Origin of the sequence: Massilia sp. Root133 (assembly GCF_001426525.1) — a bacterium.
In the GTDB taxonomy this organism is placed as follows: domain Bacteria; phylum Pseudomonadota; class Gammaproteobacteria; order Burkholderiales; family Burkholderiaceae_D; genus Telluria; species Telluria orientalis.
In genome coordinates this window covers 1-57,671 of the sequence record NZ_LMEW01000017.1, presented here as the reverse complement: position 1 = coordinate 57,671, position 57,671 = coordinate 1, and the positions used below count along the sequence as shown (strand labels likewise).

Here is a 57,671-nt window from a genome sequence, read left to right as displayed (position 1 = left end):
CAGCCGCGACAGCCGCTGGCGTTCGGAGAAATGCTGGTCGATGACGACCTTGTGCAGGAAGCCGAGGCCCGCACCGAGGCTCACGGAACCCTTTTCGGCATGCAGTTCCGCGCGGCCCTGCGCGAGCATGTGGCCGGACATGGCGGATGCGCCGGCGCTCGTGCCGCCGATGCAGGCGCCGCGCAGCTTGAGCGCGGCGTGCATCGCGGTGTCCAGCGCCGTGCCGCCGATGATCGCGAGCAGGCGTTTCTGGTCGCCGCCCGTCATGAAGATGCCGTCGGCGTCGGCGACGTCGTGGATATGCCTGTCGTCGTTCGCGTCATGGCGGCTCTGCAGGTGCAGGTGCGAGTGGCGGGTGACGCCCAGGTCCGCGAACGCGCGGTCATACGTGTCCCACATGTTCACCGCGACGCTGCTCGCCGCCGTGATGACGACGATCTTCGCGCCCGGCCCGCCGGACAGCTCGACGAAGCGTTTCAGGATCGCCATGTCGTTCTGCTTGTCTTCGCCCCCGCCGATGATGACGAGGTGGCCATGGCTCTTGGCGACCTGATCCGCCTGTTCCGCCAGGGCGATGGCGTTCTTGTCCTGTGCGGTCATGGTTGGACGATCCTTGCGTGGGGCATGTCCTGGTTGCTGTGCGCAGCGGCTTCGGTGCGCGTCACGGCAATCAGGCCGACGGGCACCTTCGGATCGAACAGGTCGACGCCGCGCTGGAGGGCTTTTTCGAGCGGCATGCCGTCCTCGATCCAGCCGTACACCGTGCGCGCCAGCAGGTGGCGCACGATCTGTTCGCCGATGCCGGTGGCCGCGACGGCGCCCTCCGGGCCGGCGTAGAAGCCGCTGCCGATGATCGGCGTGTCGCCCACGCGGCCCAGCAGCGACGGCGCCGAGCCGCCCGTGGACAGCGCGACGGCGAAGTGGCCGTCCGGTCCGCGCACGACGGCGCCGACGGTGTCGCATGCGGCGTGTGCGGGCAGGTCGAGCGGTGTCTGGTAATTCCAGAAGCGCAGGAAGGCTTTCGCTTCTTCCGAGATCCCGGGCATCGCGGGCACGCTGCCCGCCAGTTCGCGCACGACTTTCTCGTGCGCTTGGCGCTGGTGGTCGGAGATGGTGGTGTGGGTCGGGTGGCCGATGGCGGCGGCGAAGCGGGCGGCGCCGTCGCCGGCCAGCAGCCAGTGCGGTGTCTCGGCGACGGCCCGCGCCAGCAGCACGGGGTTCCTGACGCCCTGCACGCAGGCGACGGCGCCGAGGCGGCCGCGCGTGTCCATGATGGAGGCGTCCATCTCGACGGTCGCGCCGTCCAGGCACAGGACCGATCCGCTGCCGGCATTGAAGCGGCCGTCGTCTTCCATCGATACGACCGCCGCGATGGCGGCCTCGAGCGCGTCGGCGCTGATGGCCAGTTCCTCGACGGCCCGCTGCGCCGCGCGCTCGCAGCCGTCGTCGTACGCGCGCGGGCTGCCGGCGCCGCCGTGCACGACGATTGCATATCCTTGCGTAACGCTCATGTTGTTCTTCTCTCCTGGGAAACTTGCGCAATGGGCGCACCAACGCGGTGCGGCAAAGCAGATACCGCATTATGCAAAACATAAAAAAATAGAAACATCGGTCGCGTTGCCGTGTGGTTGTCGGACGCGGCTTACACGGATCAGCTCGACGAGAAAGCCGTCCGAAGGAGTGGGAATGCGGATATCCCAGCTTGCTTCGTTTCAGCCAGGAACGTATTGACAACGTTGCGCTACCGCATCGCGGACACGCTGCGCAGCGCCTGGCGCAGTTCGCGCGCCACCTGGCGGCGCCGGGAATCGTCCACGAAGCGTCCAATCTCCACCTTGACGCCGCGCGATTCCAGCTGGATCAGCGTGCGGCGGCGTTCGTCCGGCACGACGACGCGGGTCCACAGGGGATCGAGCCGCACGAGTTCCCGGTGGTCGGCCTGGACGCAGGTGACGAGCAGGCCGGACTCGGACAGGGCGATGCGCTCGTGGTCCGTCGCGTGGCGCGCATAGACGAGGAGGGCGAGCCCCACGAGTGCCAGCTCGATCAGGGAAAACGCGAGGACGAACCAGATGCCGTGGAGGAGAAAGCCGAGCGCGACGGCGAGCGAGCCGAGACACAGGACGGCATACGCGCGCGCGACCTGGCGCGGGGACAGGGAGCAATTGCGCCGCAATGTCCATTCGCGCGTCATGGAGGCACTCCCGGGTTCACTTGACGAGCGGCGGCGTCTCGAACGTGTGGAAGGGCGCCGGGCTGGGGACGGTCCATTCGAGGCCTTCCGCGCCTTCCCACGGCTTCGGCGGTGCAGGCGCGCCGCCGCGGATGTTCGGAATCACGACCCGGAACAGCCAGTACACCTGCGACAGGCCGAACAGCAGGGCGCCGACGGACGTGATGGCATGGAAGTCCGTGAACTGGACGGGATAGTCGGCGTAGCGGCGCGGCATGCCCGCCAGCCCGAGGAAGTGCATCGGGAAAAAGGTCACGTTGACCCAGACGAGCGAATTCCAGAAGTGAAAACGCCCCCGTCGTTCGTCGATCATGTGTCCGGTCCATTTCGGCGCCCAGTCGTAATAACCGGCGTCCAGGACGATAGCTACCCCGCCGCCAGCACGGAAAGAAAATGAGGAAAGTGCGCGACCACGTAGTAAGTATCCTGCACCTGGACGTCGATCGGCGCCACGGAGAGGATGAGGCCCGTGAAGCCGCCGATCGTGAACACCCAGATGAAGCCGACGGCGAACAGCATCGGACTTTCGAAACTGAGCGACCCCTTCCACATCGTGGCGACCCAGTTGAACACCTTCACGCCCGTGGGGACGGCGACCAGCATCGTCGCATACATGAAGAACAGCTGGCCCGTGACGGGCATGCCGGTCGTGAACATGTGGTGCGCCCACACGATGAACGAGATGATGGCGATGGCGGCCGTCGCATAGACCATCGACGCATAGCCGAACAGGGCCTTGCGCGAAAATGCGGGAATGACCTGCGAGATGATGCCGAAGCCGGGCAGGATCATGATGTAGACCTCGGGGTGGCCGAAGAACCAGAAGATGTGCTGGTACATGACGGGGTCCCCGGCACCGGCCGCGTTGAAGAACGTGGTGCCGAAATGGCGGTCGGTGAGGATCATCGTGACGGCCGTCGCCAGCACCGGCATCACGGCGATCAGCAGGTAGGCGGTGATCAGCCACGTCCAGCAGAACATCGGCATCTTCATCAGCGACATGCCGGGCGCTCGCAGGTTCAGGATCGTCGTGATGATGTTGATGGCGCCCATGATGGACGACACGCCCATCATGTGCACGGCGAAGATCGTCATGTCCATCCCCGGGCCCATCTGGACCGACAGGGGCGGGTACATGGTCCACCCGGCCGCGTTGGCGCCGCCGGCGACGAAGAACGAGCCCACGAGCAGGCTCGCGGCGGGCGGCAGCAGCCAGAACGAGAAATTGTTCATGCGGGCGAACGCCATGTCGGCCGCGCCCACCTGCAGCGGCACCATCCAGTTCGCGAAGCCGACGAAGGCGGGCATGATGGCGCCGAAGATCATCACGAGGCCGTGCATGGTGACGAACTGGTTGTACAGCTCCGGCTGGAAGAATTGCAGGCCGGGCTGGAACAGTTCCAGCCGGATCAGCAGGGCCAGCACGCCGCCGACCATGAACATGGTGACGGAGAACCACAGGTACAGCGTGCCGATGTCCTTGTGGTTCGTCGCGAACAGCCAGCGCCGCCACCCGTGCGGGTGCGCGTGCGCGCCGGAATGGCCGCCGGGGGCGTAATCGGAACTGCCTGCCGTCGTCGTCATGTCTGCTCCGTTGGCGTCGTGTGCATGAGACAAGCCGGGCCGGCGTTGGTTCCGCGGCCGGAATCTGGTAACATCTCGCCCCTTTCATCGAGAGACTTCCATGGCCAACGCTTGCGGCGTCGATTTCGGCACGTCCAATTCCACCGTCGGCTGGGTGCGGCCCGGCCAACCCACGCTGCTGCCCCTCGAGGACGGCAAGCCGACCCTGCCGTCCGTCGTGTTCTTCAACGCGGACGACGAGCAGGTGCGCTATGGCCGCGCCGCCCTGGCCGACTACCTGGAGGGCTATGACGGGCGCCTGATGCGGTCGCTGAAGAGCCTGCTGGGCACCAGCCTGATGGATGGCCAGACGGAAGTCGCGGGGCGCGCGTTGCCGTTCCGTCAACTGCTGGGGCATTTCATCGGCGAGGTCAAGCGCCGCGCCGAGCGCGAGGCGGGCCGCGGTTTCGACCGCGCCGTGTTCGGCCGTCCCGTGTACTTCGTCGACGACGATCCGGAGGCGGACCGCCTCGCCGAGGACACGCTCGCCGACATCGCCCGTTCCGTGGGCTTTGCCGAGATCGGCTTCCAGTACGAACCGATCGCGGCCGCGTTCGACTACGAATCCCGCATCGAACGCGAGGAGCTGGTGCTGATCGCCGACATCGGCGGCGGCACGTCCGACTTCTCGCTCGTGCGCCTGGGGCCGGCGCGCGCGAACCGCCTGGACCGCCGCGACGACATCCTCGCCACCGGCGGCGTGCACATCGGCGGCACGGACTTCGACAAATACCTGAGCCTCGCGTCCGTCATGCCGCTGCTGGGTCATGGCAGCACGCTGCTGTCGGGCGCCTCGGTGCCGTCGAGCTATTATTTCAACCTGGCGACGTGGCACACGATCAACCAGGCCTATACGCGCAAGAGCGTCGCGCAGCTCGCGGACCTCGTGCGCGATGCGGCCGAGCCGGACAAGCTCAAGCGCCTGCAGCGCCTCATCGACGACCGCGCCGGCCACTGGCTCGCGATGCGCGTGGAAGAAGCGAAGATCGGCCTGTCGGACACGCCGGAAGTGGCGCTCGACCTCGACCGCCTCGAACCGCCCGAACTGCTGCGCATCCACCGCGACCTGTTCACGGGCGCGATCGCCGGCATGATCGACAGCGTCGGCGCGACCGTGCAGCGGCTGCTGGACGAAGCGGGCATCGGCCCCGAGCGCGTCGATACCGTGTTCTTCACGGGCGGCTCCAGCGGCGTGGCGAGCCTGCGCGAGCGGATCGCCGCCATCGTCCCGGACGCGCGCCGCGTCGAGGGCGACCTGTTCGGCAGCATCGGCGCCGGGCTGGCGATCGACGCCGCCCGCAAGTTTGGTTAACGCGATCTGGTTGAAGAAAGGAAGTACCGTGTTCGAACGTTCCATCGTCATGCTCGACTTCGAGACCACCGGCCTGTCGCCCGGCGCCGGCGACCGCATCACCGAGGTCGCGGCCCTGCGCATCGCGGACGGCCGGATCGTCGAGCGCTACGTCTCGCTGGTGAACTGCGGCGTGCGCGTGCCGTCGTTCATCACCCAGCTGACGGGCATCACGCAGGCGATGGTCGACGGCGCGCCGCCGGCCACCGAGGTCGTGCCCGCGCTCATCGACTTCATCGGCGACGACGTGCTGGCCGCGCACAATGCCAGCTTCGACGAGAAATTCCTCAAGGCCGAGGGCGCGCTGCTCGGACACGGTTGCCGGCATGCCGGGCTCGTGTGCTCGCTGAAGCTGTCGCGCCGCGTGTTCCCCGGCATGGCGAGCTACAAGCTGGGCCAGTTGTCGCGCGCGCTCGGCATCGTCTTCAAAGGCAACGCCCACCGGGCCGAGGCCGACGCCGAAGCGGCCGCCCAGCTGCTGCTGCATATCGGCCGCCATCTCGGCGACGCCTACGGGCTGGCGGGCGTCGATCCGGACCTGCTCGTCGCGCTGAACCGCGTGGCGGCGGCGAAGGTCGACGCGTTCATGGGTGTGTACGCGTCCGGGCGGCGCGCAACGGCCTGATCCGGCCTCTTATTTCCTGCACGCAGTAGGGCTTCGTCGCGTGGCACTGTCCCCGCCGGCCGAGCCGTCGCGCCGGCGTCGTTTTTGCCGTCGTCCATCCCCTCCACGTTGGCGCAAGTCAAATCCGTAATGCATCTCGTCATTACACTTTTGGCAATTCTTTGACCTCAACGCGAGTCCGTCAGGAGCTACCGCATGCACAGTCACGAGTCCCTCCCGCGCGCCGGCGCGCTCGCCTGGTTCGCCCGCGCCGCCGCGTGTGGCGATGCCTATGCGCAGTTCAACCTGGGCATGATGTACAAGGAAGGCGACGGTGCCCCGCAGGACGACGTCGCCGCCTGCCGGTGGCTGGAGCGGGCCGCGCGCCAGCGCCTCGCGTTCGCCCAGAACCACCTGGGCAGCATGTATTTCCTGGGGCGGGGCGTGGCGCAGTCCGACGACGAGGCGGCGTACTGGTTCGGCCTCGCCGCCGCCCAGGGCGACGCGTCGGCGCAGCAGAACCTGGGCGACCTGTACCGGGCCGGGCGGGGCGTCGTGCGCGATGCCGCCGAGGCGGTCGCCTGGTACTACAAGGCCGCCGAGCAGGACCTGCCCAGCGCCCAGCGGCTGCTCGGCACGTGCTACCGGGACGGCGAGGGCGTGGCGCGCAGCCTGCCGCTCGCGATGGCGTGGTTCCGCAAGGCCGCGCTGCTGGACGATGCCGAGGCCGCCGTCTGCCTCGGCCTGATGTACCGCGGCGGCGAGGGCGTGGCGCGCAGCGAGGCCGAGGCGCTGTACTGGTTCCGGCGCGCGGCCGCGCGCGGCCATGCGCCGGCGCAGCGCCTGCTGGGGCTCGCGTACCTGGTGGGGCATGGGTTGCCGTCCGACGCGCAGGGCGCGCGCGCCTGGCTCGAATGCGCCGCCGAGCAGGGCGACGCGGAAGCGCAGTTCAGCCTCGCCCAACTGCTGGGCGCGGCCGACGCGGAGGCGCTCGCGGGCGCGGGCGATGGGGCGCGCTGGAGCGGCCCCGCGCTGGCGTGGACGCTGGCCGCGGCCGAGCAGGGCCACGTGCTGGCCCAGGTGAACCTGGGCAACCGCTACGCGTTCGGGCGCGGCGTCGCGCGCGATCCGGAGCAGGCGCTGTACTGGTACCGGCGCGCGGCCGAGCAGGGCGCCGCGAAGGCCCAGTTCACGCTCGGCGTGATGTACGCGAACGGCCAGGGCGTGCGCCGTGACGAGGCGCTGGCGGCGGCGTGGTACCGGCGCGCCGCCGAGCAGGGCGATGCGAGCGCCCAGAACAATCTCGGCGTCATGTATGCGAACGGCCAGGGCGTGGCGCAGGACGACGCGCAGGCCGTGCACTGGTACCGGCTGGCCGCCGAACAGGGCCACGCACTGGCCCAGTACAACCTGGGCGGCATGTACAACAGCGGCCGCGGCGTCGCGCGCGATACCGTGCGCTCGTACATGTGGATGCTGCTGGCGGCCGACGCCGGCGACCCGGCCGCCGGCGCGAACAAGGCGATCGTCGCGCGCCGCCTGTCGGAGGAACAGATCGCGAGCGCGGACGACATGCGGCGCCAGTGGCAGAGTGCCCGGTCGTACGCGGGACCGGAGCGGCGTGCCGCGTGAGTCTCGTGGTGTTGTCGTCCTGACAGCTGAGTCGGGTTCTCGTGCTCAGCGGCATCCGCCGACAACCCATCGTCGCGCGGGCAAGCCGACGAGCAAGCAGATCGAGGAAGTGGCCGACCGTTGGTGCTTCCTGACGAAGGCGCTCGACGTGGAGGTGTCGCCCACCGCCGCGGGCGGCGCGGAGATATAAGCTTGCGTGATCCCCGCTGTCATCGCACGCAATATGACAGCGGGGGAGACATCACAAAAACATATCGCGGTGATCGGAAAACGAAATTGGATTGATATCTGCCGGCGGCGTACACTGGATACATCACTGAACGAAATGATGAATGGAGTTGCCATGAACGCCACGACCACGATCCCGACCTCGACCCGCCTGACCGCTGAGAGCAAGCTCGGCCGTCTGTTCCGCGCGTTCTGCCAGGAAGCCCGCCGCGCCATCGAAACCGTCGGCGCGTCGTATCGCCATACGCCGCCGCTGTAAGCGCGAGCCGCAGGTATTACGGGCGCCCAGGCGCCAGGAATGAACCCCGCCGTGTGCGGGGTTTTTTCATTTACCGGTGCACAACCACCAGCAAGGCCTTCGCCTCCGTCTTGCCGGCATTCCGGATGGCATGATTCTGGTCGGCCGGATAGCGCGCCGTCGCACCGTGCTTGATTTTTCGCTTCTCGGCCCCGACCTCCAATTCCACCGTCCCAGTTACCACGGTCAAATGCTCATTGGTACCAGGATCATGGGCCTGCGACGCCAGTTCGCCGCCCGGCTGCAACGTCAGTTCATACCATTCATACTTGCCGGCAAGGTCCATCGGTCCCAGGATGCGCAGCGAGTAGCCCGCGTGGCTGCCGGGCAAGGTGGGGATTTCGTGGGCGTCGACGACACGGATCAGGTCGACGGCGCGCACTTCGGACGACAGTAATTCGCCGATCTGCACGCCGAGCGCATTGGCCAGGCGCCACGTGATGGCGATGGTGGGGTTGGCCTTTTCGCGTTCGATCTGCGACAGCATCGATTTGGAGACGCCGGCGATGCGCGACAGGTCTTCCAGGGTCAGGCCGCGCGCGAGTCGCAGCCGTTGCAGGGTGGCGCCGACTTCCGGCGGAGCGCTGGTATTGTTGTTCATGGAGCTTGCTTGCCAAGTTCAATGGCTGGGAGTAATATTCAATATATTGAATTTCTGTTCGAAATATAGAACAAGTTCCATACATCGAACGAATCCACACTATACCATTCGCCAACCGACAAGGACGAGGAAACATGAGCGATCAAGCATTCTATAGCGGCCTCCAGCAGAAACTCGACACGCTCAAGACCGAAGGCCTGTTCAAGCCCGAACGCGTGCTCGCCTCGCGCCAGGGCGCCGAAGTGGTCGCCGACGATGGCCGCACGCTGATCAATATGTGCGCCAACAACTACCTCGGCCTGTCGGGCGACCCGGAGACGCAGAAGGCGGCCGAAGCGGCGCTGCAGCGATACGGCTACGGCCTGTCGTCCGTGCGTTTCATCTGCGGCACGCAGACGGTGCACAAGGAGCTCGAGAAGAAGCTGTCGGACTTCCTCGGCACGGAAGACACGATCCTGTACGCGGCCGCCTTCGACGCCAACGGCGGCGTGTTCGAGCCGCTGTTCGACGAGAACGACGCGATCATCTCGGATGCGCTGAACCACGCGTCGATCATCGACGGCGTCCGGCTGTGCAAGGCCGCGCGCTACCGCTATGCCAACAATGACATGGCCGACCTGGAACAGCAGCTGCAGGCCGCGACGGACGCGGGCAAGCGCCACAAGATCATCGTCACGGACGGCGTGTTCTCGATGGACGGCACGATTGCGCAACTCGACAGGATCGTGGCGCTGGCCGAACGATATGGCGCGCTGACGATGATCGACGAGTCGCACGCGTCCGGCTTCATGGGCAAGACGGGCCGCGGCACGCACGAGCACTGCGGCGTGATCGGCAAGATCGACATCATCACGGGCACCCTGGGCAAGGCGCTGGGCGGCGCGATGGGCGGTTTTACGTCCGGCCGCAAGGAAGTCATCGAGACCTTGCGCCAGAAATCGCGTCCGTACCTGTTCTCGAACACGCTGGCGCCGATGATCGCCGGCGCGTCGCTCGCGGTGCTGGACCGCATCGGCAAGTCGACCGAGCTGCGCGACCGCCTGCACGAGAACACCGCCTATTTCCGCCGCGAGATCGAACGAATCGGCTTCACCATCAAGCCGGGCACGCACCCGGTGGTGCCGGTGATGCTGTTCGACGCACCCGTCGCGCAGAAATTCGCCGCCCGCATGTTCGAACTGGGCGTGCTGCTGTCGGGCTTCTTCTACCCGGTGGTGCCGATGGGGCAGGCGCGCGTGCGCGTGCAGCTGTCGGCCGCGCATACCCGCGAACAGCTGGACAAGGTGCTGGGCGCCTTCGAGCAGGCCGGCCGCGAACTGGGCATCCTCAATGCCGCCTGACCGCGGCCGCTGGACCATCGATCGACCGGATGCGCCGCCCACGAAGCGAAGCGCCGGGAACCGGCTCACGAAGCCGCACAAAGAGCAAGGGAAACAAGCATGGAACGCATCCTCATCATCGGCGCCAACGGCCAGATCGGCAGTGAACTGGTGACCGCCCTCGCGCAGCAGCACGGCGCGGCCAACGTGATCGCGGCGGACATCGGCACGGACAATATCTACGGCGCCGCGCGCTACGTCCGCGTCGACGTGCTCGACCAGGACGCGGTGGCCCGCCTCATCGCCGACGACGACATCACCCAGGTGTACCAGCTGGCGGCGCTGCTGTCGGCCACGGGCGAAAAGGCGCCGTTGAAGGCGTGGACGCTGAACATGGACGGCCTGCTGAACATCCTCGAGATCGCGCGCGAACGCGGCGAAGCCGGCAAGCCGCTGAAGGTCTTCTGGCCGTCGTCGATCGCCGCGTTCGGCCCGAACACGCCGAGTGTATCCACGCCGCAGTACACGATCATGGACCCGACGTCGATCTACGGCATCAGCAAGCTGGCCGGCGAGCGCCTGTGCGAGTACTACCATGCGAAATATGGCGTGGACGTGCGCAGCATCCGCTACCCCGGCATCATCAGCTACAAGTCGCCCCCGGGCGGCGGCACGACGGACTACGCGATCGCGATCTTCCACGCGGCGCTGCGCGGCGAGACGTATGAATGCTTCCTCGGCCCGGAAACGACGCTGCCGATGATCTACATGCCGGACGCGATCCGCGCCACCATCGAGCTGATGGACGCGCCGGCGGAGCAGGTCGTCATCCGTTCCTCGTACAACGTGGCCGGCGTGTCGTTCAACCCGCGCGAACTGGCCGCCGCGATCCAGAAAAAACTGCCGGCGTTCCGTATCGCATACCAGCCGGACAGCCGCCAGCAGATCGCCGATTCCTGGCCGAAGAGCCTCGACGACAGCCGCGCGGCCGCGGACTGGGGCTGGAAGGCGCGCGTCAAGGTCGACGAGATGGTCGAGGACATGCTGGCCAATGTCGATGTCGGGATGAGCAAGGCGGCTTGAGTACACTATGCGCATGTGTGGATTCACCATAAGTGGACAACATATGCACCGTCATTCCCGCGAAGGCGGGAATCCGAGCTGAGCTGGCATTGCCGATTCAGCATGGATTCCCGCTTCCGCGGGAATGACGCTTTTTGAGGGCGGCGTCCACGAGACGTTTCAACAGCCCGCTACACAACAAGGAGACAGCTCATGGACATGAGCGTATTTGACCTGTTCAAGGTCGGCATCGGCCCTTCCAGCTCGCACACCGTCGGCCCGATGGTGGCCGCACGCCGCTTCCTCACCGAATGCGGGCCGCTGGATGACGCGGTCGGCGTCGAAGCCCATTTATACGGTTCGCTGGCGCTGACGGGCATTGGCCACGCCACCGACAAGGCCGTGATCCTCGGCCTGATGGGCGAGACGCCGCAGGACGTCGACCCGGACACCGTCGAGGACAAGCTCGCGGAAGCGGAACTGGACGGCGTGCTGAACCTGCTCGGCACCAAGACTGTGCCGTTCACCCGCGGCACGGGGCTCGTGTGGCACAAGCAATCCACGCTGCCGGATCATCCGAACGGCATGCGCTTCGTGCTGAAGCTGGCCGACGGCAGCGTCATCGAGCGCATTTATTACTCGGTCGGTGGCGGCTTCGTCACGGCCCCGGGCGAAACGCAGGCGGCGCGCGAGACGGTCGCGGTGCCGTTCCCGTTCTCGACGATGCGCGAGCTGCTGGCGCAGGGCGAGCGCGACGGCCTGACGATCCCGGCCATGCTGCGCGCGAACGAGTGCGCGCGCATGACGAACGACGCGCTGGATGCCGGCCTGGACCGCATCTGGGCAGTGATGCGCAGCTGCATCGAGCACGGCCTCGTCACGGAAGGGGAACTGCCGGGCGGGCTGAACGTCAAGCGCCGCGCGGCGAAGCTGTGGCGCCAGGAGCAGGCGGCGCACAACGCGACGAACCACCTGCCGCACGACGCCGTCAACCAGGTCAGCCTGTACGCGATGGCCGTCAACGAAGAGAACGCGGCTGGCGGCCGCGTGGTGACGGCGCCGACGAACGGCGCGGCCGGCATCGTCCCGGCCGTGTTGCGCTACTACGCCGAGGATTGCCGTCCGACCGATGCGCGCCGCGGCATCCACGACTTCCTGCTGACGGCGGCCGCGATCGGCATGCTGTGCAAGAAGAACGCGTCCATCTCCGGTGCGGAGATCGGTTGCCAGGGCGAGGTCGGCGTCGCGTGCGCGATGGCGGCGGCGGGGCTCGTCGCCGCGCTGGGCGGCACCAACGGCCAGATCGAAAACGCGGCCGAGATCGGCATCGAACACCATCTGGGCATGACCTGCGACCCGATCGGTGGCCTCGTCCAGATCCCGTGCATCGAACGCAACGGCATGGGCGCGATCAAGGCGATCACGGCGGCGTCGCTGGCGATGAAGGGCGACGGCACGCACTTCGTCACCCTGGACGAGGTCATCGAGACGATGCGCCAGACCGGATTCGACATGCAGGCGAAGTACAAGGAAACGTCGCTGGGCGGCCTGGCGATCCACGTGGTGACGGTGAATCACGCCGCGTGCTGATGCAAACGGTGGGCTTTCGCGCCGGCCGCATTGCAGTGCATCATTTTCCAACGAAATAACAAAACAATATTCGGTAAAAAGACAATATTGCTCGTCCGGACTATAATAAATATCCAACGCCAGCCAACCCCGATCTTTTCTATCGTATGCAATATGTGTCCACCCGCGCAACGAGCGCGTCCGCAGCACGTAATCCCCAACAATTTTCCGACATCCTGCTGGGCGGCCTGGCGCCGGACGGCGGGCTGTATCTGCCCGAACAGTATCCGCAGGTGACCGGCGCCGAGCTCGACGCCTGGCGCAAGCTGTCCTACGCGGAACTCGCGTACGAGATCCTGCGCAAGTTCGCGACCGATATTCCGGAGGCCGACCTGAAGGCCCTCACGGCGAAGACGTACACCCCCGAGGTCTACAGGAACGCCCGCGCCGACGAGTCCGCAAGCCAGATCACGCCGCTGCGCGTGCTGGAACAGTCGCCGGAACGCACCTTGATCCTGCAAGGCCTGTCGAACGGCCCGACCCTGGCCTTCAAGGACATGGCGATGCAGCTGCTGGGCAATCTGTTCGAATATGCGCTGGCGAAGAACGGCGACGAGCTGAACATCTTCGGCGCCACGTCCGGCGACACGGGCAGCGCGGCCGAATACGCGATGCGCGGCAAGCGCGGCATCCGCGTGTTCATGCTGTCGCCGCACAAGAAGATGAGCGCGTTCCAGACCGCGCAGATGTTCAGCCTGCAGGACCCGAACATCCACAATATCGCCGTCGAAGGCGTGTTCGACGATTGCCAGGACATGGTCAAGGCCGTGTCGAACGACCTCGAATTCAAGGTCCGCCAGAAGATCGGCACGGTGAATTCGATCAACTGGGCGCGCGTCGTGGCGCAGGTCGTGTACTACTTCCGCGGTTACCTGAGCGCGACGACGTCGAACGACCAGAAAGTGTCGTTCACCGTCCCGTCGGGTAACTTCGGCAATATCTGCGCCGGCCACATCGCGCGCATGATGGGCCTGCCGATCGCGAAGCTGGTCGTCGCGACGAACGAGAACAACGTGCTGGACGAATTCTTCCGCACGGGCGTGTACCGCGTGCGTAAATCGTCCGAAACGTACCACACGTCGAGCCCCTCGATGGACATCTCGAAGGCATCGAACTTCGAGCGCTTCGTGTACGACCTCGTCGGCCGCGACGCCGACCGCACGCACGCGCTGTTCCGCAAGGTCGACACGCACGGCGGCTTCGACCTGTCCGGCGCGCCGGGCAGCGACGGCGACGAATTCAAGCTGGTCGCGAACTATGGCTTCCAGTCGGGCTGCTCGACGCACGAAGACCGCCTCGCGACGATCCGCGACGTGTTCGACGACTACGGCATCACCATCGACACGCACACGGCCGACGGCATCAAGGTCGCGCGCGAACACGTCGAACCGGGCGTGCCGATGATCGTGCTGGAGACGGCGCTCGCCGCCAAGTTCAACGAGACGATCCTGGAAGCGCTGGGCACCGATGCCGCCCGTCCGGCCGGCTTCGAGGACATCGAAACGCTGCCGCAGCGCTTCGTCGTCATGCAGCCGAACGTCGCCGAGATGAAGCAATTCATCGCGGCGCATACGGGGCTCGCCAAGTGAACCAGCCTGCGCGCAAGCCCCTGATGCCGGTGCGCGAGGCGCTGGACTTCCTGCTGGCGGCGGCGCGTGCCGTCGACGGCGTCGAGGACGTCGACACGCTTGCCGCCAACGGCCGCGTGCTCGCCTGCGACCAGGTGTCGGGCTTGAACGTGCCGTCCGCGGACAACACGCAGATGGATGGCTATGCCGTGCGCGCGGCCGATTGCGCAAGCGGATCGGCCACGTTGCGCATCGCCCAGCGCATCCCGGCCGGCACCGTCGGCCAGCCGCTGGAACCGGGCACCGCCGCGCGCATCTTCACGGGCGCGCTGATTCCGGAGGGCGCGGATGCCGTCGTGATGCAGGAACAGTGCGAAGCGAACGGCGACCAGGTCACCATCAAGCACGTGCCGCAATCGGGCGAGTGGATCCGCCGCGCCGGCGAGGACATCGTCGCCGGTGCCGTGATCCTGCCGGCCGGTACGCGGCTGCGCAGCCAGGAGCTGGGACTGGCTGCCTCCGTCGGCCTCGCGCGCCTGCCCGTGCGCCGGCGCGTGCGCGTGGCCGTGTTCTTCACGGGCGACGAGCTGGCGATGCCGGGCGAGCCGCTGGCGCCGGGCGCCATCTACAACTCGAACCGTTTTACCTTGCGCGGCCTCCTCGAAAACCTCGGTTGCGAGATCAGCGACTACGGCATCGTGCCCGATTCGCTGCAGGCCACGCGCGACACCTTGCGTGCCGCGGCCGCAGAGCACGACCTGATCATCACGTCGGGCGGCGTCTCCGTCGGCGAGGAAGATCACATCAAGCCGGCCGTGGAAGCGGAAGGGCGCCTGAACATGTGGCAAATCGCCGTCAAGCCGGGCAAGCCGCTGGCGTTCGGCGAAGTGCATCGTGAAGGGGCGGGCTCCGCGTTCTTCCTGGGCCTCCCGGGCAATCCGGTGTCGAGCTTCATCACGTTCCTGCTGTTCGTGCGGCCGTTCCTGCTGCGCCTGCAGGGCGTCACGGGCGCCATGGCACCGAAGGCGATTCCGCTGCGCGCGGATTTCGACTGGACGAAGCCGGACCGCCGCAACGAATTCCTGCGTGCCCGCGTCAACGACGCCGGCGGGCTGGATCTGTTCCCGAACCAGGGCTCCGGCGTGCTGACGTCGACGGTATGGGCCGACGGCCTGATCGACAATCCGCCGGGCCAGGCGATCGCGAAGGGCGACATCGTGCGCTTCATTCCGTTCGCGTCGCTGCAGTACTGAGAGATGTCATGAAAATCAATCTGCGATTCTTTGCCAGCGTGCGTGAAGCGCTGGGCACGTCGGGCGAGTCGGTGGACCTGCCTGCGGACGTGGCGACCGTGGGCGCCGTGCGTGATTTCCTGATTGCGCGCGGCGGCGCGTGGGCCGACGCCCTCGCGCACGAGCGCGCGCTGCGCATGGCGTTCAACCATGTGATGTGCGAAGCGGGGACGCCGGTGCAGGAGGGCGGGGAAGTGGCGTTCTTCCCGCCAGTCACCGGTGGATAATGCACGTCGTTCCCGCGAAGGCGGGAATCCATTCACAGCTTCCGAAGCCGCAAACACGTATCACTGATACGGCTGTCGGGGGCTCAGTATGGGTCCCCGCGTTCGCGGGGACGACGGTGGATTAGACGATCGTCTTCTCCGCCAGCGCCAGCAGCTTCGCGCAATTCGCATTGCGCTCCCCATAGTCGCGCCACGCCGTCGCGCGTGCGAGCTCCTGCCATTTGCGCAGCGAGTCCTGGTTCAGGTCGACCGTGCGCCCGCCGGCACCCTGGAACAGCGCGGCCACGGCCGCATCGTCCTGCTGGGCCGATTTGCGCGCGAACGCTTCCAGGTCGGCACCTACCGCCAGCAGCACGGCCTGCTGGTCCTTCGGCAGGCGCTCGAAGGCGGCGCGCGACATCAGCAGCGGTTCCAGCATGAACCAGTAAGTGCCGCCGCGCGCGGTCGTCACGGATTTGCTCACTTCGTCGAGGCGGAATGAGATCAGCGACGACGACGACGTCATGGCCGCGTCGAGCTGGCCCTTTTCCATCGCGCCCTTGATGTCGTTCGACGGCAGCGTGACGACCGTGGCGCCGGCTTCCTTCAGGATCATGTCCATTTCCGGCGAGCCGCCGCGCACCTTCAGGCCGGCCGCGTCTTCCGGATCGACGATCGGCTTGCCGCGCGACGCCATGCCGCCGGCCTGCCAGATCCAGCTCAGCATGATCAGGCCCTTGTCGGCCAGCACGCGATTGAATTCCTTGCCGATCTCTTCGTTCTTCCACGCATAGCCCTGTTCGTACGAGGTGACGAGGCCGGGCATCAGGCCGATGTTCACTTCGGGCAGGTCGGCGCCGGCGTACGACAGCGGCACCAGCGAGATGTCCAGCGCGCCCTTGGCCAGGGCGGGGATCTGCGCATCGCTCTTCATCAGGGTGGAGCGGGGGTAGATCGAGAATTTGACTTTGCCTTTGGTCCGCCGCTCCGTCTCGGCCGCGAACATGCGGCACAGGCGGTCGCGGAAATCACCTTCGGCGACACTGCCGCCGGGGAATTGATGGGAAATCTTGAGGTTCGTGGGCTGGGCCCATGCAGCGTGCAACAAGAGCGGACTGGCCGCAATTCCAACCAGCATTGTCCTACGGGTGATAACCGACATACACATCCTCCAAGATGATATTGCGGACTACCGGACGAATCGTGGACGCCTCTTGACGACCGCCATGGGCGTACATCGTTCGAGCTTTTTACATTTTTTGTAGCCTATAAGAATAGGCTCAGCAGTGGCCTTGTCAAGAAAATATTGCGCTGAAAAACCATGCAGCGCAGCATAAACACAGGCTGCACAAGGGCGCCGTCAAGGGCGCAGTATCGCGCCGCAGAGTCGAGGAGGTTTGCGCTGGATCTGAAGTGCGGCGTGCTGCGGCGCCGCGAATGTGACATCCGTCGCCAGGCGGTCGGCGGCGTTTTTTGACAGATCATGCAGGGTGGGACATGCGCCCTGCATGACCGGGGGAGGATCAGCGTGCGGGGAACGGATACGTGGCCGGGCTCACGTTGCCGTCCTTGTCGACGGCCTGCACGCCGAACAACAGGTTGTCCTTGGACAGGTCGACGCGGTACGTCGTCACGTTGCCGACGAATTTCGATCCCTGCCACTGCGCTGCCGTCGTGTCGCGCCACACGATGCGGTAGCCGGCCAGGTCGGGCTCCGCGTTCGCCTTCCACACGAGGTCCGTGCCGTTGTCGAGGTTCGCCGTCTTCACCTTGACGTCCTGCGGCGCGGCCGGCGCCAGCGCCAGCGACGCGAGCGCCGCCGCGTTGACGCGCGCGACCTGGGCCACGTAGTCCGGATCGACGTATTCGACGAGGTCGCCGATCTTCTTGCCGTTTTCCGTGCGCAGGTCCTGGTGCTGGTGGTTGAAGTCCTCGTGCGGTTCCGTGAAGCGCACGGCCGCGTAGCCGGCGTCGAGGAACGGGCTGTGGTCGCCGCCGCGCAGGTAGCGGTCGCGCCGGTAGATGATGTTCACCTTGAAGTTCGGGACGTAGCGCTCGCCCGTTTCCTTCACGTGGCGCGCGAGCTGGCGCGTGATCGAGTCGTTCTCGCCGCCCGTCTGGAGCAGAGTGCGCAGCGCCGGCGTCGTCTCCTTCACGGGCGGGACGCCTTCCGCGAACAGGCGGACTTCCGCGTTATCCAGTTTGCCGTTCTCGTCGTGCGAGCTGCCGATGATGTCGTTGTTCAGCATGCCCGCGATGTTCATGCCGGCCGCTTTCGCCTTCGCCGCGTAGTCCCCGGAGCCGTACAGGCCTTGCTCTTCCGCCGCGACGGTCATGAACACGAGCGAGGCGTCGAACTTGTGGCGCGACATCACGCACGCCATCTCGATGACGGCCGCGGTGCCCGAGGCGTCGTCGTTGGCGCCAGGCGCGTCGGCCGTGGCATTCATCACGTCCGTCACGCGCGAATCGTAATGGCCGCTGACGACGTAGTAGCGGTCCTTCGACGCCGGCTGCGTGCCGGGCAGCGTGGCCACCACGTTGACGATCTCGGTCGGGCGCGTGATGCGGTTGGCGACGGGGTGGACGTGGCTCTGGAACTGCACGTCCAGCTTGCCGGCGCCGCAGCGTTCCAGCTCGGCCCTGATCCAGCGCCGGGCGGCGCCGATGCCGCGCGTGTCGGACGCCGTGTCGGACATCGTGTGGCGCGTGCCGAAGCTCACGAGTTTTTCGACGTAGGCGTGGATGCGCTGCGGCGAGATCTCGCGCACGATGGTGTCGACGTCGGCCTGGCGCGCGGGCAGCGTGGCGTCCGTGAGCGGCGCGGCGTGGGCGCCGGCGCCGAGCAGCAGCAGGATGGGGAGGGCGGTCTTGTGAACGGGATGCATGGGACTCCTTGGCCGGTTGGGCTTTTTGTATGGTGGGGCGACGTGCGGATGCGCGGGCGTCACCGCCATGCACTGTACCCGACGGCGGCAAACCGGGAAATCTTTACACCGTCAGGTCTTGGACCAGCGCCGCAGGATGGCGAGGATGACGAGGGCGAACAAGGTCGACAGCAGCGCCGTCGCTTCGCGGCCCATGCCCGCCGCGACGCCGAGGGCGGCCGTCAGCCAGATGCTGGCCGCCGTCGTGAGGCCGCGTACGTCGTTGCGGTCGCGCTGCTTGAGGATCGCGCCGGCGCCGAGGAAGCCGATGCCGGCCGTGACACCCTGCAGCACGCGCGACAGGTCTTCCATCTTCATGCCCGCCTGCAGCGGGATCAGGACGAACAGCGCGGAGCCCAGCGACACGAGCATGTGCGTGCGCAGGCCCGCGGGCGCGCCGACGGATTCGCGCTCCCAGCCCAGCACCCCGCCGAGCACCACCGCCACCAGCAGGCGCACGACGATGCGCACGATGCTCGCGCCGTCGCCGATGTCGGTGAATTCCTCGCGTACCGTGCCCCACACATCGTCCCAGCTCATGTCATCTCCTTCCTGCCGTCTCCTCGATGGCGATGACGATCATGATGCCAGCGCAGCCCTTACGGCGGCGCACGCGCTTACAGCGTATCGAGGAAGGTGCGGATCGCGGCGGTGACGGCCTGCGGCTGGTCGACCATCGCGAAGTGGCGCGACGGCGCGACGGTCACCACCTGCAGTTTCGGCGTGCCTTCCATCAGCGCGCGGTAGTAGTCGGCCTTGGCTGCGGGTGTGAGCCCCTGCTGGCTGCTGTCCAGGTCCAGGTAGGGCACGATCGCCAGCACCGGCGCCTGGATCGCCTTGAGGCCGGGGCGCAGGTCCACGGTCACGACGTCGGCGGCCCATGCGCCGACGGATGCCGGATCGCTGCGCGCCGTCAGCTGGGCCAGCGCGTCGGCCCTGGCCATGTCCATCACGCCGATCGTGCGCATATAACCCTGCTGCTGCTGCGCGAACCGCTCCGGCGGCTGGTTGCCGACCTGGGCGCGCATGCGCTCGGCGAATTGGGCGCGCTGCGGCGGCGTCATGTCTTCTGCGCCGGGCATCACGGGCAGGCCGTCGATGCTGACGATGCCGCCGACCAGCGCCGGCTTGTCCTCGCCGACCGCGAGCGCGAGGATGCCGCCCAGGCTGTGGCCCACGATGACGGGCTTGTCGAGCCGGCGGCTCGCGATCAGCTCCTCGACGGCGGCGCGCGCGGCCGCGAACGGCGCGGGGCCGGCCGGCGGGCGGCCGTCGAAGCCGGGCAAGGTCAGGACGTAGACGGCGTGGTCGGGCGCGAAGGCGCGGATCGTGTCCTGCCACACCCAGCTGCCGCTCGCCAGCCCCGGGATCAGGATCAACGGCCGTCCCTTGCCACCGTGTCGCTCGACCAATACGCCGCCCACTTCGAAGCGCTCGGCCGGCGCGATGGTGGCGGCGTAGCGGTTGGTCGCCGGCGCGGCGTCGGCGGCGCGGCTGTGATGGGCGGTGCTCATGCACAGCGTGACGACGATGGCGGCGAACAGTGTTTTGTTGCGTAAGAGGTTCATGCGGTCTCCTGGTCGGGGAAGAAGATGGTTTCGATCGGTTGTTCGAACAGCCTGGCCAGCGCGAAGGCCAGCGGCAGGCTCGGGTCGTAGCGGCCCGTCTCGATGGCGATGACGGTCTGGCGCGAGACGTCCAGCAGCTCGGCCAGGTGCGCCTGGCTCCAGCCGCGCGCCGCGCGCAGGTCGCGGATGGCGTTCTTCATGATTCGACGGCCCGGCGGGCGCGCAGCGACAGTATGGTGCTCGCGACACCCCAGCTGACGCCCATCACCATCCACACGCTGAACATCGACAGCTTAGGGAAGCCCGCCGTCTCGAGGAAGCCGTAGCTGAACGTGACCGCGCCGGTGATCCCGAACGCGAGCGCCAGGCTTTCCAGGAGACGCATGCGCTGGTATTCGTCGATGCGGGCCACGTGGCGGGCGATGGCGCGGATCATCAGGCAGAAACCGATCATCGGCGACAGCAAGGCGGCAGTGCGCAGCGCCCCGTCGTCCAGCGGGCGGCCGTACCGGATCGACGCGAGCAGCAGTACGACATACACGACGATGGCCGTCAACAATTCGCTGCGGTAGGCCCGGCCGACACGCTTCTCATGCATCACACACCTCCTCATGTAAAGTATGCTTTACATCGTAGGTCGCGTGCAAGGCGATGTCAAGCTTCCTTTACATCCTTTTTTGGCGCCCGTTCGACTACAATGCTCGCCTCCGCGTTTTCTCGTTTCCCTCCCGCGACCGCCATGTCCCAGCCAATCGAAACCCGTCCCCATCGCGCCATCGTCATCGGCGGCGGCCCCGCCGGCCTGATGGCGGCCGAGGTGCTGTCCGCGGGCGGCATCAGCGTCGACGTGTACGATGCGATGCCGTCCGTCGGCCGCAAGTTCCTCCTGGCCGGCAAGGGCGGCATGAACATCACGCATGCGGAACCCCATGACGCGTTCGTCGGCCGCTACGGCGCCCGCGCCGATGCGGTGAAGCCCTGGGTCGAAGCGTTCCCCCCGGCGCAGCTGCGCGAATGGATCCACGGCCTGGGCGTCGATACGTTCGTGGGGACGTCGGGCCGCGTATTCCCGACCGACATGAAGGCCGCGCCGCTGCTGCGCGCGTGGCTGCACCGGCTGCGCGAGGCGGGCGTCGTGTTCCACATGCGCCACCGCTGGACCGGCTGGCGCGACGGCGCCCTCGTGTTCGACACGCCGGCTGGCGAGGCGACCGTGGAGACGGCGGGCGCCGCGACCGTGCTGGCGCTGGGCGGCGCGAGCTGGGCGCGGCTCGGGTCCGACGGCGCGTGGGTGCCGTTGCTGGCCGCGCGCGGCGTGGACGTGGCGCCCCTCGTGCCGGCCAATTGCGGCTTCGACGCCGACTGGTCGGATCACTTCGCGGCGCGTCACGCCGGCGCGCCGCTGACGACGGTCGCGCTGGCGCTGGCCGGCGGCCCGTTCCGCAAGGGCCAGTTCGTCGTCACCGCGACCGGCATCGAGGGCAGCCTCGTGTACGCGCTGTCGGCGGGCATCCGCGACCGCATCGCACAGGACGGCCAGGCGACCGTGCTGCTGGACCTGTTGCCCGACCACGACCCGCAGCGCGTGCTGGACGAAGTGATGCGCCCGCGCGGCACGCGCTCGATGTCCAGCCATCTGCAGAGCCGCCTGGGCATCAAGGGCGTGAAATCGGGGCTGCTGCACGAGTGCCTGGGCAAGGCCGACTACGCGGACCCCGTGAAGCTGGCGCGGGCGCTGAAGGCGTTGCCGCTCGTGCTGAAACGTCCGCGCCCGATCGTCGAAGCGATCAGCAGCGCCGGCGGCGTGCGCTTCGAGGCGCTCGACGGCGCCATGTTGCGCGGCCTGCCGGGCGTGTTCGTGGCGGGCGAGATGGTCGACTGGGAAGCGCCGACGGGCGGCTACCTGTTGACAGCCTGCTTCGGCAGCGGCCGCGCGGCGGGACGCGCGGCGCTGGACTGGCTGCTCAATCGCGCTTGTCGTCGAAGCTGACCGTCGCGCTGCCGTTGCGGCTGACGGAGCGCTCGTCCGGATTGCCGAAGACGCGCGCCTCGCCGCTGCCGGTGAGGTCCGCATGCAGGCGCTTGCGGGCATACACCGCGCTGTCGCCGGAACCTTCCTGCGCGAGGTCGACCTCGTCGGCGCGCAGGTGGCGCGCATCCAGGTCGCCGGACCCGCGCAACTCCGCATGCAGCGCGCGCGTCGAGCCGACGAGCGTGAGGCGGCCGCTGCCGATGACGGCGGCATCCACCGTGTCGCTCGTGCCGCCCGTCAGCTCCATGTCGCCGCTGCCGTGGATCGCGGCCATGATCTCGCGGTAGCGGCCGTTGAAGCGCATGCTGCCGGAACCATCGAGCGCGACGTCGAGGTGGTCGCCGGCGAAGCCGCTGACGGTGTGCTCGCCGCTGCCGTTGATGCTGAGGGATTCCAGCGCCGGCAAGGTGACCGTTACTTCGATCGGGGTCCGGTGGCGCAGCAGGATGCCGCGCGGGCCGATGTGCAGCATGTCGCCGTCGACCGTCGTGTCGATGTTGGCCAGCAGGCGCTGCTCGCCCCGGACTTCCAGCGCCGGCGTCGGGCCCTGGCGCAGGGTGAGATTGACGGGGCCGGACAGGTCGACCTTGGCAACCGGCTGGGCGAGCGTGCGGTGTTCGGTGGTGAGCAGGCGGCCGCCCGGGTTCGACGGGCCGTTCGTACCGTGGGCGCGCAGCATGCTGTACGAGACGCCGATCAGCAGGAAGGCGATGAGGAGCAGGGTGAAGCCGACTTTGAGTAGCGCGCGCATGGTGGCTCAGCTCCCCTTGAGCAGGGAACGGTTCATCTGGAGGTAGCGCTTCAGGCCGACGAAGGTATAGCGCGTGATCACGAGGGACAGCAGGAACAGCGCGATCCCGCCCAGCACGAGGCCGAAGCCGAACAGGGTCTGCGTCGTGCGCGATTCCGCGTCCATCTCCGTGCTGATGCGCACCGTGCTGTCCGCGAGCGCCTCGGCGCTGCGCATGGCGCGCGAGCGCTCCAGGCGGCTGCCCCGGTCGGCCCCGGCGTCCGGGTCGGCGGGCGGCAGCGGGTCCGCGATCTGCGGCCGCTCCTGCGTGACGTTGATGCCGTGGCTGCCGATCTCGATGCGCATCTGGCGCCCGCGCCCGTCGTCGTCGATGGTGACGAAGCGGCTTGGCCAGTCCAGTACGAGTTCGTTGGCGCCGGCCAGGCCGCTCGCGGTCGTCGCGATGCCGGCCAGGTAGAACGTCAGCGCGCACACGTACAGGGCGAACAGCAGCGCCGAGTAGACCATCGCCGGCACGATCATGAACAGGTTGAAGATGGCCAGGCCGACGGCGGATACGGCGACGCGCAGCACGTTGGCCGGGTTGCGCTTTTCGGCGAACCCGTTGGCCGGGTTCTTCTTTTCGGTGAACGCCTCCAGGTGGGCGCTCGCGCGCAGGGTCATGGCGATCCTGGTCGGATCGTCGAGCTCGCGCGCCACGTCCGGCTCGCCCCGTCCGGCAGCGACGCCGTCGACGAAGCGCTGCTCGTAATAGGCCAGTGTCTTGGCCTGGACGTCGGGTGGCAGGCCGAGCATGGCCCGCTTGAGCGCCTCGAGGTATTCCAGTTTGCCCATCGTTACTCCCGGCAGGGCGGTATTAATTTCGGCCCAGCAATAGTATGGCGTTCAGTGCCGGATCGGGCGCCCCGCCCGCGTGCACAAGGATGACCGTCGCGGCCGCCACGACGGCCAGCAGGGCAAGGGTACGTACGCCGAGATGGATGTTCATTTGCATTTCCGCCAACACTCGTTTCGATGTTGACACTGTACGGATCCGGGGCGGCGAGTGCTACCGGTGTGCGACAGGCTGCGGATTTGACGGGGCAGGGCGCACCGAGGCGGGATGACCGGCTGCCCCAGCCCGTCGTTCGCGCGGAGGCGGGACCCCAATTTCCGCGGGCCTGGACGCAGAACTTGGAGGGCTGGTGCATCGCGCCTGCCCGCCTGCGCGGGGATGACGGTATCGAGGCTGCGGGCGACTGGCCGCTCATCGTCCGGCTCCTGTAATGACGCCCGCCGCGGCGACCCCGCTGCGCACCGCCGCCTCCAGCGTGGCGGGATAGTCGCACGCGGTGTAGTCGCCCGCCAGCGCGAGGCCCGGCAGCTCGGTGGCGTTGGCCGGCCGGTCGAGGGCGGGCGAACACGCGAACGTGGCGCGCTTTTCCGTGATCACGCGGCTCCACTCGGGAGACGCGAGGCCCGGCTGTCCGAATGCAGTGGCCAACTGGGCGGCGACGCTCGCCGCCAGCGCTTCCTGGCCGATGTCGCCGGCCGGATCCGCGCCGCTGATCACGACGGCCAATAACCCGTCCTGGCCCGGATCGAGCTGGCCGCGGTCGAACACGAACTGGCCCCAGCGGTTGTCGTGCGGCGCATCGGTCAGCGCGCAGAACGGCAGCGGCAGGCGGACCCCGGCCGCGTATTGCAGGTACACGGTGGCGATCGGTTCATAGGCCAGCGCATCGAGCCGGGAGGCGATGCCAGCGGTGCCGTCCAGAGGCCGCAGCAGCGCCGCCGCCTGCCATGGCGGGGCCGCGAGCACGACGGCGTCGAACGTCTGCACGTCGGCGCCCGCGCGCACGCGCCACGTGCCGCCGTCGGGGCCGAGCGCATCGATGCGGCGGCCCGTGTGCACGGCGGCGCCGCGGCTTTCCAGGTAGCGGCGCGCCGCTTGCGGGAACAGGGCGTCCAGCAGCACGCGCGGAATCAGCATGTCGGACGCGGCCCGTTTTGCGCCCAGGCTGTCTCGCAGCACGGCCAGGAAGACCTGCGCGGACGCGCGTTCCGGCGGCGTGTTCAGCGCGGCGAGGCACAGCGGGCGCCACATCAGGCGATTCAGGTGTTCGGTCTGGTCGTAGCGGACAAGCAGTTCCGCCACGCTGCAATCGGTGTGCAGCTGCCAGCCCATCCAGCGCGCGGTCGTCGTGAAGCGGGCGAGGGCCAATTTGTCGGCGCGGTCCAGCCCACGGGCGCGCAGCAGGGCGACGAGCATGTGCAGCGGCGCGGGCAGGCGCGGGGCGACGAAGTCCATGCCGTCGGCGCCCGCCGGGTAGCGCATCTGCAGTGGGAGCCGCAACAGCGCCTGTTTCGGGTCGACCCCGACGCGGCGCATCAGGCGCAACGTATCCGCATAGGCGCCCAGCATGATGTGCTGGCCGTTGTCGAGCAGGCGCCCGTTCGTCTCGATCGCGCGGGCGCGGCCGCCCAGGGTGCGCGCCGCTTCGAACAGGGTGACGCCGCAGCCCGCGTCCAGCAGCGCGACGGCCGCCGCGCAGCCGGCCCAGCCGCCGCCGACGATGGCAACCCGCTTGTTATCCGCGGACATAGGTCTTCCACGCGAGCCACAGCTTGCGCAGCGGCGTCAGGGAGATCTTCTGGGTGAGGACGTGGAAACCGTCGCGCTCGATCTCGTCGAGCAGCGTGCGGTAGATGGCGGCCATCATGAGGCCGGGGCGCTGCGCGCGCCGGTCTTCCTGCGGCAGCAGCGCGAACGCGTCGTCGTACAGCTGTTGCGCGCGGGCGGCCTGGAATGTCATCAGCGCTTCGAACTTTTCGCTGTGGCGCGCGTTCAGCAGGTCGGCCGCCGTCACGCCAAACTGCTGCAGTTCGTTGACCGGCAGGTAGATGCGGCCCTTGCGCGCATCCTCGCCCACGTCGCGGATGATGTTCGTGAGCTGGAACGCGAGGCCCAGCGTCTCCGCGTACTTCAAGGTCTGCGGATTGGTCACCCCGAAGATGCTGGCCGACAGGATCCCGACGACGCCCGCCACGTGCCAGCAGTATTTCTTCAGGTTCGGGTAGTCGAGGTAGCGCGACTGGTCGAGGTCCATCTCCATGCCGTCGATGATGGCCTGCAGGTGTTCCTGTTTCAGGTCGTACGGCTGGATGTGCGGCTTCAGCGCCAGGATCACGGGATGCGTGGGCGTGCCCGAATACATCTGCGTGACCTCGTTGCGCCACCATGCGAGCTTGATGCGCGCGACCGACTGGTCGGTGGCGTCGTCGACCGTGTCGTCGACTTCCCGGCAGAATGCGTACAGCGCCGTGATCGCCCTGCGGCGCTCGGGTGGCAGGAACAGGAAGCTGTAGTAGAAGCTGGAGCCGCTTTGCGCGGTCTTTTGTTGGCAGTAGTCGTCGGGGGACATAATTAGGTTGTTATTGCGCGGAGCAAGTCCGCTATCTTAGCCGATGAGGCGTCACATACGTAGTGCGCGCCAGCCTACCGTGAGCCAGTCGAGGCGTTTCAGGCGCGGACGGCGCCGGAACACGTCGTAATCCACGCGTTCGATCGCTTCCAGGATGCGCAGGCCGCCCTGGACGACCATCCGTAACTCCCAGCCGATGCGGCCCGGCAGGCGCGTGGCCAGCGGCGCGCCTTCCAGCATCAGCGCGCGCGCCCGGTCCACCTCGAAGCGCATCAGTGCGCGCCAGGCGGGGCCCATGCGGCTCTCCTCGATGACGTCCTGGGTCACGCCGAAGCGAACCAGGTCGTCCAGGGGCAGGTAAATGCGGCCCTTGGCGATGTCGATGGCGACGTCCTGCCAGAAGTTGATCAACTGGAGCGACGTGCAAATGGCGTCGGACTCGCGCAGGCTCGTCGCATCGTCGACGCCGTACAGGCCCAGCATCAGGCGCCCGACGGGATCGGCGGAGCGGCGGCAGTAATCCAGCAGGTGCGGGAAATCCGGGTAGCGCGTCGTGACGACGTCCTGCTTGAAGGCCGAGAGCAGGTCGCGCAGCGGCTGCATGGGCAGCCTGTATTCCGCCAGCACGGCGGCGAGGCGCTGGAACATGGGCTCGGCCGGGGGCGTGCCGGCCGCGATGCCGTCCAGCGCCGCCTCGTACGCCTGCAGGGCGGCCAGGCGTTCGGCCGGGCTGGCGTCGCCCTCGTCGGCGAGGTCGTCGGCGCTGCGGGCGAACGCATAGATCGCCTCCACCGCGGGCACGAGGCGGCGGGGGAGGAGGATCGACGCGACAGGGAAGTTTTCGTAATGGTCGACGGCCATGCGGCTCTGTAGATTGCTGACTCTAAAGTCATTTACTGGCGATAATTGCATGATTATAATTGCTTGGTTAAATCCACGACAGTGCCTCGCCGTCCCGGCCGGGCCACCATGAGGAAACCAATGCGTGCCATTTCGTTCGCCCTTCCTTTGATCCTGGTCCTGGCCAGCGGCGCATTGACGCTCACCTTGACAGGCTGCTCCCGCAACGACACCCGCGCCGAAGACGTACGCCCCGTGCGTGCCCTGACGCTCGCGACGGGCACGGTCGGCTCGTCGGCGGAATTTTCCGGCGACGTCCGCCCCCGTTACGAATCCCGCCTCGGTTTCCGCGTCGGCGGCAAGATCAGCGCCCGCAAGGTGGACGTGGGCACGGTCGTCAAGCGCGGCCAGGTGCTGATGCAGCTCGATCCGCAAGATCTGCGCCTCGGCCAGGCCCAGGCCCAGGCGAACCTGCGCGCGGCGCAAACGACGTACGAGCTGGCGCGCGCCGACCTGAAGCGCTACCAGGACCTGCGCAGCCAGAACTTCGTCAGCCAGGCCGTGCTCGACCAGAAAGTGGCGGCTGCGCGCTCGGCGCAGGCGAACGTGGAGGCGGCCCGCGCCGCGTCGAGCGAGCAGGCCAACCAGACCGGTTACGCGAACCTCGTGTCCGACACGGACGGCGTCGTGACGGGCATCGATGCGGAAGTGGGCCAGGTCGTGCAGGCCGGCACCCCCGTCGTGCGCGTGGCGCGGACGGACGAGAAGGAAGTGGTGATCGGCGTGCCGGAAGACCAGGTCGACGAATTGCGCAAGGTGAGCGACGTGAAAGTCCGGCTATGGGCGGATCCGGACCGCAGCATCCCGGGCAAGATCCGCGAAGTGGCGCCGGTGGCCGATCCCGCCACGCGCACGTACACCGTGAAAGTGGCGATCCCGGCGCAGGACGACATCCGCCTCGGCATGACGGCGGTCGTGCAGCTGGCGCACGCGGACACGGGCGCCGCGATCAAGGTGCCGCTGTCCGCGCTGTACCAGAACAAGGGCGCGACGTCGGTGTGGGTGATCGAGAACGGCGCCGTGCACCTCGTGCCCGTGCAGGTGGGCGGGGTATCCGGCAACGACGTGGTGCTGGCGGGCGGCGTGAAGGCGGGCCAGACGGTCGTCACGGCGGGCGTGCACCTGCTCAAGCCGGGCCAGAAAGTGAAAGTGCTGACGGCCGACGTCGCGCGCCGTGGCGATGCCGAGGCCGAAGCGGCCGGTGCCCGGGGGGCACCGGTCGGGGGCCCTCAAGAGGTTGTGAAATGAGAGGCTTCAACCTGTCGCGCTGGGCGCTGGAGCACATCCCGCTGACCCGCTACCTGATCGCCGCGCTGCTCATCGGCGGCATCATCAGCTACGGCAAACTGGGCCAGGACGAGGACCCGCCGTTCACTTTCCGCGTGATGGTCATGACGGCGTACTGGCCGGGCGCCACGTCCGTGCAGATGGCCCAGCAGGTGGCCGACAAGCTCGAACAGAAGCTGCAGGAGACGCCGCACATCGACAAGCTGCGCAGCTTTTCCAAGCCGGGTGAGACGACGATCATCATCGAGTTGAAGGAATCCACGCCGCCGGCGGAGGTGCAGGGCGTCTGGTACCAGGTGCGCAAGAAGGTCGGCGACATCGCGGGGACCCTGCCGCCCGGCGTGATCGGGCCGTTCTTCAACGACGAATTCGGCGACACCTACGGCTCCATCTTCGCGCTGTCCGGCGATGGTTTTACCTATGCCGAGATGCGCGACTACGCCGACTTCGTGCGCCAGCAGCTGCTCGCCGTGCCGCTCGTCTCGAAGGTCGAGCAGTTCGGCGTTCAGCAGGAAAAGGTCAACATCCTGTTCTCGCAGCAGAAGTTCGCGCAGCTGGGCATCCCGTTCGAGCAGATCGTGAACCAGATCGCCACGCAGAACGGCATCGAATCGGCCGGCGTGCTCGTGACGCCGCTGGAAAACCTGCAGGTGCGCGTGACCGGCGGCCTGAAGACCGCCAAACAGCTCGGAGACCTGAGCCTGCGCGCGGGGAACACGACGTTCCGCCTCGGCGATTTCGCCAGAGTCGAGCGCGCGTACGAGGATCCGCCGCACGACAAGATGCGCTTCAACGGCAAGGATGTGATCGGCCTGGGTGTGTCGATGGAGAAGGGCGGCAATATCATCGAGCTGGGCAAGGGCCTCGAGCAGACGGTCGAGCGCATCCGCCGCCAACTGCCCGTCGGCATCGAACTGGAGCGCGTGTCGAACCAGCCCGCGGCCGTCACGGCGTCCGTCAGCGAATTCATGCACAGTCTCATCGAGGCCGTCGTCGTCGTGCTGGTCGTGTCGTTCGTCGCGCTGGGCCTGCACACGAAGCCGAAGCTGCGCCTGGACGTGCGCCCCGGCCTCGTCGTCGCGCTGACGATTCCGCTGGTGCTGGCGATTACGTTCCTGTTCATGCGCGTGTTCGACATCTCACTGCACAAGATCTCGCTGGGGGCGCTGATCATCGCCCTGGGCCTGCTCGTGGACGACGCGATTATCGCCGTGGAGATGATGGTGCGTAAGATGGAAGAGGGCATGTCGCGCTTCGACGCGGCCACGTTCGCGTACACGTCGACCGCGTTCCCCATGCTGACCGGCACGCTGATCACGGCGGCCGGCTTCCTGCCGATCGGCCTCGCCAAATCGGCGGCCGGCGAGTACACGTTCTCGATGTTTTCCGTGAACGCGATCGCGCTGCTCGTGTCGTGGGTCGTCGCCGTGACGTTCACGCCCTACATCGGTTTCATCCTCCTGCGGGTGAAACCGCACGGAGAAGGGCACCACGACGTGTTCGACACGCCGATGTACCAGCGCTTCCGCCGTCTCGTCGACCGCTGCGTGGAATGGCGCAAGACGACGATCGTGCTGTCGCTGGCCGTGTTCTTCCTCGGCGTGTTCGGCTTCAAGTTCATCGAGAAGCAGTTCTTCCCGGATTCCAGCCGTCCGGAACTGATGGTCGAGATGTGGGCGCCGGAAGGGACGAGCTTCGCCGTCAACGAGGCGCTGGCCAAGAAATTCGAGGCATTCGCCCGCGCGCAGCCGGAAACGGACAGCGTGACGTCGTACATCGGCACGGGCAGCCCGCGCTTCTACCTGCCGCTGGACCAGATCTTCCCGGCGTCGAACGTGTCGCAATTCGTCGTGCTGCCGAAGAACGTGCACCAGCGCGATGCGCTCAAGCGCAAGATCGAAGACAAGTTCAAGTCGGATTTCCCCGAAGTGCGGGGCCGCGTAAAACTGCTGCCGAACGGACCGCCCGTGCCTTACCCCGTGCAGTTCCAGGTGATGGGACCGGACATCGGCGTCGTGCGCAAGGTCGCCGACCAGGTCAAGGAGATCATGATCGCCAACCCGAACACGGTGGGCGTGAACGACAACTGGAACGAGTCCGTCAAGGTGCTGCGGCTGGAGCTTGACCAGGACAAGATGCGCGCGCTGGGCGTCACGTCGCAGACCGTGCGCCGCACGATCGCCACCCTCCTTTCCGGGACGACGGTGGGCCAGTTCCGCGAGAGCAACCGCCTGATCGACATCGTGGTGCGCCAGCCGCTGGACGAGCGCTCGAACATGTCCGTGCTCGCCAACACGAACGTGCCGACGCCCTCGGGCAGGGCCGTGCCGCTGTCGCAGCTGGCGCGCATCGAATTCGTGTGGGAGCCGGGCGTCGTGCAGCGCTACGGGCGCGAATGGGCGATCATGGTCCAGTCGGACGTCGTCGAAGGCGTGCAGGGGCCGACCGTGTCCGACCAGGTCAATGCGAAACTGGACGTCCTGCGGGCGAAGCTGCCGGCCGGCTACCGCATCAAGCTGGAAGGCGCGGCCGCGAACAGTTCGACCGCGGAGGAGTCCATCTCGGCGAACGTGCCGCTGGTGCTGTTCATCGTGTTCACGCTGCTGATGCTGCAGCTGCACAGCTTCTCGCGCGCCGTGATGGTGTTCCTGACCGGGCCGCTGGGCATCGCCGGTGCCGCGATGGGGCTGCTGGTGTTCAACGCGCCGTTCGGCTTCGTCGCGAACCTCGGCGTGATCGCGCTGTTCGGCATGGTGGTGCGCAATTCCGTCATCCTCGTCGACCAGATCGAAAAGGACATCGCGGCCGGGCATCCTGCCTGGGAAGCCATCGTGGAAAGCGCCGTGCGGCGGTGCCGGCCGATCCTGCTGACGGCGGCCGCGGCGGCGCTGGCGATGATCCCGCTGTCCCGTTCCGTGTTCTGGGGCCCGATGGCGATCGCGATCATGGGTGGATTATTGGTCGCCACGGCGCTCACGCTGTTGTTCCTGCCGGCGCTGTATGCGGCATGGTTCCGGGTAAAGCGGCCCGTGCGTGCGCGGGAGGCGGCTCTAAATCCTTGAAATATCGGGCGATTCACTACGATTTAAAATCTGCCCAATGGTGTCAGAAAATCCAGTAAAATATCGGGTTGAAGTTGTAGCCCCTAGACATTGGATTCAGGGCGGCCGGTTTCATTGTCGGGCGCCCTTTGTTTTTGTGGCAAGATCAGCAATCCTGCGCGAGGATGGCGAAATTGGTAGACGCACCAGGTTTAGGTCCTGACGCCAGCAATGGTGTAGGGGTTCGAGTCCCCTTCCTCGCACCACGAACAATTATTTTTTTGGACGATTTTTACAATGGCAACTGCAGTCGAAAACCTGGGTAAACTCGAGCGTCGCTTGACTCTCTCTTTTCCGCTGAGCGACGTACGTACGGAAGTTGAAAAGCGCCTCAAGAAGCAGGCCAAGACCGCGCGTGCTCCGGGCTTCCGTCCGGGCAAGGTGCCGCTGAAGATGGTGGCGGCCCAGTACGGCTACCAGATCGAATCCGACGTGCTGAACGACAAAGTTGGCCAGGCATTCAACGACGCCGCCAACGAAGCCCAGCTGCGCGTTGCCGGCATGCCGAAAATCGAGCCGAAGCAGGACGCACCGGAAGGCATGCTGGCCTTCGACGCGACCTTCGAGATCTATCCGGAAGTGTCGCTGCCGGGCCTGGAGGGGATCGAGATCGAGACCGTCAAGACCGACGTGACCGACGCCGAGATCGACAAGACCATCGACATCCTGCGCAAGCAGCGCGTGCATTACCACACCAAGGGCGAAGCCGGTGAGCACGGTGACGGCGGCGAGCCGGTCGCAGCGAACGGCGACCGCGTGACCGTCGACTTCGTCGGCGTCATCGACGGCGTCGAATTCCCGGGCGGCAAAGCCGAAGACTATGCATTCGTTCTGGGCGAAGGCCGCATGCTGCCGGAATTCGAAGCCGCGACCGTCGGCCTGAAAGTGGGCGAGAGCAAGACCTTCCCGCTGGCATTCCCGGAAGACTACCATGGCAAGGACGTGGCCGGTAAAACCGCCGAGTTCACCATCACGCTGAAGAAGCTGGAATGGGCGCACCTGCCGGAAGTCGACGCCGAGTTCGCCAAGACGCTGGGCATCGAAGACGGCAGCATCGAGAAGATGCGCGAAGACATCAAGGTCAACCTGGAGCGTGAAGTCAACGCCCGCATCAAGGCCCGCAACAAGGAAGCCGTGATGGACGCCCTGGTCAAGCACACCGAAATGGACGTGCCGAAGGTCATGATTGAGCAGGATTCGCAGCGCCTGGCCGAGCAGACCCGCCAGGACATGGCCCAGCGCGGCATGGACGTGCAGAGCCTGCCGTTCCCGGCCGACCTGTTCGCCACCAAGGCCGAGCGCCGCGTGCGCCTGGGCCTGATCCTGTCGCAGCTGGTCTCGGAAAACAACCTGCAAGCGACGCAAGAGCAGGTGAAGGCCCAGATCGAAGACTTCTCGCAGAGCTACGAAGATCCGAAGGAAGTCCTGAAGTACTACTACAGCGACCGTCGCCGCTTGGGCGAAGTGGAAGCTCTTGTATTGGAAGAAAACGTCGTTAACTATGTGCTCGGCAAGGCAAAGGTGACGACCAAGGACATCGCCTTTGACGAGCTGATGGGAAGCGCTGCTCAGGCGTAACTCCTTGATGAAGCCGTACGACATTCTCACGAGAAATCTGCGATAGTGCGGCTTCGTAACTCTTCGAAAGGAATTGACAGGTATGAATCGTAATCCGGCATTGGATACCCAAGCCCTCGGCCTCGTGCCGATGGTGATCGAGCAGAGCGGCCGCGGCGAGCGTGCCTACGACATCTACTCGCGCCTGCTGAAGGAGCGCGTGATTTTCCTGGTCGGTCCTGTCAACGACCAGATGGCCAACCTCATCGTGGCCCAGCTGCTGTTCCTGGAAAGCGAGAATCCGGACAAGGACATCTCGCTGTACATCAACTCGCCGGGTGGTTCCGTGTCGGCCGGCCTCGCCATCTTCGACACGATGAACTTCATCAAGCCCGACGTGTCGACGCTGTGCACCGGCCTGGCCGCCTCGATGGGCGCGTTCCTGCTGGCCGCCGGCGCCAAGGGCAAGCGCTTCTCGCTGCCGAACTCGCGTGTCATGATCCACCAGCCGTCCGGTGGCTCGCAGGGCATGGCGTCGGACATCGAGATCCAGGCCAAGGAAATCCTGTACCTGCGCGAACGCCTGGCCCGCATCATGGCGGACAACACCGGCCAGACGATCGAACAGATCCACAAGGATACCGATCGCGACCGTTTCATGTCGAGCGAAGAGGCCGTGGAATATGGTCTCATCGACAAGGTTCTGACGAACCGCGGCTGAGGTTAAACCGCGCGGTTTTCGAGATCGCGTGGTGCTCTCGACAACTGTTGCTCAAATACGCCCGGACGCGACAGCGCTTCGGGCGTTTTGTTTTCAAATCGGGTAGCATGGTGTCGTGCGCACTTGTTGCGCCCTCGTATTAGCGTTATATTCATAGCAATTCAACTGAAACCTGCCCCATGTCAGACAAAAAATCCTCTAGCGGCGAAAAACTCCTGTACTGCTCGTTCTGCGGCAAGAGCCAGCACGAGGTCAAGAAGCTCATCGCAGGACCTTCGGTCTTCATCTGCGACGAGTGCATCGACTTGTGCAATGACATCATCCGCGACGAGACCTCGAACGTCGAGTCGGTGGCGGGCGCCAAGTCCGACCTGCCGACTCCGCACGAGATCGCCGAACTGCTCGATCAATATGTCATCGGCCAGCAGACGGCGAAGCGCATCCTGTCGGTGGCGGTCTACAACCATTACAAGCGCCTGAAGCACCTGGGCAAGAAGGACGACGTCGAGCTGGCCAAGAGTAATATCCTGCTGGTCGGCCCCACCGGTTCCGGCAAGACCCTGCTGGCCCAGACCCTGGCGCGCATGCTGAACGTCCCGTTCGTGATCGCCGACGCGACCACGCTGACGGAAGCTGGCTATGTCGGCGAGGACGTCGAGAACATCATCCAGAAGCTGCTGCAGAGCTGCAACTACGAAGTCGAAAAGGCCCAGCGCGGCATCGTCTACATCGACGAGATCGACAAGATTTCGCGCAAGTCCGACAACCCGTCCATCACCCGCGACGTGTCGGGCGAGGGCGTGCAGCAGGCGCTGCTGAAGCTGATCGAAGGCACGATGGCGTCGGTGCCCCCGCAGGGCGGCCGCAAGCATCCGAACCAGGATTTCGTGCAGATCGACACGACGAACATCATGTTCATCTGCGGCGGCGCATTCGACGGCCTGGACAAGATCATCCAGAACCGTTCAGAAAAGAGCGGCATCGGCTTCGCGGCCAGCGTCAAGAGCCAGACGCAGCGTTCCGTCAGCGACATCCTGCTGGAAGCGGAACCGGAAGACCTGATCAAGTTTGGCCTGATTCCGGAACTTGTTGGCCGTCTGCCTGTCGTAGCTACCCTGAGCGAGCTCACGGAAGAGGCTTTGATCCAGATCCTGGTCGAGCCGAAGAACGCCCTCATCAAGCAGTATTCGAAACTGCTCGATATGGAAGGCGCCGAACTGGAAATCCGCCCGGCGGCCCTGCACGCGATTGCCAAGAAGGCATTGGCGCGCAAGACCGGCGCACGTGGCCTCCGTTCGATCCTGGAACACGCTCTGCTCGACGTGATGTATGAATTGCCGAGCCAGCAAAATGTCGTGAAAGTCGTCATCGATGAAAATACGATCACGAATGGCGCGAAACCTTTGCTGATTTACAGCGAATCGCCGAAGGCTGCAGGCGAGAACTGAAAATTTGCTGAAAATTTCCGGGCGCAAACACAACAAAGGTATTGAATCGCTGAGTTGAGACGGTACAATCAATCTCAACAAAAGACGGCTTCAATCGAAAAGCCACTCGCGGCCGATGCTGTGAAGTGGCTTTTTTATTTGAATTCAGGACTTTTGTAGAAACGGCTAGTATTCGTATCAAGTTAAAGTTTTTTTACTTGTAGAAAATATTTCCGGGCCGGTATTGTGTTTCGACAGTGTGCTCCCACATCGTCTACACGCTTTCTATAAGGTATGCCATGACAACTTCCAAATTGACCGAGCAAATGACGCTGCCGCTGCTGCCCCTGCGCGACGTGGTGGTGTTCCCGCATATGGTGATACCGCTGTTCGTCGGCCGCCCGAAATCCATCAAGGCGCTCGAGGCCGCCATGGAACAGGGTAAGAGCATCATGCTCGCAGCCCAAAAGGCCGCTGCCAAGGACGAGCCTTCCGCCGCAGACATCTACGAGATCGGCTGCGTGGCCAATATTCTGCAAATGCTGAAGCTGCCGGACGGCACCGTGAAGGTGCTGGTCGAAGGCGCGCAGCGTGCCCGTATCAATCACATCAACGACGGTCCCAGCCATTTCATCGCTGACTTGACCCCAATCAATTCGGAAATCGGCGACGATTCCGAAGTCGAGGCGATGCGCCGTGCGATCGTCCAGCAGTTCGACCAGTACGTCAAACTGAACAAGAAAATCCCGCCCGAGATCCTGGCTTCGCTGGCCGGTATCGACGACGCCGGCCGCCTGGCCGATACCGTCGCCGCCCACCTGCCGCTGAAACTCGAGCAGAAACAGGTCATCCTGGAAATCTTCAACGTCGCCAAGCGCCTGGAGCATCTGCTCGGCCAGCTGGAAGGCGAGCTCGACATCCTGCAGGTCGAAAAGCGCATCCGCGGCCGCGTCAAGCGCCAGATGGAGAAATCGCAGCGCGAGTACTACCTGAACGAACAGGTCAAGGCCATCCAGAAGGAACTGGGCGAGGGCGAAGAGGGCGCCGACATCGAGGAACTCGAGAAGAAAGTCATCGCCGCCAAGATGCCGAAGGAAGCCCTGGACAAGGCCCAGGCCGAGATCAAGAAGCTCAAGCTGATGTCGCCGATGTCGGCCGAGGCCACCGTCGTGCGCAACTATATCGACACGCTGGTGTCGCTGCCGTGGAAAAAGAAATCCAAGGTCACGATCGACCTGGAAAAGGCCCAGGAAGTCCTGGAAGCCGACCACTACGGCCTCGACAAGATCAAGGAACGCATCCTCGAATACCTCGCGGTGCAACAGCGCGTCGACAAGCTGAAGGCCCCGATCCTGTGCTTCGTCGGTCCTCCGGGCGTCGGTAAGACGTCGCTGGGCGAATCGATCGCCCGCGCGACCAACCGCAAGTACGTCCGCATGGCGCTGGGCGGCGTGCGCGACGAAGCCGAGATCCGCGGCCACCGCCGTACCTATATCGGCTCGATGCCGGGCAAGGTGCTGCAGTCGCTGGCGAAGGTCGGCGTGCGCAACCCGCTGTTCCTGCTCGACGAGATCGACAAGATGGGCGCGGACTTCCGCGGCGACCCGTCGTCGGCCCTGCTCGAAGTGCTGGATCCGGCGCAGAACCACACGTTCTCGGACCATTACGTCGAGGTGGACTTCGACCTGTCGGACGTGATGTTCGTGGCGACGTCGAACTCGTTCAACATCCCGCCGGCCCTGCTGGACCGGATGGAAGTGATCCGCCTGTCGGGTTACACCGAGGACGAGAAGACGAGCATCGCGCAGCGCTACCTGCTGCCGAAGCAGATCAAGGCGAACGGCCTGAAGGATGAAGAGATCAAGGTCGACGAAGCCGCGATCCGCGACATCATCCGCTACTACACCCGCGAAGCCGGTGTGCGTTCGGTCGAGCGCGAAATCTCGAAGATCTGCCGCAAGGTCGTCAAGATGCTGCTGCTCAAGAAGGACAGCAAGCGCGTGATCGTGTCGTCGAAGAACCTGGATAAATTCCTGGGTGTCCGCCGCTACGACTTCGGCGTGGCCGAGAAGGAAAACCAGATCGGCCAGGTGTCGGGCCTCGCCTGGACGGAAGTCGGCGGCGACCTGCTGACGATCGAAGCCGTGCAGGTGCCGGGTAAAGGTGCCGTCATCCGTACCGGTACGCTGGGCGACGTGATGAAGGAATCGATCGAAGCGGCCCGCACCGTGGTCCGCAGCCGTGCAGCGCGCCTGGGCATCAAGAACGAGGTGTTCGAGAAGACCGACATCCACGTTCACTTGCCGGAAGGCGCGACGCCGAAGGACGGTCCGTCCGCCGGCATCGGCCTGACGACGGCGCTGGTGTCGGTGTTCACCGGTATCCCGGTCCGTGCCGACGTGGCGATGACGGGCGAGATCACGTTGCGCGGTGAAGTCCTGCCGATCGGCGGCCTGAAGGAAAAGCTGCTGGCGGCCCAGCGCGGCGGCATCAAGACCGTCCTGATCCCCGAGCAGAACGTGAAGGATCTCGCGGACATTCCTGACAACGTCAAGAACAAGCTCGAGATCGTCCCGGTGCGCTGGATCGAGAAGGTGCTGGAAGTGGCACTGGAACGCCAGCCGGAACCGATCGTCGACGTGCCGGCGGTAGCGGCGTCCTCGTCGTCGGTGACGACCGCCGCGAGTGACGGCCAGGGCGGCGTCGTCAAGCACTGAACCTGCTGGGCAGCGTGAAATACGGCACCTTCGGGTGCCGTTTTTTTATGTCGTGCTGTTGCTCGTGCGTTACTTGACACAACGCATTGTCGGCTTGTTTAATACGCCCTTGCGGTTTTTGCCGACCGTCAATCCGACCCGGTCGCGCATGCCGTGTCCAGAACGCACAACGAGGGAAGAAAGTGAACAAAACTGAACTGATCGAAGAAATCGCGAAGTCCGCGGACCTGACCAAAGCTTCTGCGGCGCGCGCCCTCGATGCCATGATCGACGCTGTGACCAACACGCTGAAGAACAACGACAGCGTCACGCTGGTCGGTTTCGGCACGTTCACCGTCGGCGAGCGCGCCGCACGCACGGGCCGCGATCCGCGCACGAAGGAAGCCATCAAGATCAAGGCGGCCAAGGTCCCGAAATTTAAGGCTGGTAAAGCACTGAAAGATGCAGTAAACTAATGCCTCCGCTGCGCTGACACGCAGCAGGACGCTGCTGGATTCCAGTCAGTCGAGTAGCACCCAGTATTTCGTGGAGCGGTAGTTCAGTTGGTTAGAATACCGGCCTGTCACGCCGGGGGTCGCGGGTTCGAGCCCCGTCCGCTCCGCCACGAATCGCAAGCCTTGTCGGGCTTCGATTTTGCGGTTGCGAAATACAAGAATTCGGAGCGGTAGTTCAGTTGGTTAGAATACCGGCCTGTCACGCCGGGGGTCGCGGGTTCGAGCCCCGTCCGCTCCGCCAAGATACTGAAAAAGAGGCGAACCTAGGTTCGCCTTTTTTTTTAAGTTTTTCGATAACGCATTTTCAACCTTGATTGGCTGACCATGTTTGAATTTATCCGTACTCACCAGCGCCTGATGCAGTTCTTCCTGCTGCTGCTGATCGTTCCGTCGTTCGTTCTGGTGGGCGTCAGCAGCTACAACGAACGCGGCAGCAACGATGGTGTGGCGACCGTGGACGGGAAGAAGATCACCCAGCAGGAGTGGGAAGCCGCCCAGCGCCGCCAGCTGGACCAGGCCCGCCAGATGATGGGCGAGCAGTTCGACCAGAAACTGTTCGAGACGCCGGAAGCGAAGCAGGCCGTGCTCGACCAGCTCGTGGCCGAGCGCGCCATCAACGCCGAGATCATCCGCAACCACCTGACGGTGAGCGACGCCGCGCTGCAGAAGGCGATCCTCGGGATCCAGGCATTCCGCAAGGAAGACGGCACGTTCGACATGGACCGCTACAAGGCCGCACTGGCTGCGCAGGGCATGACGCCGGACATGTTCGACCAGCGCATGCGCCACGACCTGGCCGTGCAGCAGCTCGTCGGTTCCGTCCAGCAGACCGCGTTCGCGCCGCGTACCGTCGCCAACCGCCTGTCGGACATCAACGACGAAGAGCGCGAAGTGCAGGAGCAGCTGTTCCCGGCTGCGAACTACGTTGCGCAGGTCAAGGTCACGGATGATATGGTGAAGGCCTATTACGACAAGAACGCGGCGCTGTTCCAGGTGCCGGAATCCGTCAAGGCCGAGTACGTCGTGTTCGATGCGTCCGCCGTCGAGAAGCAGGTCAACGTGTCTGACGCCGACATCGCCGACGCGTACAACAAGAACAAGGCGCGCTTCACCACGCCGGAAAAGCGTACCGCCAGCCACATCCTGATCAACGTAAAGAAGGGCGCCTCGGCCGCCGAGGACGCCGCCGCGAAGGCCAAGGCGCAGGCTGTCCTGGATGAAGTCCGCAAGAACCCGAACGACTTCGCGAAGATCGCCAAGGCGCAATCGCAGGATCCGGGCTCGGCCGAGCTGGGCGGCGACCTGGGCGTCGTGCAGAAAGGCGTGTTCGTCAAGCCCGTCGAAGACGCGATCTACGGCCTGAAGGAAGGCGAAGTCAGCGGTCTCGTCCGTTCGGAATTCGGCTACCACATCGTCAAGATCACGAAGATCGTGCCGGAAACGCAGAAGTCGCTGGAAGAGGCGAAGCCGGAAATCCTTGCCGAGCTGAAGAAGGCGAAGATGTCGGCGAAGTACACGGAACTGGCGGAAACCTTCCGCAACACCGTGTACGAGCAGGCGGACAGCCTGAAGCCGGTCGCCGACAAGCTGGGCCTGACGATCCAGACCGCCGAAGGCCTGACCCGTGCGCCGAACCCGGCCCTGGGCGCGTCGCCGGTCAACAATCCGAAATTCCTGGAAGCGATCTTCGGCAGCGACGCGGTGAAGAACAAGCGCAACACGGACGCCGTCGAAGTGGCGCCGGGTACGCTGGTCGCGGGCCGCGTCGTGGAATTCAAGCCGGCGACCAAACGTCCGCTGGCCGACGTCGAAGCCGCCATCCGCCAGCGCGTGACGCAGGAAGAAGCGGCCAAGCTGGCACGCCAGGCCGGCGAAGCGAAACTGGCCGCCGCCAAGGCATCGGGCGATACCGCCGGCTTCGGCGAAGCGAAGATCGTGGCGCGCACGAAGCAGCCGACGATCAACGAAACGGCCGCGGTCGCCGTGCTGAAGGCGGACGCGAGCAAGCTGCCGGCCTATGTCGGCGTCGACATCCCGGGCGTGGGCTATGGCGTCTACCGCATCAACAAGGTGAGCCAGCCGGCCCAGCCGGACGTGGCGCGCCGCAAGCAGGAAGCGGAACAGATCGGCCGCGCCGTCGGCAATGCCGAGACCTATGGCTTCGTCGAAGCGCTGAAGCACAAGGCGAAGGCGAAGATCAACGTCAAGCCTGCCGATCTCGGCGCCAAGTCCGAATAATTCCGGACGCGTCATCGACAGCCCGGCCGCGCGAGCGGACCGGGCTTTTTCTTTGCAGCACCGTTACAATCGCGGTTCGATCGACAACGCAAGGACGACCCCATGACTGTCACCTGGACCGACACGCTCGACAACGTGGACTGGAACGAACTCTCCGAGCTGTATCGCAAGGCCCCGCTCGGCAACAAGTCGCCGGAGCGCCTGAAGACGGTGTTCGGCAACAGCATGTTCCGCCGTTTCGGCTACGAGGACGGCGTACTGGTCGCGGCAGGACGTGCGCTGGCCGACGGCCTCGACTGTTCCTATATCTGCGACGTGGCGATCCTGCCCAGCCACCAGGGGCGCGGCCTGGGGGACGCGCTGATCGCGCACCTCGTCGAGTGCTCGCGCGGGCACGCGAAGATCATCCTGTATTCGGTACCCGGCAAGGAAGGGTTTTATGCGCGCTACGGCTTCCGGCGCATGACGACGGCGATGGCCGTGTTCCAGGATCCGGTCAAGGCCACCGCGCAGGGCTATCTCGCGCAGGAATGAGTCAATACTGCTTGTACGGCAGGAATTTGCCTGACAGGATCACGTTGACCCGGTCGCCTTTCGGATCGGGCGCGCGCACGATGTCCATGTGGAAGTCGATGGCGCTCATGATGCCGTCGCCAAACTCTTCGTGGATCAGTTCCTTGACCGTCGTGCCGTAGACGTTGACGATCTCGTACCAGCGGTAGATCAGCGGATCGGTCGGGACGGCCGTCGGCAGCGAACCCTTGTACGGGACCACCTGCAGCCATTTGCACTCTTCGTCGGTCAGGCCGAAGATGTCGCCGAGGATGGCCGCCTGTTCGGCCGAGGCGGTCATCTGGCCCAGGCACAGCGCGGTCGTCCATTCCTTCGACTGGCCGACCCTGCCGGCCACGTCTTCCCATCTGATGCCTTTGGCTACCTTGGCGCTGACGATTTTCTCGGTGACATCCATGCGGTTCATCGCGTTCCCCTCGTGTGCGGTTCAGGAGAGAGACACGCAGCAAGAGCCGTGCCAGTCCTAGCCGTGCAGATGCCGCGCGGCCGCGATGAAGTCGTCCTTCGAGATGCCCGGCAAGGTCAGCGCCTCGGCCTGCGGGTAGTGCACGAAATTCCGGTCGATCGAGCGCAGGTAGGCGGGGTCGTAGTGCTCGACGAGCAGCTGGTCGACGAGCGCCGGCATCTGCCCCGTATTGGCCATCTGGTGCCACGTTTCGATGCGCGCGCGGCCGTGCAGTTGCACCAGATGGTCCAGCTGCGCATTCAATGCGCCCGGGTCGGCGCAGAAGTGGTGGTAGTCTTCCATCAGCAGCTGCACCCGATGGGGACGGTCCAGCTGCAGCGAAATGCAGGGCGCGGCGCGCATGCGTTCCATGACTACCTCAGGCACGCGCAGGTTGCCCACCTTCTTGCTCTCCGATTCCACGAACACGGGCCTGGACGGATCGAAGCGGCGCAGCTTGTCCCAGATGCGCGTCTCGAACATCTTCTGGCTCGGCTGCGGCTCGCCCGGCAGGTGGCCGAGGACGGAGCCGCGGTGCGCGGCGAGGCGCTCCAGGTCGAGCACCTGCGCGCCGATGGATTCCAGCGTTTCGAGCAGGCGGCTCTTGCCGCTGCCCGTCGTGCCGCAAATGACCCGGAAATCCAGCGCCGGCGGGTTTTCCAGCGCGGCCGCGACGTAGGCGCGATACGCCTTGTAGCCGCCGTCGAGCTGCACGACGGGCCAGCCGATCTTGGCGAAGATCAGGGCCATCGAGCCGCTGCGGTTGCCGCCGCGCCAGCAGTAGACGAGCGGTTTCCAGTCTTTCGGCTTGTCGGCGAACAGCGTCTCGACGTAGCGCGCGATGTTCTGCGCGACGAGCGGGGCGCCGATCTTCTTCGCCTCGAAGGCGCCGACCTGCTTGTACGTGGTGCCGACGAGGACGCGCTGCGCGTCGTCCAGCGTGGGGCAATTGATGGCGCCCGGGATGCGGTCGAGCGCGAACTCGGACTCGCTGCGCGCGTCGATGATGGTGTCGAACTGGTCGAGCATGGGCAGGACGTCGTCGACGCCGAGGACTGCGGGGTATTTCATTATCGTTTGACGAGAGGCGCGAATTGCGGCCAGATGTTGTTGAGGATGGTCGGATGGGCGGTCGCGAGCGGGTGCATGCGGTCGGCCTGGAAGTTTGCCGCGTCTTGCGCGACGCCGTCCAGCATGAACGGCACCAGCGGCACTTTGTATGTACCGGCGAGGTCCTTGTACATGCCGGCGAAGCGTTCGGTGTAGGCGCGGCCGTAGTTGGGCGGCATGCGCATGCCGACGAGCAGGACCTTGGCCTTGTTCTGCTGCGCGAGCTGGATCATCGTGCGCAGGTTGTCCGCGGCGGCCGGCACGCTCAGGCCGCGCAGGCCGTCGTTCGCGCCCAGTTCCAGCACGACGACGTCTGGCTTGTGCTGCTGCAGCAGGACGGGCAGGCGCGTGCGGCCGCCGCTCGTCGTCTCGCCGCTGATGCTGGCGTTGACGATGTGCGCGTCGATCTTCTCGGCCTTCAGGCGCTGTTCCAGCAGGGCGACCCAGCCGGTGCCGCGCGCGAGGCCGTATTCGGCGGACAGGCTGTCGCCCACCACGAGCACGGTTTTTGGGGCAGAATAGGCGCTCCCCGCCGCGGTCATGCCAAGCACCGCGACGGCAGCGATCGTCCATTTCCTGAGTAAAGCAAGCATGCGTGATATTCCCGAGGCGTCAAAAGGCAGTTCAAGTGTGAGCGGAACGGCAAGGCCGGCCATCGAGGTCCGCGGCCTGTCGAAGCGCGTGGCGGATGCCAGCGGCGAGCTCACGATCCTGCACGAGGTGGATTTTACCGTGCAACCGGCCGAGACGCTCGCCCTCGTCGGCGCTTCCGGCTCCGGCAAGTCCACCTTGCTCGGCCTGCTGGCCGGCCTCGATACGCCATCGTCGGGCCAGGTCCTGCTCGACGGTACGGATATCTTCGCCCTCGACGAGGATGGCCGCGCCGCGTTCCGCAAGGCGAAGCTGGGCTTCGTGTTCCAGTCGTTCCAGTTGCTCGGGCACCTGAACGCGCTGGAAAACGTGATGCTGCCGCTGGAACTGCGGGGCGACGCGGACGCGCGCGCGAAGGCCGAGGCGATGCTGGGCCGCGTGGGCCTGTCGAGCCGCCTGCGCCACTATCCGAAGTACCTGTCGGGCGGCGAGCAGCAGCGCGTGGCGCTGGCCCGCGCGTTCGTCACCGAACCGCCGCTGCTGTTCGCCGACGAGCCCACGGGCAGTCTCGATGCCGCCACCGGTGAAGCCGTCATCCAGCTGATGTTCGAATTGAATCGCGAGCGCGGCTCGACCCTTGTCCTCGTCACCCACGATCCCGCGATGGCCGCGCGCTGCGGCCGCACGCTGACGATCGCGGCGGGCCGCCTGGTCGTGTAACACCCTTCAGGCCAGCGCCGCGTCGGCGACGAGCGCATTCAGCTCGGCGCGGATCGCACGCGGCAGCTCGCCCGCCGTGAGGCCGATGGGGCCGGCGCCGCCTGCCACGAGCCGGTCGGCCGCCGCGCCGTGCAGCCACGTCGCGGCCAGCGCCGCTTCCCACGCGGGCCAGCCCTGGCCGAGCAAGGTGCCGACGAGACCCGCCAGCACGTCGCCCGTGCCGCCCGTGGCAAGGCCCGGATTGCCCGTCGCATTCAGCGCCACTTCCCCGTCCGGCCGCGCGATGACGCTGCCCGCGCCTTTCAGCACGACGACGGCATCCAGCCGCTCCGCCAGCTCGCGCGCATTCTCCAGCCGGTCGGCCTGCACGACGGCGGCCGTGACGCCGAGCAGGCGCGCGGCTTCCAGCGGGTGCGGCGTGATGACGACTTCGCCGCCGTGCGCGGCCAGGCGCGCGGCCAGGTCGGGGCTCGCCGCGCACAGGTTCAGCGCGTCCGCATCGACCACGAGCGGCCCCGTGCCGTCGATGACTTTCGACAGCAGGTGCGTGGCGCCGGCGGAATCGCCCATGCCGGGACCGGCGACGACGGTGCGGCCGTCGAACGCGAAGCCCGCCGCGTCGCGGAACATGATTTCCGGCTGCAGCGGATCGAGGCCCGGCCCCGGATCGACGGCGGCCACGAACACGCGGCCCGCGCCCGCATACAGCGCCGCGCGCGCCGCGAGGATGCCGGCACCCGCCATCCCGCGCGCCCCGCCCAGCACGGCGACGTCCCCATAGGTGCCCTTGTGCGAATTATTGCGGCGTGGCGCGAGGCAACCCGCGAACAGGGCGGGGGCGTTCAGGCGCGCGTGCGCGGCTTCCGTGTGCAGGCCATGCGCACCGAGGCGGTTGACGTGCACGCGGCCCGCGTGGTCGCAGCCGTCGCCCGTGTGCAGGCCCGGCTTGTCGCCGAGGAAGGTGATGGTATGCGTGGCGCGCACGGCGACGCCATCCGGGCCGATGACGCTCCCCGTGTCCGCATCGAGGCCGCTCGGCACGTCCAGCGCGAGCACCGGGCACGCCATGCCGTGCGTCCGTTCGACGAGCGCGCGCGCCTGCCCCGCGAGCGGCCGCGCGAGGCCGATGCCGAACAGGCCGTCGACGACCAGGCAGCAGCCGTTGCAGTCCGCGACGCCGGACACGAAGCGCGCCCGGCTGGCCTGGGCGCGCGCGAGGGCGTGCGCGGTCTCGGGCGACGGGGCCGCGCCGGCGAGGTGGACGACGTCCACGTTGGCGCCCAGATTGGCCAGGTTCGCGGCCACTTCCAGCGCATCGCCGCCGTTGTTGCCGGGGCCGGCCAGCACGAGGATGCGGCCCGTCGGCAGGCCGCCCAGCACTTCGAGCGCGTACGTGGACGCGGCCTCGCCGGCGCGCCGCATGAGCGGCGAGGGACCAGAGGTGCCGAGCGGCCGGAGCTGCGACTGCGCGGCCTGTTCGATGGCGCGGATCTGCGCGACGCTGTAGAGCGGATTGTCCATGGTGGTTCCAGGCTCGTAAAGATTGCGAAAACTGCATTGTCGCCAAAATCGGCGCCACGCGCGACTACAATAGCCGCTCGATGACTTTCTGGGGACATACGATGGATTGGCAGTTCTGGATCGACCGCGGCGGTACGTTCACGGACATCGTGGCGCGCCGGCCCGACGGCAGCCTCGTCACGCACAAGCTGCTCTCGGAAAATCCTGAACAGTACCGGGACGCGGCCGTGGCGGGCATCCGCCACCTGCTCGGCCTGGCGCCCGGCGCGCCCATCCCCGCCGGACAGGTGGAGGCCGTCAAGATGGGCACGACGGTCGCGACCAATGCGCTGCTGGAGCGCAAGGGCGAGCCGACCGTGCTCGCGATCACGCGGGGTTTCCGTGACGCGTTGCGGATCGCCTACCAGAACCGTCCGCGCCTGTTCGACCGGCACATCGTGCTGCCCGAGCTGCTGTATGGCCGCGTGATCGAAGTCGACGAACGCATCGGCGCCCACGGCGACGTCGTCGTTCCGCTCGACGAGGCGGCCGCGCGGCGCGACCTGCAGGCGGCGTACGACGCCGGCATCCGCGCGCTCGCCATCGTGTTCATGCACGGCTATCGCTACCACCAGCACGAGGACGCCGTCGCGCGCATCGGCCGCGCCATCGGTTTTACGCAGGTGTCCGTGTCGCACGCGACGAGTCCCCTGATGAAACTCGTGGCGCGGGGCGACACGACGGTCGTGGATGCGTACCTGTCGCCGATCCTGCGCCGCTACGTGGACCAGGTGGCGTCCGAGCTGCCGGGCGTGAACCTGCAATTCATGCAGTCCAGCGGCGGCCTGGCGGATGCGCGCGCGTTCCAGGGCAAGGACAGCATCCTGTCCGGCCCCGCCGGCGGCATCGTCGGCATGGTGCGCGCGAGCCGCCTGGCCGGCTTCGAGCGCATCATCGGCTTCGACATGGGCGGCACGTCGACCGACGTGTCGCACTATGCGGGCGAATTCGAGCGCGTGTTCGAGACGCAGGTGGCCGGCGTACGCATGCGCGCGCCCATGATGAGCATCCACACCGTCGCCGCGGGCGGCGGCTCGGTCCTGCATTTCGACGGCAGCCGCTACCGCGTGGGACCGGACAGCGCCGGCGCGAATCCCGGTCCCGCGAGCTACCGGCGCGGCGGACCGCTGGCCGTCACGGACTGCAACGTCATGCTGGGCAAGATCCAGCCCCGGCACTTCCCGCACCTGTTCGGCCCCGGCGCCGACCAGCCGCTCGATGCGGATGCCGTGCGCGCGGGCTTCGACGCGATGGCCGCCGACGTCGAACGCGCGACCGGGACGCGGCCGCAGCCCGAAGCCGTCGCCGAGGGCTTCATCCGCATCGCCGTGGGCAATATGGCCAACGCGATCAAGCAGATCTCCGTGCAGCGCGGGCACGACGTCACGGACTACGCGCTCACGAGTTTCGGCGGGGCGGGCGGGCAGCACGCCTGCCTCGTCGCGGACGCGCTGGGCATGAAGACGGTGTTCATCCACTCGCTGGCGGGCGTGCTCTCGGCCTATGGCATGGGTCTCGCGGACCAGAGCGCGATGCGCGAGCGGGCCGTCGAGCGGCGGCTGGACGACGTCGGCCCCGATGCATTGGCGGCCGGGCTGGATACGCTGGCCGAGGCGGCGCGCGCCGACCTCGCGGCGCAGGGCGTGGCGCCGGAGCGCATCGACGTGCTACGGCGCGTGCACCTGCGCTACGAGGGCACGGATTCCGCCATCGTCGTGCCGGATGGCGACCGCGCCGCGTTGCAGGCGCAATTCGAGCAGGCGTACCGCCGGCGCTTTTCCTTCCTCATGCCGGGCAAGGCGCTCGTCGTGGAAGCCGTGTCGGTGGAAGCGCTGGGGCGCTCCGATGCGCCGCCCGAGCAGCAGGCGGACGCCGTTGGGCGCGGCGGCGCCGCGCCGGTGTTCGAGACGGTAAGGATGTATGCCGACGGCGCGTGGCGCGACACGGGCGTGTACCGCCGCCAGGACATCGCGCCGGGCGACGTCATCGACGGCCCGGCCATCATCGCGGAAGCGAATGCGACGACGATCGTGGAGCCGGGCTGGCGCGCCGAGGTCACGGCGTACAACCACCTCGTGCTGCGCCGCGTGCACGCGCTGCCGCAGCGCCACGCGATCGGCACGTCGGTCGATCCGGTGATGCTGGAGATCTTCAACAACCTCTTTATGTCCATCGCCGAGCAGATGGGCCTGCGCCTGCAGAACACGGCGTACTCCGTCAATATCAAGGAACGCCTGGACTTCAGCTGCGCCATCTTCGACGCGGACGGCAACCTCGTCGCGAACGCGCCGCACATGCCCGTGCACCTCGGGTCGATGGGGGAGAGCATCAAGGCCGTGATGCGCAAGAACGCGGGGACGATGAAGGCGGGCGACGTCTACGTGCTGAACGACCCGTACAACGGCGGCACGCACCTGCCCGACGTGACGGTCATTTCTCCCGTGTTCGACGCGGCGGACAAGGACATCCTGTTCTACGTGGGCTCGCGCGGCCACCACGCGGACATCGGCGGCACGACGCCGGGCTCGATGCCGCCCGACTCCACGCACATCGAGGAGGAGGGCGTCCTGATCGACAATTTCAAGCTGGTCGACGGCGCGGACGGCGTGCTGCGCGAGGCCGAAACCCACGCCCTGCTGGCCGGCGCGCGCTGGCCTGCGCGCAATCCGGACCAGAACCTGGCCGACTTGCGGGCCCAGGTGGCGGCGAACCAGAAGGGTGTCGACGAGCTGCGCAAGATGGTCGCCTTATACGGCCTGGAGGTCGTGCGCGCCTACATGGGACACGTGCAGGACAATGCCGAGGAAGCCGTGCGGCGCGTGATCACGGCGCTGGCGGACGGGCACTTCGTCAACGAGCTCGATAACGGCGCGCGCATCGAAGTGACGATCCGCGTCGACCGCGCGGCGCGCAGCGCGGAGATCGATTTTACGGGCACGTCCGGCCAGCTGCCGAACAATTTCAATGCGCCGTCCGCCGTCTGCATGGCGGCGGTGCTGTACGTGTTCCGCACGCTGGTCGACGACGAGATCCCGCTGAACGCGGGCTGCCTGAAGCCGCTGAAGGTGATCATCCCGCCGGGCTCCATGCTGAACCCGCACTATCCGGCATCCGTCGTGTCGGGCAATGTGGAGACGTCGACGTGCATCACGAACGCGCTGTACGGCGCGCTCGGCGTGATGGCGGCGGCGCAGGGCACGATGAACAACTTCACGTTCGGGAATGCGCGCTACCAGTATTACGAGACCATCTCCGGCGGCTCCGGCGCGGGGCCGGGCTTCGACGGCACGGACGTCGTGCAGACCAATATGACGAACTCCCGGCTGACGGACCCGGAGATCCTGGAATTCCGTTTTCCCGTCCGCCTGGAGAGTTATGCGATCCGCGCCGGTTCCGGCGGGGCGGGGCGCTGGCACGGCGGGAACGGCGGCGTGCGGCGCATCCGCTTCCTCGAACCGATGACGGCGGCGATCCTGTCCAACAACCGCATCCACGCGCCGTTCGGCATGGCCGGCGGCGCGCCCGGCGCGCGCGGTCGCAATCTCGTGGAGCGGGCCGACGGACGCGTCGAGGAACTGGGGCACATCGGCAAGGCGGAGATGGGGGCCGGCGACGTGTTCGTCATCGAGACGCCGGGCGGCGGCGCGTATGGAGACGCGGCAGGTATGCCATTTTCGAAAACGCCCATATGAAATCGGAATTGTTCTTTGCGTAAGCCGCGGCCCATACTTCGGTCATGACTACGCGACGAACCCTCCTGCTTTCCCTGGCGCTGACCGCGGCGCTGCCTGCCTTTGCCGGCGTCCAGACCATCACGCTGGACGGACGGGCGCCCGGCACCCGCTTCGACGGCATCGGCGTGGTCGACGGCGGCGGGGCGACGTCGGTGCTGCTGAAGGATTATCCCGAGCCGCAGCGCAGCCAGATCCTCGACCTGATGTACAAGCCGAAGTTCGGCGCCTCGATCAGCGCGCTTATCGTCGAGATTCCGGGCGACGGCAATTCCACGCAGGGCTCCATGCCCAGCCATCGGCATACGCGCGCCGACGTCGACTACGGCCGCGGCTATACGTGGTGGGTGCTGCGCGAGGCGAAGCGGCGCAATCCCGCGCTGACCCTGGACGCCGCCGCGTGGAGCGCCCCGGGCTGGATCGGCGACAGCGGCGGCAGCCACGAATTCTTTTCGCCGGACGGCGCCGACTACTACGTCAGCTGGCTGAAAGGCCTGCGCGACGTGTACGGGCTGGAGCTCGACGCGATCGGCAGCCGCAACGAGAAGGGCGTCAGCTACGATTTCGCGAAGACGCTGCGCGCCCGCCTCGACGCCGGCGGATTCTCCAAGGTGAAGCTGCACAGCTTCGACAACTGGCCCGACGACACGAAGTTCGACTTCGTGAAGGACATGCCGAAGGACGCGGGCCTGCGCGACGCGATCGACATCATCGGCGCCCACATCAACGCGCCGGAATCGGTCGTGCCGACCTGGGTGCGCGAGGCGGCGGCCGCGCTGGGCAAGCCGATCTGGAATACCGAGCAGCACGTCTACGTGGCCGGCTTCGACGGCGCGCTCGGGATCGTCCAGGCGTTCAACCGCAACTGGATCGACAGCGGCGTGACGAAGATCGTCAACTGGTACGGCATCGCGGGCCTGTACACGCTGGAACCGTATTCGGGCGTGAAGGAGGCGGCGATCCGCGCGAACTGGCCGTGGAGCGGCCACTACGAGGTGAATCCGCAGCTGTGGGCCTATGCGCACTACGGCCAGTTCACGGCGGCCGGGTGGACGTATGTGCCGCAGGGCAGCGGCGCGTTGCAGGACGGCGGCAGCTACGTGACGCTGAAATCGCCGGGCGCGGACTACAGCGTGATCATCGAGACGCGCCAGGCGAGAGCGCCGCAGACGGTGCGCGTGGCGGTCGGCGCCGGCCTGTCGACAGCCGACGTGGCCGTGTGGCGCAGCGACGCGCGGGCGCAGTTCGTGCACGTGGCGGACCTGCATCCGGAGGGCGGCGCGGTGGCGCTGACGGTCGATCCGGACGCGATCTATTCGCTGACGACCACGCGCGGCCAGCAAAAGGGCGGATTCGCCGGCGTCCCCGCGCAACAGGCCTTTCCGTTCCCGTACCGTGCAAACTTCGATGACTACCGGGATGCGCGCGCATGGGGTTATCTGCCGCGCTACTTCGCCGACATCGAAGGCGCGTTCGAGCTGGCGCCGTGCCCCGGCGACCGGCGCACCTGCCTGCGCCAGGGCGTGCCCGTGAGGCCGCATTCGTGGGCGCCGGACTGGAAGCCGTACACGATCCTCGGCGACGACGGCTGGACCGACTACGAGGTCAGCGCGGACGTGAGGGTGGGCCGCGGCGAATCGGCCGCCGTGATGGGCCGCATCAACGACGTGGGCAGCGGCTACGGCGCGATCCCGAAAGGCTATCTGCTGGAACTGGACGGCACGGGCGAGGTGCGGCTCGTCGTGGTGCGCGGCAAGGTGGACAAGAAGGCGCTCGTCGGCGATGCCGAGCAGCAGGCGCTGATCAAGGCGGCGAACGATGCGGCGGAGGGCGGAGAGAAGGTGCTGGCGTCGGCGCCGCTGGCCGGTGTGGCGGCCGATCGCTGGCATACGTTGAAACTGCAGTTCAGCGGGACGCGCATCCGCGGCTACGTCGACGGCAAGCCGGTGGTGGAGGCGACCGATGCCATGTACGGCAAAGGCATGGCCGGCCTGCTGGCGGGACCGGCGCAGACAGGCCTCAGCATGCCGTACTACCGCGACGTCGTGCTCAACCGTGTCGACGGCGCGCTGCCGCCGCCGACGAAGCCGTTGCCGGGACAGGCGCCGCTGTACGCCCGCAAGCGCTGATCGGCGATCAGGTCGAAATACCGTACTTCCGCTTCGCCGCCTCCATCTCCGCATCCAGCGCCGCGAGCCGCGGATGCGCGGGATCGAGCGCGCGGATGTGTTCCAGCTGTTCTTCCGACAGCGCGGCCAGCGGGTGGTCCCAGCCCATCTCCATGATCTGGCGGAGGACGCCGCCGACGACGGCGATCATCACCTGCAGGTTGTTCGGCGCCATGTGCAGCGCTTCCAGCAGGGTCTGGACGGCGCCGCGCACGTCCCCCATGTTGCGCTTCTCGTCCGCGACGCCCAGCAGGATCTGGGCCTGGGCGCGCAACTGCTTGCCCATGCCGTCCGCCAGGTCGGGCCGGCCCGCGCGCACGAACACGTTCAGCGCCTGCTGCGCGGACAGCGCGTCGTCGCCGCCGTTCAGCGCGCCGAGCATCACTTCCGACGCCTCGTCGTCCATGCGGTGCGCGAGGCAGGTTTGCGCGAGGCCCACGCGCATAGTGGGCGACAGCGCGCCGCCCGCGCGCACGGCGTCTACCGCGAGCTTGAGCTCCTTGACGGCCGCCGCGCCGTTGCCGGCCAGGTCGTGCAGCAGCGCCACCGAGATCGCCTTGCACGCATCGGCCGCCGGCGTGCCGCGCAGCGAGCGTTCGAGGTCGCGGATCACGGTCGACGCGCCGGCCGGATCGCCCTTGCCGACGAGCGCCCGGACGAGGTTCACGTGGTCTTCGGGGTTGCGGAATTCGGAATAACGGGAACGCGTCACGACTTGCCGGAACGATTTCTCGGCGCCGTCCGCGTCGCCCGCTTCCAGCGCCACCTCGCCCAGCCGGCGCAGGCGCCGCACGACGTACGGCGAGATGGCGACGGCGTCCTCCAGCGTCTTCTTGGCGAGTGCCGCCTCGCCGCGCTCCTGCTGGCAGCGCGCGAGCAGGTCGTAGGCGGCCATCAGGCGCGGGTTCTCGGCCACGATGTGTTCCAGCAGAGGGATCGCTTCGTCCATGCGGCCCTGGGCGGCGATGGCGCGCGCGAGCCCGAGCCGTGCCCAGCCCACCGGCTTTTCGGCCAGCACGTCGCGGTAGACGGTTTCGGCCAGCTCGTGCTCCTTCAGCGACACGTGCAGTTCCGCGCGCAGCCGCGCGAAATCGAGGGCGTAGTGCGGGCGCGTGCGGGCCGATTCGATGGCGGCGTCGATCGCTTCGCGCGGGCGCGCCTGTGCGATCAGCTGGTACACGGGGAGCAGGGCGGCGCGGCGGGCGACGGCCTTCTGGATGCGCTGGTGCAGCGCCTGCGCCGTGAACGGCTTCAGGATGTAGTCCGTGGGCGTGAGCTCGGCCGCGCTGACCACCTTGCCGTACGCGCCTTCCGCCGTCAGCATGATGAAGATGGCCCAGGGCGCGATGAGGCGGTGGTGGCGCAGGTCTTCCAGCAGCTGCTGGCCGTCCTGGCCTTCGGCGTTCGCCGTTCCGCCGCTGAGGTCGTACTCGCACAGGACGATGTCGAAGGACTTGCGGCCGAGCGCCTTGATCGCGGTGCTCGCGTTGACGGCGGACTCGATGCGCGTCACGCCCGCCTGGTTGAGCATGTTCTGCAGGTTCGCCCGCAGGGCCGGGTTCGGGTCGACGATGAGCACGCTCAGTTGCGCATTCAACTGATTGCTGATCTGCGCGTTCTGCGTCGTGCCGGCTGGGCTGGATGAGCTGTTTTCTGGCATGCGTCTCGGAAACCGTCAGGGGTTTTTCGACACTACGATACCGCTAAGCTGCAAGGTCGGCAACTTTTTGCCTCCGGTGCGGGCCTCATGCCAGACGGGGAAGGGGGCAACGCTGTATAATACCGGGCTTCTTTCACCCGCAGCCACGCTGCATCAACCGACTTCCAAGCCATGTTGATTCTGCCGGGTTCCAACGCCCTCTCTGCCTTCCGTAGCCAACGCCTTCTCACGCAACTGCAAGCCGTCGCCCCGACGATTGCCGACGTGTCGGCGCGCTACTACCACTTCATCGACGCAAGCGCCCCCCTGTCCACGGAGGACACCGGGCGCTTGACGGCCATGCTCACCTATGGGGAGCCCGTGCCGGAAACGCAGTACGAGGGCGTCACCGAGGAGTTCTTCGTGATCCCGCGCCTGGGCACCATCTCGCCGTGGGCGTCGAAAGCGACCGACATCGCCCATAACTGCGGCATGGCCCACATCCACCGCGTCGAGCGCGGCGTCGCGTTCAAGGTCGTCCTGAAGGGCGGCATCCTCGGCACCGGCTTCGGCGCGCCTAAGAAGCTGGCCGACGACGAGATCCAGGCCGTCGCCGCGCTGCTGCACGACCGCATGACGGAAACGGTGCTGCGCAGTGCCGACCAGGCGCAGGCCCTGTTCACGGAGCTGGAAAGCCGCCCGCTGGACCAGATCGACGTGCTGGGCCGCGGCCGCGACGCCCTCGTCGAAGCGAACGCCACGATGGGTCTCGCCCTGGCCGAGGACGAGATCGACTATTTGTTCGAGGCCTTCGCCCGCGTCCAGCGCAACCCGACGGACGTCGAGCTGATGATGTTCGCGCAGGCGAACTCGGAGCACTGCCGCCACAAGATCTTCAACGCCGAGTGGACCATCGACGGCGCGAAACAGGACAAATCCCTGTTCCAGATGATCAAGAATACGCACCAGCTGCAGCCGAAGGGCACGATCGTCGCGTACAGCGACAACTCGGCGATCATGGAAGGCGCGGAGGCGCTGCGCTTCTATCCGCAGGCCGGCAGCCAGGAATACGCGCCGGTCACGCAGCTGACGCACACGCTGATGAAGGTCGAGACGCACAACCACCCGACCGCGATTTCCCCGTTCCCGGGCGCCTCCACCGGCGCCGGCGGCGAGATCCGCGACGAGGGTGCGACGGGCCGCGGCGCCAAGCCGAAGGCCGGCCTGACCGGCTTCACGGTGTCGAACCTGTACCTGCCGGACGCCGTGCAGCCGTGGGAAAACGCGGCCAACGTGAACTCGGCCGACAAGACGGGCAGCGCTACGGTGTACGGCAAGCCGGAACGCATCGCGTCGCCGCTGCAGATCATGGTCGACGGCCCGCTGGGCGGCGCCGCCTTCAACAACGAATTCGGCCGGCCTAACCTCGGCGGCTATTTCCGCGTCTACGAACAGAACGTCGGCCCGACCGCCATCAACGGCAATACCGTGTTCGGCTACCACAAGCCGATCATGATCGCGGGCGGCATCGGCAACATCTCGGACGCACACACGCACAAGAACGACATCCCGGTCGGCAGCCTGCTGCTGCAGCTGGGCGGTCCGGGCATGCGCATCGGCATGGCCGGCGCGGCCGCGTCGTCGATGGCGACGGGCACCAACACGGCCGACCTGGACTTCGACTCGGTCCAGCGCGGCAACCCGGAGATGGAGCGCCGCGCGCAGGAAGTCATCAACAGCTGCTGGCAGCTGGGCGCCGAGAACCCGATCATCTCGATTCACGACGTGGGCGCGGGCGGCATCTCGAACGCCTTCCCGGAAATCACGAACGACGCCAGGCGCGGCGCCACGTTCGACCTGCGCAAGGTGCCGCTGGAAGAAAGCGGCATGTCGCCGAAGGAAATCTGGAGCAACGAATCGCAGGAGCGCTACGTGCTGGCCATCGCGCCGGACGACCTGCCGCGCTTCGCCGCCATCTGCGAACGCGAGCGCTGCCCGTTCGCCGCGGTCGGTGTTGCCACCGAAGAGCGCCAGCTGCGCCTGATCGATCCGATCACGAACACATCGCCGGTCGACATGCCGATGGACGTCCTGCTGGGCAAGCCGCCGAAGATGCACCGCAACGTCGAGCACGTGAAAGACCAGTTCAAGCCGGTCGACGTCACGGGCCTGGACCTGGAAGAAGTGGCGCGCCGCGTGCTGCTGCTGCCGACCGTCGCCGACAAATCGTTCCTGATCACGATCGGCGACAGGACCGTCGGCGGCATGAGCGTGCGCGACCAGATGGTCGGCCCGTGGCAGGTGCCGGTGGCCGACTGCGCCGTCACCACGCTGAGCTTCGAAGGCTACAAGGGCGAAGCGATGGCGATGGGCGAACGTACGCCGGTCGCCGTCATCGACGCGGCCGCGTCGGGCCGCATGGCCGTCGGCGAGGCGATCACGAATATCGCCGCCGCGCCGATCGCCGACATCGCCGCGATCAAGCTGTCCGCGAACTGGATGGCCGCATGCGGCCAGCCGGGCCAGGACGCCGCGCTGTTCGACACCGTGAAAGCCGTCGGCATGGAGCTGTGCCCGGCGCTGGGCGTCTCGATCCCGGTCGGCAAGGACTCCCTGTCGATGCGGACGACGTGGAATGAAGACGGCGAGAACAAGGCCGTCGTCTCGCCGGTGTCGCTGATCGTGTCGAGCTTCGCGCCCGTCACCGACGTCCGTAAAACCCTGACGCCGCAACTGCGCACGGACCTGGGCGACACGTCGCTGATCCTCATCGACCTGGGCCGCGGCAAGAACCGCCTCGGCGCCTCCGCGCTGGCGCAGGTGACGCAGCAGCTGGGCAACGACACGCCGGACGTCGACAACCCGGCCGACCTGAAAGCCTTCTTCGCGGCGATCCAGCAACTGAACAACGACGGCAAGCTGCTCGCCTACCATGACCGTTCGGACGGCGGCCTGTACGCCACGCTGTGCGAGATGGCCTTCGCGGGCCGCGCCGGCATCTCGGTGAACCTGGACATCCTGACGATGGAAGGCGAGCACGCGTCCGACCACGGCGACGCCAAGAACTGGGCGGCGCAAGTGGGCGAGCGCCGCAACGACCTCACGCTGCGCGCGCTGTTCAGCGAAGAGCTGGGCGCCGTCGTGCAGGTCAAGACCGCCGAGAAATCGGACGTCATGAACGTGCTGCGCGCGTTCGAGCTGGGCGCCTGCAGCCACATCATCGGTAAAGTGAACGACCGCGGCGTCGTGGAATTCACGCGCGACACGAAGGTCATCTACAACAAGCGCCGCAGCGAACTGCACCGCCTGTGGAGCGAGACGAGCTGGCGCATCGCGCGCCTGCGCGACAACCCTGCGTGTGCGGACCAGGAATACGAGCGCCTGCTGGACGAGCAGGATCCGGGCTTCACCCCGAAGCTCGTGCATGACACGAACGTGAACATCGCCGCGCCGTTCATTGCGACCGGTGCCCGTCCGACCGTCGCGATCCTGCGCGAGCAGGGTGTCAACTCGCATATCGAGACGGCATGGGCGATGCACCAGGCGGGCTTCAAGGCCGTCGACGTGCACATGAGCGACCTGATCGCCGGCCGCGCGAAGCTGGACGATTTCAAGGGCCTGATCGCCGTCGGCGGTTTCTCGTACGGCGACGTGCTGGGCGCCGGCGAAGGCTGGGCCAAGACGATCCTGTTCAACCCGGAACTGAAGGCGGCGTTCGCGCAATTCTTCGGCCGCGGCGACACGTTCGGCCTGGGCGTCTGCAACGGCTGCCAGATGATGAGCAACCTGAAATCGATCATCCCGGGCGCCGAGGCATGGCCGAAGTTCACCCGCAACAAGTCGGAACAGTTCGAGGCGCGCTTCGGCATGGTCGAGGTGATGGACTCGCCGTCGATCTTCTTCCAGGATCTCGCGGGCACGCACGCGCCGCTGGCGATCGCGCACGGCGAAGGTTTCGCGGACTTCTCGCAGACCGGCGACATCGCGCAGGTCGTGAAGGCGCTGCGCTACATCGACAACCGCGGCGCCGCCACCGAGGCCTATCCGTTCAACCCGAACGGCTCGCCGGAAGGCCTGACCGCCGTCACGACGCCGGACGGCCGCTTCACCGTGATGATGCCGCACGCCGAGCGCGTGGCGCGTACCGTCACGATGTCGTGGCATCCGGACGGCTGGGGCGAGGACTCGCCGTGGGCGCGCATGTTCCAGAATGCGCGGAAGTGGGTGGGCTGATCGCGGTCGGTTCCATGAAAAAAGCGCTGCCTTGAACTGAACCCCAAAAGTTGGACACCAACTTTTGGGGTTTTTTCATGACGAAGTACGATGAGCGGTTCAAGCTCTCTGTAGTTCAGCAATACTTGGAC

At 66.6% G+C, this 57,671-nt stretch carries 45 protein-coding genes, 3 tRNA genes and 1 pseudogene (1 of these 49 running past the window's edge); 27 read left to right on the top strand and 22 right to left on the bottom strand.

Annotation, left to right across the window (positions count from 1 at the left end; genetic code table 11):
- The 4 genes and pseudogenes from ASD28_RS15350 to ASD28_RS15335 all read right to left on the bottom strand — a co-directional run.
- A protein-coding gene (locus ASD28_RS15350; RefSeq protein WP_056129513.1) for a cyanophycinase crosses the window boundary here: on the bottom strand, positions 1-600 show its 5' portion. Its footprint begins 333 nt before the window's first position; only the first 600 of its 933 coding nucleotides appear in the window; its start codon is at positions 598-600; its stop codon lies off the left edge, out of view.
- The gene (locus ASD28_RS15345; RefSeq protein WP_056129511.1) at positions 597-1,511 is read right to left on the bottom strand and encodes an isoaspartyl peptidase/L-asparaginase; all 915 of its coding nucleotides are present in this window, start codon (positions 1,509-1,511) and stop codon (positions 597-599) included. Before ASD28_RS15345 ends, ASD28_RS15350 begins: the two co-directional genes overlap by 4 nt.
- Before the next feature lie 230 nt (positions 1,512-1,741).
- On the bottom strand, positions 1,742-2,194 hold the full coding sequence (locus ASD28_RS15340; protein ID WP_056129504.1) for a DUF2244 domain-containing protein: 453 nt from the start codon (positions 2,192-2,194) through the stop codon (positions 1,742-1,744).
- A 16-nt stretch (positions 2,195-2,210) separates the two neighbouring features.
- A pseudogene (locus ASD28_RS15335) lies at positions 2,211-3,817 on the bottom strand (cytochrome c oxidase subunit 1).
- A 100-nt stretch (positions 3,818-3,917) separates the two neighbouring features.
- Between ASD28_RS15335 and ASD28_RS15330 the strand changes: the two are divergent.
- The 4 genes from ASD28_RS15330 to ASD28_RS31850 all read left to right on the top strand — a co-directional run bounded on the left by ASD28_RS15330 (position 3,918) and on the right by ASD28_RS31850 (position 7,930).
- Positions 3,918-5,168, top strand: coding sequence for an Hsp70 family protein (locus ASD28_RS15330; protein WP_056129502.1), 1,251 nt, complete (start codon positions 3,918-3,920; stop codon positions 5,166-5,168).
- Between the two features lie 49 nt (positions 5,169-5,217).
- On the top strand, positions 5,218-5,832 hold the full coding sequence (locus ASD28_RS15325; protein WP_200948841.1) for a PolC-type DNA polymerase III: 615 nt from the start codon (positions 5,218-5,220) through the stop codon (positions 5,830-5,832).
- 195 nt (positions 5,833-6,027) lie between these two features.
- Positions 6,028-7,443 carry a tetratricopeptide repeat protein gene (locus tag ASD28_RS32820; protein WP_056129498.1) on the top strand — a complete coding sequence of 472 codons (1,416 nt, stop codon included), beginning with the start codon at positions 6,028-6,030 and terminating at the stop codon, positions 7,441-7,443.
- A gap of 343 nt (positions 7,444-7,786) precedes the next feature.
- Positions 7,787-7,930: a hypothetical protein gene (locus tag ASD28_RS31850; RefSeq protein WP_156403778.1), complete on the top strand. Its 144-nt coding sequence runs from the start codon at positions 7,787-7,789 to the stop codon at positions 7,928-7,930.
- Positions 7,931-8,000: 70 nt separating this feature from the next.
- On the opposite strand, the gene ASD28_RS15315 is transcribed toward ASD28_RS31850, so the two are convergent.
- The gene (locus tag ASD28_RS15315; RefSeq protein ID WP_056129496.1) at positions 8,001-8,570 is read right to left on the bottom strand and encodes a helix-turn-helix domain-containing protein; all 570 of its coding nucleotides are present in this window, start codon (positions 8,568-8,570) and stop codon (positions 8,001-8,003) included.
- 134 nt (positions 8,571-8,704) lie between these two features.
- Between ASD28_RS15315 and kbl the strand changes: the two genes are divergently transcribed.
- The 6 genes from kbl (at position 8,705) to moaD (ending at position 15,667) form a co-directional block, all read left to right on the top strand.
- A complete protein-coding gene (gene kbl, locus ASD28_RS15310; RefSeq protein WP_056129493.1) occupies positions 8,705-9,910 on the top strand; it encodes a glycine C-acetyltransferase in 1,206 nt (401 codons plus the stop codon).
- 99 nt (positions 9,911-10,009) lie between these two features.
- The gene (locus ASD28_RS15305) at positions 10,010-10,972 is read left to right on the top strand and encodes an NAD-dependent epimerase/dehydratase family protein (protein WP_056129489.1); all 963 of its coding nucleotides are present in this window, start codon (positions 10,010-10,012) and stop codon (positions 10,970-10,972) included.
- A gap of 192 nt (positions 10,973-11,164) precedes the next feature.
- Positions 11,165-12,541, top strand: coding sequence for an L-serine ammonia-lyase (locus tag ASD28_RS15300; RefSeq protein WP_056129487.1), 1,377 nt, complete (start codon positions 11,165-11,167; stop codon positions 12,539-12,541).
- A gap of 146 nt (positions 12,542-12,687) precedes the next feature.
- Positions 12,688-14,169, top strand: coding sequence for a threonine synthase (gene thrC, locus ASD28_RS15295; protein WP_056129485.1), 1,482 nt, complete (start codon positions 12,688-12,690; stop codon positions 14,167-14,169).
- A gap of 23 nt (positions 14,170-14,192) precedes the next feature.
- Entirely contained in the window at positions 14,193-15,401 is a 1,209-nt protein-coding gene (gene glp, locus ASD28_RS15290; protein ID WP_056129524.1) for a gephyrin-like molybdotransferase Glp, read from the top strand.
- 8 nt (positions 15,402-15,409) lie between these two features.
- Positions 15,410-15,667, top strand: coding sequence for a molybdopterin converting factor subunit 1 (moaD, locus tag ASD28_RS15285; protein ID WP_056129482.1), 258 nt, complete (start codon positions 15,410-15,412; stop codon positions 15,665-15,667).
- 121 nt (positions 15,668-15,788) lie between these two features.
- Here moaD and dctP read toward each other — a convergent pair whose 3' ends face one another.
- The 6 genes from dctP to ASD28_RS15255 form a co-directional block, all read right to left on the bottom strand.
- Complete coding sequence (gene dctP, locus ASD28_RS15280) at positions 15,789-16,808, bottom strand: TRAP transporter substrate-binding protein DctP (protein WP_056129480.1); 1,020 nt, start codon at positions 16,806-16,808, stop codon at positions 15,789-15,791.
- 361 nt (positions 16,809-17,169) lie between these two features.
- Positions 17,170-18,534 carry a M28 family peptidase gene (locus ASD28_RS15275; protein ID WP_056129478.1) on the bottom strand — a complete coding sequence of 455 codons (1,365 nt, stop codon included), beginning with the start codon at positions 18,532-18,534 and terminating at the stop codon, positions 17,170-17,172.
- A 111-nt stretch (positions 18,535-18,645) separates the two neighbouring features.
- Complete coding sequence (locus ASD28_RS15270; protein WP_056129476.1) at positions 18,646-19,113, bottom strand: MgtC/SapB family protein; 468 nt, start codon at positions 19,111-19,113, stop codon at positions 18,646-18,648.
- A gap of 77 nt (positions 19,114-19,190) precedes the next feature.
- Positions 19,191-20,141, bottom strand: a complete 951-nt coding sequence (locus ASD28_RS15265) for an alpha/beta fold hydrolase (RefSeq protein ID WP_229412118.1) — start codon at positions 20,139-20,141, stop codon at positions 19,191-19,193.
- The gene (locus ASD28_RS15260) at positions 20,138-20,341 is read right to left on the bottom strand and encodes a helix-turn-helix transcriptional regulator (protein WP_056129474.1); all 204 of its coding nucleotides are present in this window, start codon (positions 20,339-20,341) and stop codon (positions 20,138-20,140) included. The genes ASD28_RS15265 and ASD28_RS15260 overlap by 4 nt, the downstream gene beginning before the upstream one ends.
- The gene (locus tag ASD28_RS15255) at positions 20,338-20,739 is read right to left on the bottom strand and encodes a hypothetical protein (RefSeq protein ID WP_156403779.1); all 402 of its coding nucleotides are present in this window, start codon (positions 20,737-20,739) and stop codon (positions 20,338-20,340) included. Before ASD28_RS15255 ends, ASD28_RS15260 begins: the two co-directional genes overlap by 4 nt.
- A gap of 141 nt (positions 20,740-20,880) precedes the next feature.
- Between ASD28_RS15255 and ASD28_RS15250 the strand changes: the two genes are divergently transcribed.
- The gene (locus ASD28_RS15250; RefSeq protein ID WP_056129461.1) at positions 20,881-22,131 is read left to right on the top strand and encodes a TIGR03862 family flavoprotein; all 1,251 of its coding nucleotides are present in this window, start codon (positions 20,881-20,883) and stop codon (positions 22,129-22,131) included.
- On the opposite strand, the gene ASD28_RS15245 is transcribed toward ASD28_RS15250, so the two are convergent.
- The 6 genes from ASD28_RS15245 to hpnC all read right to left on the bottom strand — a co-directional run bounded on the left by ASD28_RS15245 (position 22,106) and on the right by hpnC (position 27,189).
- On the bottom strand, positions 22,106-22,924 hold the full coding sequence (locus ASD28_RS15245; protein WP_056129457.1) for a head GIN domain-containing protein: 819 nt from the start codon (positions 22,922-22,924) through the stop codon (positions 22,106-22,108). The genes ASD28_RS15250 and ASD28_RS15245 overlap by 26 nt on opposite strands.
- A gap of 6 nt (positions 22,925-22,930) precedes the next feature.
- Complete coding sequence (locus ASD28_RS15240) at positions 22,931-23,758, bottom strand: DUF1700 domain-containing protein (protein ID WP_056129454.1); 828 nt, start codon at positions 23,756-23,758, stop codon at positions 22,931-22,933.
- Positions 23,759-23,780: 22 nt separating this feature from the next.
- Positions 23,781-23,912: a hypothetical protein gene (locus ASD28_RS33090; RefSeq protein ID WP_267873824.1), complete on the bottom strand. Its 132-nt coding sequence runs from the start codon at positions 23,910-23,912 to the stop codon at positions 23,781-23,783.
- A 258-nt stretch (positions 23,913-24,170) separates the two neighbouring features.
- Complete coding sequence (hpnE, locus tag ASD28_RS15230; RefSeq protein ID WP_056129448.1) at positions 24,171-25,508, bottom strand: hydroxysqualene dehydroxylase HpnE; 1,338 nt, start codon at positions 25,506-25,508, stop codon at positions 24,171-24,173.
- Positions 25,495-26,328, bottom strand: a complete 834-nt coding sequence (gene hpnD, locus ASD28_RS15225) for a presqualene diphosphate synthase HpnD (RefSeq protein ID WP_056129443.1) — start codon at positions 26,326-26,328, stop codon at positions 25,495-25,497. The genes hpnE and hpnD overlap by 14 nt, the downstream gene beginning before the upstream one ends.
- A gap of 51 nt (positions 26,329-26,379) precedes the next feature.
- Complete coding sequence (hpnC, locus tag ASD28_RS15220) at positions 26,380-27,189, bottom strand: squalene synthase HpnC (RefSeq protein WP_056129440.1); 810 nt, start codon at positions 27,187-27,189, stop codon at positions 26,380-26,382.
- Between the two features lie 120 nt (positions 27,190-27,309).
- On the opposite strand from hpnC, the gene ASD28_RS15215 reads away from it, so the two are divergent.
- The 12 genes from ASD28_RS15215 to ASD28_RS15160 all read left to right on the top strand — a co-directional run bounded on the left by ASD28_RS15215 (position 27,310) and on the right by ASD28_RS15160 (position 41,304).
- Positions 27,310-28,476 (top strand): efflux RND transporter periplasmic adaptor subunit, encoded by a 1,167-nt coding sequence (locus ASD28_RS15215; protein ID WP_082577269.1) that lies wholly within the window; start codon positions 27,310-27,312, stop codon positions 28,474-28,476.
- Complete coding sequence (locus ASD28_RS15210) at positions 28,473-31,577, top strand: efflux RND transporter permease subunit (protein WP_056129437.1); 3,105 nt, start codon at positions 28,473-28,475, stop codon at positions 31,575-31,577. Before ASD28_RS15215 ends, ASD28_RS15210 begins: the two co-directional genes overlap by 4 nt.
- 158 nt (positions 31,578-31,735) lie before the next feature.
- Positions 31,736-31,822: transfer RNA gene (locus ASD28_RS15205), tRNA-Leu, on the top strand.
- Between the two features lie 31 nt (positions 31,823-31,853).
- Positions 31,854-33,194, top strand: a complete 1,341-nt coding sequence (gene tig / locus ASD28_RS15200; RefSeq protein ID WP_056129435.1) for a trigger factor — start codon at positions 31,854-31,856, stop codon at positions 33,192-33,194.
- Between the two features lie 82 nt (positions 33,195-33,276).
- Positions 33,277-33,894: an ATP-dependent Clp endopeptidase proteolytic subunit ClpP gene (clpP, locus tag ASD28_RS15195; RefSeq protein ID WP_166861694.1), complete on the top strand. Its 618-nt coding sequence runs from the start codon at positions 33,277-33,279 to the stop codon at positions 33,892-33,894.
- A 179-nt stretch (positions 33,895-34,073) separates the two neighbouring features.
- A complete protein-coding gene (clpX, locus tag ASD28_RS15190; protein WP_056129433.1) occupies positions 34,074-35,342 on the top strand; it encodes an ATP-dependent Clp protease ATP-binding subunit ClpX in 1,269 nt (422 codons plus the stop codon).
- Between the two features lie 278 nt (positions 35,343-35,620).
- The gene (lon, locus tag ASD28_RS15185) at positions 35,621-38,038 is read left to right on the top strand and encodes an endopeptidase La (protein ID WP_056129431.1); all 2,418 of its coding nucleotides are present in this window, start codon (positions 35,621-35,623) and stop codon (positions 38,036-38,038) included.
- A gap of 131 nt (positions 38,039-38,169) precedes the next feature.
- A complete protein-coding gene (locus ASD28_RS15180; RefSeq protein ID WP_160410885.1) occupies positions 38,170-38,493 on the top strand; it encodes an HU family DNA-binding protein in 324 nt (107 codons plus the stop codon).
- A 72-nt stretch (positions 38,494-38,565) separates the two neighbouring features.
- Positions 38,566-38,642, top strand: a tRNA-Asp gene (locus ASD28_RS15175).
- A gap of 54 nt (positions 38,643-38,696) precedes the next feature.
- Positions 38,697-38,773, top strand: a tRNA-Asp gene (locus ASD28_RS15170).
- Positions 38,774-38,856: 83 nt separating this feature from the next.
- The gene (locus ASD28_RS15165) at positions 38,857-40,770 is read left to right on the top strand and encodes a SurA N-terminal domain-containing protein (protein ID WP_082577270.1); all 1,914 of its coding nucleotides are present in this window, start codon (positions 38,857-38,859) and stop codon (positions 40,768-40,770) included.
- Positions 40,771-40,872: 102 nt separating this feature from the next.
- Entirely contained in the window at positions 40,873-41,304 is a 432-nt protein-coding gene (locus ASD28_RS15160) for a GNAT family N-acetyltransferase (protein ID WP_056129425.1), read from the top strand.
- Position 41,305: 1 nt separating this feature from the next.
- On the opposite strand, the gene cynS is transcribed toward ASD28_RS15160, so the two are convergent.
- From cynS to ASD28_RS15145, 3 genes are read right to left on the bottom strand one after another with little or no spacing between them, the layout of a single operon-like run.
- Positions 41,306-41,749 (bottom strand): cyanase, encoded by a 444-nt coding sequence (gene cynS, locus ASD28_RS15155; RefSeq protein ID WP_056129422.1) that lies wholly within the window; start codon positions 41,747-41,749, stop codon positions 41,306-41,308.
- Positions 41,750-41,806: 57 nt separating this feature from the next.
- On the bottom strand, positions 41,807-42,859 hold the full coding sequence (mnmH, locus tag ASD28_RS15150) for a tRNA 2-selenouridine(34) synthase MnmH (protein ID WP_056129421.1): 1,053 nt from the start codon (positions 42,857-42,859) through the stop codon (positions 41,807-41,809).
- Positions 42,859-43,491 carry an arylesterase gene (locus ASD28_RS15145; RefSeq protein ID WP_056129420.1) on the bottom strand — a complete coding sequence of 211 codons (633 nt, stop codon included), beginning with the start codon at positions 43,489-43,491 and terminating at the stop codon, positions 42,859-42,861. The genes mnmH and ASD28_RS15145 overlap by 1 nt, the downstream gene beginning before the upstream one ends.
- Here ASD28_RS15145 and ASD28_RS15140 point away from each other — a divergent pair.
- Positions 43,490-44,209, top strand: a complete 720-nt coding sequence (locus ASD28_RS15140) for an ABC transporter ATP-binding protein (protein WP_056129416.1) — start codon at positions 43,490-43,492, stop codon at positions 44,207-44,209. The two genes, ASD28_RS15145 and ASD28_RS15140, sit on opposite strands and share 2 nt — an antisense overlap.
- 6 nt (positions 44,210-44,215) lie before the next feature.
- Here ASD28_RS15140 and ASD28_RS15135 read toward each other — a convergent pair whose 3' ends face one another.
- On the bottom strand, positions 44,216-45,730 hold the full coding sequence (locus tag ASD28_RS15135) for a bifunctional ADP-dependent NAD(P)H-hydrate dehydratase/NAD(P)H-hydrate epimerase (RefSeq protein ID WP_056129412.1): 1,515 nt from the start codon (positions 45,728-45,730) through the stop codon (positions 44,216-44,218).
- 101 nt (positions 45,731-45,831) lie between these two features.
- On the opposite strand from ASD28_RS15135, the gene ASD28_RS15130 reads away from it, so the two are divergent.
- Both ASD28_RS15130 and ASD28_RS15125 read left to right on the top strand, forming a co-directional pair.
- Positions 45,832-49,461: a hydantoinase B/oxoprolinase family protein gene (locus ASD28_RS15130; RefSeq protein ID WP_056129409.1), complete on the top strand. Its 3,630-nt coding sequence runs from the start codon at positions 45,832-45,834 to the stop codon at positions 49,459-49,461.
- A 44-nt stretch (positions 49,462-49,505) separates the two neighbouring features.
- Positions 49,506-51,629, top strand: a complete 2,124-nt coding sequence (locus tag ASD28_RS15125) for a galactosylceramidase (RefSeq protein WP_056129406.1) — start codon at positions 49,506-49,508, stop codon at positions 51,627-51,629.
- 7 nt (positions 51,630-51,636) lie between these two features.
- On the opposite strand, the gene ASD28_RS15120 is transcribed toward ASD28_RS15125, so the two are convergent.
- Positions 51,637-53,328 (bottom strand): response regulator, encoded by a 1,692-nt coding sequence (locus tag ASD28_RS15120; protein ID WP_082577271.1) that lies wholly within the window; start codon positions 53,326-53,328, stop codon positions 51,637-51,639.
- A 171-nt stretch (positions 53,329-53,499) separates the two neighbouring features.
- Here ASD28_RS15120 and purL point away from each other — a divergent pair, with 171 nt between their 5' ends.
- Positions 53,500-57,540 (top strand): phosphoribosylformylglycinamidine synthase, encoded by a 4,041-nt coding sequence (purL, locus tag ASD28_RS15115; RefSeq protein ID WP_056129403.1) that lies wholly within the window; start codon positions 53,500-53,502, stop codon positions 57,538-57,540.
- Positions 57,541-57,671 lie beyond the last annotated feature (131 nt).

Coding starts and splice junctions, on each gene's coding strand:
- ASD28_RS15345 (WP_056129511.1), bottom strand. CDS start 1,511: ATGAGCGTTACGCAAGGATATGCAATCGTCGTGCACGGCGGCGCCGGC.
- ASD28_RS15340 (WP_056129504.1), bottom strand. CDS start 2,194: ATGACGCGCGAATGGACATTGCGGCGCAATTGCTCCCTGTCCCCGCGC.
- ASD28_RS15330 (WP_056129502.1), top strand. CDS start 3,918: ATGGCCAACGCTTGCGGCGTCGATTTCGGCACGTCCAATTCCACCGTC.
- ASD28_RS15325 (WP_200948841.1), top strand. CDS start 5,218: ATGCTCGACTTCGAGACCACCGGCCTGTCGCCCGGCGCCGGCGACCGC.
- ASD28_RS32820 (WP_056129498.1), top strand. CDS start 6,028: ATGCACAGTCACGAGTCCCTCCCGCGCGCCGGCGCGCTCGCCTGGTTC.
- ASD28_RS31850 (WP_156403778.1), top strand. CDS start 7,787: ATGAACGCCACGACCACGATCCCGACCTCGACCCGCCTGACCGCTGAG.
- ASD28_RS15315 (WP_056129496.1), bottom strand. CDS start 8,570: ATGAACAACAATACCAGCGCTCCGCCGGAAGTCGGCGCCACCCTGCAA.
- kbl (WP_056129493.1), top strand. CDS start 8,705: ATGAGCGATCAAGCATTCTATAGCGGCCTCCAGCAGAAACTCGACACG.
- ASD28_RS15305 (WP_056129489.1), top strand. CDS start 10,010: ATGGAACGCATCCTCATCATCGGCGCCAACGGCCAGATCGGCAGTGAA.
- ASD28_RS15300 (WP_056129487.1), top strand. CDS start 11,165: ATGGACATGAGCGTATTTGACCTGTTCAAGGTCGGCATCGGCCCTTCC.
- thrC (WP_056129485.1), top strand. CDS start 12,688: ATGCAATATGTGTCCACCCGCGCAACGAGCGCGTCCGCAGCACGTAAT.
- glp (WP_056129524.1), top strand. CDS start 14,193: ATGCCGGTGCGCGAGGCGCTGGACTTCCTGCTGGCGGCGGCGCGTGCC.
- moaD (WP_056129482.1), top strand. CDS start 15,410: ATGAAAATCAATCTGCGATTCTTTGCCAGCGTGCGTGAAGCGCTGGGC.
- dctP (WP_056129480.1), bottom strand. CDS start 16,808: ATGTCGGTTATCACCCGTAGGACAATGCTGGTTGGAATTGCGGCCAGT.
- ASD28_RS15275 (WP_056129478.1), bottom strand. CDS start 18,534: ATGCATCCCGTTCACAAGACCGCCCTCCCCATCCTGCTGCTGCTCGGC.
- ASD28_RS15270 (WP_056129476.1), bottom strand. CDS start 19,113: ATGAGCTGGGACGATGTGTGGGGCACGGTACGCGAGGAATTCACCGAC.
- ASD28_RS15265 (WP_229412118.1), bottom strand. CDS start 20,141: ATGAACCTCTTACGCAACAAAACACTGTTCGCCGCCATCGTCGTCACG.
- ASD28_RS15260 (WP_056129474.1), bottom strand. CDS start 20,341: ATGAAGAACGCCATCCGCGACCTGCGCGCGGCGCGCGGCTGGAGCCAG.
- ASD28_RS15255 (WP_156403779.1), bottom strand. CDS start 20,739: ATGCATGAGAAGCGTGTCGGCCGGGCCTACCGCAGCGAATTGTTGACG.
- ASD28_RS15250 (WP_056129461.1), top strand. CDS start 20,881: ATGTCCCAGCCAATCGAAACCCGTCCCCATCGCGCCATCGTCATCGGC.
- ASD28_RS15245 (WP_056129457.1), bottom strand. CDS start 22,924: ATGCGCGCGCTACTCAAAGTCGGCTTCACCCTGCTCCTCATCGCCTTC.
- ASD28_RS15240 (WP_056129454.1), bottom strand. CDS start 23,758: ATGGGCAAACTGGAATACCTCGAGGCGCTCAAGCGGGCCATGCTCGGC.
- ASD28_RS33090 (WP_267873824.1), bottom strand. CDS start 23,912: ATGAACATCCATCTCGGCGTACGTACCCTTGCCCTGCTGGCCGTCGTG.
- hpnE (WP_056129448.1), bottom strand. CDS start 25,508: ATGTCCGCGGATAACAAGCGGGTTGCCATCGTCGGCGGCGGCTGGGCC.
- hpnD (WP_056129443.1), bottom strand. CDS start 26,328: ATGTCCCCCGACGACTACTGCCAACAAAAGACCGCGCAAAGCGGCTCC.
- hpnC (WP_056129440.1), bottom strand. CDS start 27,189: ATGGCCGTCGACCATTACGAAAACTTCCCTGTCGCGTCGATCCTCCTC.
- ASD28_RS15215 (WP_082577269.1), top strand. CDS start 27,310: ATGCGTGCCATTTCGTTCGCCCTTCCTTTGATCCTGGTCCTGGCCAGC.
- ASD28_RS15210 (WP_056129437.1), top strand. CDS start 28,473: ATGAGAGGCTTCAACCTGTCGCGCTGGGCGCTGGAGCACATCCCGCTG.
- tig (WP_056129435.1), top strand. CDS start 31,854: ATGGCAACTGCAGTCGAAAACCTGGGTAAACTCGAGCGTCGCTTGACT.
- clpP (WP_166861694.1), top strand. CDS start 33,277: ATGAATCGTAATCCGGCATTGGATACCCAAGCCCTCGGCCTCGTGCCG.
- clpX (WP_056129433.1), top strand. CDS start 34,074: ATGTCAGACAAAAAATCCTCTAGCGGCGAAAAACTCCTGTACTGCTCG.
- lon (WP_056129431.1), top strand. CDS start 35,621: ATGACAACTTCCAAATTGACCGAGCAAATGACGCTGCCGCTGCTGCCC.
- ASD28_RS15165 (WP_082577270.1), top strand. CDS start 38,857: ATGTTTGAATTTATCCGTACTCACCAGCGCCTGATGCAGTTCTTCCTG.
- ASD28_RS15160 (WP_056129425.1), top strand. CDS start 40,873: ATGACTGTCACCTGGACCGACACGCTCGACAACGTGGACTGGAACGAA.
- cynS (WP_056129422.1), bottom strand. CDS start 41,749: ATGAACCGCATGGATGTCACCGAGAAAATCGTCAGCGCCAAGGTAGCC.
- mnmH (WP_056129421.1), bottom strand. CDS start 42,859: ATGAAATACCCCGCAGTCCTCGGCGTCGACGACGTCCTGCCCATGCTC.
- ASD28_RS15140 (WP_056129416.1), top strand. CDS start 43,490: ATGCGTGATATTCCCGAGGCGTCAAAAGGCAGTTCAAGTGTGAGCGGA.
- ASD28_RS15145 (WP_056129420.1), bottom strand. CDS start 43,491: ATGCTTGCTTTACTCAGGAAATGGACGATCGCTGCCGTCGCGGTGCTT.
- ASD28_RS15135 (WP_056129412.1), bottom strand. CDS start 45,730: ATGGACAATCCGCTCTACAGCGTCGCGCAGATCCGCGCCATCGAACAG.
- ASD28_RS15130 (WP_056129409.1), top strand. CDS start 45,832: ATGGATTGGCAGTTCTGGATCGACCGCGGCGGTACGTTCACGGACATC.
- ASD28_RS15125 (WP_056129406.1), top strand. CDS start 49,506: ATGACTACGCGACGAACCCTCCTGCTTTCCCTGGCGCTGACCGCGGCG.
- ASD28_RS15120 (WP_082577271.1), bottom strand. CDS start 53,328: ATGCCAGAAAACAGCTCATCCAGCCCAGCCGGCACGACGCAGAACGCG.
- purL (WP_056129403.1), top strand. CDS start 53,500: ATGTTGATTCTGCCGGGTTCCAACGCCCTCTCTGCCTTCCGTAGCCAA.